The organism is Pedobacter fastidiosus, from assembly GCF_014306625.1.
GTDB lineage: Bacteria > Bacteroidota > Bacteroidia > Sphingobacteriales > Sphingobacteriaceae > Pedobacter > Pedobacter fastidiosus.
Genome location: NZ_JACRYL010000022.1, coordinates 1399 through 54402 on the forward strand (window position 1 = coordinate 1399; position 53004 = coordinate 54402).

The following is a 53004-nucleotide window of genomic DNA, read 5'->3' on the forward strand; positions in this document are numbered from 1 at the left end:
TTGAACACTATTAGGGTCTTCTTTTATGAGCTCATCACGCTTTTCATTATTTATAATAAATGCATCATTGAACCCAGTCTTGATACCATAATTAATGCGAATATTCCATTGCCTTAATGGCGTTCCAAATCTTTCAATTTTCTCTTTAATCTGCTTTTCAATAATAGATAATATTGTCCAATTGTCAGATTTGGAGAATGCATTCAAACTACTATTGTGTCTAACATAAACGCTGATTTACATGTATAAAAAAATGCATAGGTTTAGTGTATTCCGTTTTGGTTTAATTTAAACAATCTACTTTTGATTTTAATTAAAAAAAACTTAAACATGATTTACGGATACATTAGAGTAAGCACAGACAAGCAAACAGTAGAAAATCAACGCTATGAAATCAATCAATTTTGTGGCAAACACACATTCGTAGTAGATAAATGGATAGAAGAAACCATTTCTGGTTCCAAAAATGTTGATGATAGGAAGTTAGGCAAGCTCCTGAAAAAAATGAAAAAAGAGGATATTCTAATTTGTTCAGAATTATCTCGCTTAGGCAGAAATTTACTGATGATTATGGGCGTGCTTAACGAATGTATGAACAGAGATATACAAGTTTGGACTATCAAAGACAATTACCGCTTAGGAAGTGATATCAATTCAAAAGTTTTAGCATTTGCATTTGGTCTTTCAGCAGAAATAGAAAGAAATCTAATTTCACAACGAACCAAGGAAGCTTTGGCTAGAAAAAAAGCGGAGGGAGTAATTTTGGGTCGTCCAAAAGGGAGTAAGTCTGCTAAAACAAAGCTGACAGGTCACGAAAGGAAAATTAAAGAATTGTTAGATAGAAAAGTCTCTTATAGTGCAATAGGCAGAATATTAGGGGTGCATCGTTTAACGGTATCTAGTTTTGTAGGTAAAATTACAGCGTAAAAACTTTGTGTTTCAGTATATTAATTTGTACTGTAACACATTGCTAAATTTTAATTCTTTTATACCAATTACGGCAAAAAGAAAAATAGTTATCTTAAATGAGAGGCATTTGGATTTGATTTCCAAAGATCATAATCCCAAGGATATGCACAATCGCCATCTAATTCACCATCAATTAAAGGTTGGGTTTGTCCCTCATTATAAAGCCATCTTTTGAAAACCATGCTTTCATTTTCAGGCAAATCACTAATTCGGATATAGATTATGTTACCATCATTTAAAATATTCTGCATTTCAGCCATAATCAAAAATAAGAAATTAGTAACCTCTTTTTTTATACTTCATAAATTCTTCAAAATCTTTTCTGCTTGCTCGCTGACTATTTGAAATCGCAGTAACTGATTTTATGAAAATTATCCAAACTACTAATGCAAGTCCTATCAAAAAAACCGATTTGTAACCAGAACTACCAAGTGCACCAATCATCATAAAAAAGCTGACAAAAGAAGCGATAAAAAATTTAAGCACTGTTTTCATAATGAATAATCTTAAACTAAGATAATAAAAATTACTCATACCTGTGTGTGTGATACTCAAAAAATCATTACACAAATTGCAAATCAATGGAAAAGCGTAATTCTAAATCAGAAATTGATTTGTATGTGATCAATAAGGTTAAAGAATATAGGCTTAATGCAGATATTTCTCAAGCAAAGCTCGCAAACGAACTCGATAAGTCGCTAAGTTTTATTGGTGCTATAGAATCGCCACGTTACAGAGCTAAATACAACATCCAACATTTAAATCAATTGGCTAAACTTTTTGGCTGTTCAATAAAGGATTTCTTTCCAGAGTTACCATTGTAATATGTATAGGTGTATATACGTATATCTGGATATATAGATATATACGGCTATCTCTTCATCTTTTTTCTTTTTTTGCTGTCATCTTCATCATCAGCAATACTTAAATCAAAACCAAAATTACTGATGCGCTTAATATCGTTAGCATGACCAGTATCATATAAAAACATATCTTCATTATCGCCTCCAATTTTTTCTGTCCCTTTTGCAAATTCTCGAAACTTAAAATCAATTCCTGATGATTTCTTTGGTAGTCGTTCTTCTTCGCTAAATTCTCCTTTATAAATACCATTAATTTGTATTGATCGCTCTCTATCGAATTCATTTTCTTTATAAATACTTCCAAAAGTTGGAAGACTTCTTGCAGTGTTGGTATTTTCGCTTCCGTTTCCGATGTTGTATCTTTCTCTTGTTCTATCGTTTGCTTGGCTAATTTCCGTGCGGTCTCTAATTTGCTCATAGTCTAATTTATTTATAATGTTTCCCCATTTGAACTGATTGCCCAGGGCTTGCCCTCGAGCTTTAAAATTTTGGCTGATAAATGTAATGCCAGACACTTTTCCTGTTGTTGCTTGATTAAATATTAAACTGATGCCAGAGCGTTTCAAGTGATCGATAAACTGTTTAATGTTTTTACTAGTTTCTATAGCAATAGCTACTTTTTCTTGCATCAACATTTTTTCAGAAATCTTTCCAGTTCGATTTATCATTTCGAGTTCGTCTTTATCTGGCGATTTATTCAATGAGAATTTACTAGCATCTACCTTTATTAATTCATACTTATCTTCAAGTTCTCTAACAATTGCCTCACTTCTTGCGTAATTATTACTATCGGAAACTACTGTTCCATCAAACCTGTTCCTGAGTGTTAAAATATGGCAGTGTGGATGTTCTGCATCATGATGACGGAAAATAAAATATGGGTTATTGTCGAAACCCATTCTTACCATATATTCTTTGGCGATGGCTTCCATTTTAGCATTTGATATTTTTTCTTCAGCAGAAAAATTAAGACTGGTATGGTAAGTATTCCGTTTCAGGTTTGGGTTCAGGGCTTTCATTATTGCCAATTCCTTTTTTATTTCTGTTTGGTTAAGGCTAAGGAAGTTGGTTGATAAAAGTTCTGCTCTGTTTTTGATATCTGTACTATAAACTTTTTTTAGATTATAGTTTAGCGCACCATTAAATGATTTTCCAATTGCTTGCTTTGCGATCATCTCAAAATTATTTTAATAATGGTATCGAGTTTTAAAGACAATTCATTCATGACTTTATAATCAATATGATTCGATGTCTTAGAGTTTAGTTGCTTTGCAATTTGGTTAATGTTATTACCAATGCGCTTTAACTCTCCATAGCTTTGTAAATCCAAAACTGGAATCTTGGGTTGAAGTAATCTATTCTTAAAAACAATTTCTCGCAGTACTTCTGCACCAGAAAGATTTGAATAAGCACATAAGGATGCCAGTTGCTCTACTTCTTTTTCATTCATTCTAAAAGTAAATTTAGTACTCCGTTTTTCCTCTTTTTCTTTTTGCGGTCTAGCCATAATTACATGAACATGGTGAGTTGGAATATTTAGTGGTTGGCAGGACAAGCGTTTTGGTCTTACCAAAACATGGCTTGCTTCGTGCAAACGACCTAAAAACCTTTCCAAGAATTCACAAATTGATATTATCCTCGTACAATTCGTACGCCTCGTACTTTGTGGGGATTGTACGACTTGTACGAGGCGTACGAATTGTACGATTACGATTTGCTCCACTTCCTAATTGCCCCCTCAGATACCCCAAGTTCTTTAGCAATCAGAACATTTGATAACCCTTTTGCTTTTAACTCCATCATCCTTTCGATTTTGGCAATTTTATCATCTTCATTGATTGTTCTTATCAAATCGTACTCATTGCCTTTACCAATTTCTTTGAAGCCTAAAAACCCTTTATCTTTTGAGAGTTCACAGATTAAAACATTTTCCCCATCGTACTCTAATTCAGCACTTCTTACTTTCAGCTGTTTGATATAGCGAATGCTTTTTTCTTTAGCGCTTCTGCCAATGGTAAAAACTGAGTCCGCAAAGTTCGATTTCATTTTTGAACCCTGTAAGTCATTTAGGCTAATTGGTCGCCAGTCATCTACTTTTTTATTATGCTCTAAAATGATAAAAGTTAGTTTTTGGTCCAATTTCAATTCTGTTAAGCTGTTCATTATCGGAATTGCATTTTTTGCCGAGTCCGTATCTCCTGCAACAACCTTTGTCATATTATCTATAATGATTACCGTTGCGTTTGTTCCTGAAATACTTTCCTTGAGAGAGTCTATAAAAAAGCGGTCGTAATCTTTTTCGGGCATTTTTCGTAATGTAGAATACCCAGCTCTGTAGAAGTTTTCAGGAAACTCAAAGTGTACCCCATTATCATCACGATATCGTTTTTCAAATTGTTTATCGGAAAGTTCCAAATCAACATATAGCACCACATAATTTGATTTCGCAATATGAATTCCTATTTGTACAATTAGCGCAGTCTTGCCAATGCCAGTGTCAGCAAAAAGAATAATAAGTTCTCCCTGAATTATCAACGGTGGATAAAGTTCTATTGGATCTGGTGTTAAAAATGCGTCTTTTAAAACTTGGTTTGCGGTTCTGACTTCAAATAATCTAAGAATATCAGAAGATGGATTATTATTGGTTTCCATTTAAATTGATTTGATGAAATAAATTAAAACGGTACCTTAGCTGTGTTGAGCAGGTACTCAATGAATTTAAAGGTGAAAACATGTGCTTGTTTTCGCTTTATTTTTAATACGAGATTATTTAAGGTATTTTGATGGGTCGTCAGTTGAAATAGTTCTTCTCCCTTTTTCTATCCAATGAATTAGATCTTCTTCCAAGAATAGCAACGTATTTCCCCTTTTGATAGAAGGAATCTCTCCCTTATGGACGATTTGCCTTAAAGCACCAGCAGATTTTTTGATGATTTTTGATGCTTCTTCTGTTGATAGATATTTAGTTTTTGTTGAGCTGTCAGATAACTTAGTATTCTCTAAAACAGTAATCAACGCCTCGACAATTAACTGTTTAAGTTGAGGCTCGCTAGTAAGAATGATGTTTTCCATAATATGCCGATTTTATTTATGGCACAAATGTTTGATTTTGTGAGATGGAACATTCCTATTTTGCCTACTTGTAGGAATAATAGTGGAAATAGTTTTTTATAGAATTTTACAAAGACTGATTTTTGTTATGAAACTCAATAATTTTATGGAATGACAAGCCTGGAAACATTCTGAATTTATGTTGTATTTCCATTTCGATTCTTTCTTCCTCATAGGCATTATCTTCAACCCCTTTGAATGTAGTGTAAAGTATGCCACTAAACCTAGTTGCAAAACATTTTGCTACATCTTCAATTCCCAATTTTTTCATTATCCCATATTTAACCAATACATTATAATATAATCTGGCATAAGATTTTTTGCCAAACCATTGAATGTTATTTGCATATTTTAATTCGACTAAAATTTCATCGAAAGCAGTTGCATGACATATATATTCATCATTGAAGAGAAACAAATAGTTCAAATGTTGTTCAGGTAGTGGCTTCTGAATTTCTTTTTTAGATAGGCTTTCTAGAATTAATCCCGTTTTCCTAATATGAACGAATGTGAAATTAAGATTTGAAAACATACTTCTCGAAAAGGTTGAGGAATACATGACATAGCTCCCATATGAGAGTATAAATACCAACAAAAATGATAATGGTAGTAAAAATATAGATCGATTAGGGATGGTTATGCATATAAGGAGAACCATGGTAGCGATACTTGCTAATAATAGAAAAATGAGTAAGAAAAAATGAAATGTAGAGTAAAATAAAAATGATTTTATTGAATTTCTCTCGTCGTCTGATTTTCCGAAATAACCTAAAAACTCTGCTAACTTGGCTTTATAAGTTTGTCTAGGTAAACTATAAAATGAACCAAAAAAGTACATCAATTTTAATTTGGTAGGTATCTGTAAGTCGCTAATTCTTATCGTGGCTATTAAATAATTTATGGAAATTACCAAAATGAATGATACAATAATATAATATGTATAAATGTTGATTATGCTTTTTGAGACCAAAATAATAGGAATACTTGAAATCGCTAACAAAAGAATGTAGCATATTATTGTCAATCTGACTGGGGAGAACTTAGCTTTTCTTAAATGTCTTAACATAGTTATTGATTATCGGATTAGAAAGTAATCGTAATGTAGAAATAAAACTGTAAAACTCTGTGTGCTATAGTGTGATATTTATTCACGTTAAAATTGCTTACTTTTGTGAGCTGATAATTGAAAACGTTTGCAAATTGTTTGCGCATTCAGATTTAAAAATCAGTTAAACAATTGATAATCAATTAATTTAATTTAAATTTTATGTCATCAGTAGAGACAACTTACATTCCTTACAAAGTTAAGGACATTTCACTGGCAGAATGGGGCCGTAAAGAAATCGGATTAGCCGAAGCAGAAATGCCAGGTTTAATGAGTTTACGTAAAGAATTCGGTCCATCGCAACCGTTAAAAGGTGCTCGTATTGCAGGCTGTCTGCACATGACCATCCAAACGGCTGTATTAATCGAAACATTAACAGCTTTAGGTGCTGAAGTTACCTGGTCATCTTGCAATATTTTTTCTACGCAAGACCATGCTGCTGCTGCTATCGCCGCTGCAGGTATTCAAGTTTACGCTTGGAAAGGCTTAAACGAAGAAGAATTTGACTGGTGTATTGAGCAAACTTTGCACTTTGGCCCAGATCAACAGCCATTAAACATGATTTTAGATGATGGTGGCGATTTAACCAACATGGTTTTTGATAAATATCCTGAGCTAATTGCAGCAATTAAAGGTTTATCAGAAGAGACTACAACTGGTGTTCACCGTTTGTACGAAAGAATGAAAAACGGAACATTACACGTTCCAGCAATCAACGTTAACGATTCTGTAACCAAATCTAAATTTGACAACAAATACGGATGTCGCGAATCATTGGTAGATGCAATTCGTCGCGCTACCGATGTAATGATGGCAGGTAAAGTTGCTGTTGTTTGTGGTTATGGCGATGTTGGTAAAGGTTCTGCAGAATCTTTAAGCTCGCAAGGTGTACGTGTAATCGTAACCGAAATCGATCCAATCTGTGCTTTACAGGCTGCCATGGAAGGTTACGAAGTTAAAAAATTAGCTACCGCAATTAAAGAAGCTGATATCGTTGTAACAACAACAGGAAACTGTAATATCGTTCGTGAAGAGCATTTCAGAGCATTAAAAGATAAAGCGATTGTTTGTAACATCGGTCACTTCGATAACGAAATCGACATGGCTTGGCTAAACGGAAACTATGGCGATACCAAAATCGAAATCAAACCTCAGGTTGATAAATATACAATTGATGGCAAAGATGTAATCGTCTTAGCCGAAGGCCGTTTGGTTAACTTAGGTTGCGCAACTGGTCACCCAAGTTTCGTAATGAGTGCATCATTCACCAACCAAACTTTGGCTCAATTGGAACTTTGGACAAACACTGCTGCTTACGAAAACAAAGTTTATGTTTTGCCTAAGTATTTAGATGAAAAAGTTGCCCGTTTACACTTAGAGAAAATCGGTGTAGAATTAGATGTTTTGGATCAACACCAAGCGGATTATATCGGTGTTCCGGTAGAAGGTCCTTTCAAGGCTGATACTTACAGATACTAAGCCGCAACCCTCTCCCGATGAGAGGAAGCTGGATAATACTAAAAAGGGATGTGCAAATTGCATGTCCCTTTTTTATTCCCCCTTTTAGAGGGGTGCCTGCAAGGCGGGGTGTTCATTTAGGGAATTAAATTTGTGCTTTTTTTTGAAAATGGGCGTTTACTAATTCTTCGCAAATTCTAGCCCTGCTATCCATTCCAATCTTTTTATGTAAAAAACATAAAAAGGATTTCCATTTCTATCAGGTTTATTTTACAAAATAGAGTAATTCTTTTGCCACAGAAAACCTACATTTGAAAAACGAAAACAATGAAAAATCTAATATTTGCCCTAGTATTAAGCATATTTGCTATAAGTGCAAACGCACAAGTAGCGCCCAAAAAAGCAGTAACCTCAAAAGTGATTACAAAGCAAGTTGTTGATGTAGCCTGTGGCGAATGTCAGTTCAAAATGAAAGGTAAAGATTGTGAGCTTGCCGTTAAAATTGATGGTAAATCGTATTTCGTAGATGGAAAAAATATCGATGATTTTGGTGATGCACATGGAGAACATGGTTTTTGCAATGCGGTTAGCAAAGCAGAAGTAACGGGCGAAATTGTAAACAATCGTTTTAAAGCAAAAGAAATAAAGCTGTTGTCAAATAAAAAGTAATTTAACCGCAAAGTGCGCAGAGTTTTTCGCAAAGAAACGCAAAGCTAATCATATAACCCTGTTGTATTAACATCTAACTTATACGCCATACATGGTTTAAATTTGGCGACTAACTTAATTTTTTCTTTGCGTCTTTTTCTCTGAGTTCTTTGCGGTTAAAAAGAAAATATCTACTCAAATTCCTTTTCCAAACCTTGCCTTAAATCAAAAAGTAACCACTGTTTGGTTATAACATCAGCTTGCTTGGCTTTCAATAGCTGAATAAAATCTTTAACCCCAATTTCTTCATTGCCATTCCCATGAATCAGCACAATGCTCCCCGCATTTGGTTGCTGGCCTTTAGCCAACCAAGCATCACTCCCAATTGGAATAAGTCCATACGCTTCAATTTTCTCTACAATACTTTTATCAGAAACTAAACCCGGGAAACGAAAAAAAACAGAGGGCGTTAAACCATTTTTAAGCATTAGCTTTTCATTCTCCAAAACTTCAATATCTAAATTTGTTCCTGGGGCAAGCAAAAAATTCTCAGCTAAGGGCAAGCTGTTTACTTCGTGGTTATAGGAATGATTAACCCAAGTAATGTTCAGTTCTTTCTTATCAACCAAACTTTTTAACCAGTTCAAATCATCCTGATGTTTGAGCATCCATTTTCCAGAAACGGATACAGCAATTGGTGCAGGTTGTTCTATTTTTTTAAATTCATCAAAAACCGATTGGAATATAATTCGATCTAAACCTTTATGCGAAGGACAAAGGTCTATAGTTAAGGTAATTCCCTTTTCGTTTGGAATGGCATGATCTATACCCGCGTTTTGTAATTGTAAATCCTTTTCCAAGGCTGCTTCTAATGATTTTACGTAAGCCGTATTTTTAAAAATGGCCAATACATTTGAATATTCTAAACTGCTTAAAGCATACTTATTGGCAAAATCTATTTTAGTTTCTAAACTATTTGGATTAACCAAAAGCAAATATTTTTGATTGTTATTTGCAAAACTTCTTAAAGCAATTAATTTTTCCTGATTTTGAGTAGCTATTGAATAATTCACTTTATACCGCTTGATCATCTCAAATTTTTGAGCGAAACTCTTTGATGTTAAGATGATTATCATAAGTAAAAATTTGTATCTCATGTAGTTAAAAATAATGCGAAAGTTTCAACAGTCAAAAATAATCTTATATTTGAATTAGGAAGCTAAATTATTCTGTGAAAAAATCTCTCTATTTTTTCTTTTTATTGTTTCTATCTATTGGTTGTAGCGATACAGGCTCAAGCAAATCCGCATCCATTTCATCCATAATTTTAAAGGCATATCAATCAAAATCAATATCGGATGGTGCTAATTTTTTAATTCAAAAAGGATATAAATTAAGCAGGAAAATCGAAAACAAAATATCTGCTACAAGTTTAACTACACTCGAATTTGAAGGCGATCATTTGATTTCATTAAGGGCCATTGAAAATAACATTACCGAATTAACTTGCCAATCCAAACAGATCAATGAGGTTGTGAAATTAAAAGAAGAGTTAATGCAAGATTTCAATTTTAAACCAGAACATAAAAGATTAGTCAGTAATCAGGATATCAAAACTGATTTTTACTCAAATGGTGAAATTGTAGCTAAAATTGTAACCATCAACTATAAAGATGGTAAAAGTAATTTCTGCAGCATAAGTTTTAGGCACAAAAATCAAATTCCTTATTTAAAATCTTTCTAATTAAGTTCGAATCCGTTATCTTTACCAAACGGCGCAATGAACAAAGAAAAAGTAAAATTATGGTTTAAGCGGGTGGGGCTAGTTGGGTTTTTATTCTTCCTAATTAAAGGGATAATCTGGCTTGTTGTGTTCTATTTTATCGGCAAAAACGTTACTTAAAAGTAAACAGCATATTCGCCAAGAAATTCCAGATAAACACAATTACAATCGCGAAGAATTTAGCTACATAAAAATTCGTTCCATTTTTACGTTGATGGAAAAGATAAATAATAAAAGTATTTAAGCCCAAACCAATTAAGCTCACCACTAAAAATTTGCTAAATTCTGTTCCCCAATGTGCATTAGTACTTTGGAAAGTCCAAACTCTATTAATTAAGTAATTATTGGTTACAGCCAGTGTAAAACCAATGGCATTTGCAACATACTTATTCACTTTTATCTTTTCTTTAAAAAGCCAAGTTGCACCAAAATCAATCGCCATTCCAAGCAAACCTGTTAATCCAAATTTTATAATGCGGAAGAATAAATCCATGCTAATGTATTTTAACCAAATAAAAATGCTCTAAAACCTGAGGGCGTGTTTTAGCGTTAATAAATTTCCCAGTTAGCTTTGTAATGTGGTAATACTCAAATGATTTTAACACTTCAGCATGGTATTCGGTTTTTAATCTAGCGAGCTCAGATTCGGGAGTATAGATTACAAGATCTTGCTCGCTTTTAGATTTGTTTAATTCCTCGTAACTCCAGAAGTATTTTGGTTCTCCTTCAGCATAGAAATCAAATGAATAAGCATCAGGATACATTAAAACTGAAGCCTTTGCTTTTGGATAATTTTCCTTTAACCATTTGCCAGCTTCCATTCCGGATTCGTATTTAAGCACTGAAGGATAGAAAAATCCAGAAAGAAAGATCATTAACCCTATCGAAATAAAAGTGGTTCTGGCTAGGAGTGTTTCAATTTTTATTCCTTTAAAAATTAGGAAAGAAATAACCAAGATAGCAATCAAAATTGCTACAGCAATAAAATAATAGTTGAATCCAAAAAATACGGCGAGTGTAGATAAAATTAGTATAATTAAAATTGCCAATATATGCTGAACAGTAGAGAATATCTTTAAACTCTTCCCTTCCAGCTTTTCTAAATACAATGCCGTAATTATGGCAAACTGTGGTAAAATGATCAATATATAATGTGGCAATTGGAATTTTGAAAGCGAGAACAACAGAAATGTTATTGCCGCACTTACCCAAATAAAAATACTTTCTGCAGGTAAGTTTATTCTGTTTTTCTTTTTGAAAAGATTGAATATTGCAGTGTAAAATAAAATGGACCAAGGCAAAAATGCCCACAGTGTTGTATGCAAAAAGAAGGAAATATCTCCCTTACCTTTTATCGGTCCGTTGTTAAAGAAACGACCAAACTGACTATCCCAAAAGAAAAACTTTAATCCAGAAACTCCAGTTTTCCCGAATACTACTTTCTCTGGATGAAGATCAAACTGAATATATAAGGTGTATAATTCTGGAATAATGAATATTAAAATAAGAATAATTGCCAGCCACCATTTGGGTTTTAAAAGCTGTTTAAATTGCTTGGTTAGCAACCAATAAATAATAAATCCACCAAAAACTGGAATCAAAACAAAAATTCCTTTGATCATTATGGCACATGCGGCGAAAAATGATCCGGCAACGATGTGCCAAAACAAACCTTGATGTCCCTTGTAGTAGTGATAAATGGCTGCGAATGTAAAAGTGGTAATGTAAACTTCTGCTCGAACATCAAAAGTAGAAATCAGAATGTGTAACGAACTCAGAAAAATTAGGGCGCTAATTAAACCAATTTTTTCACTATAAATATCTTTTGCAAGTTTATATATGTACCAAGCACCCAATAATCCGAAAAGAAAAGAAGGAAGTTTGTAGGCAAAAGCTGTGATTCCAAAAACTTTGAAAGATGCTGCCGCAAGCCAAAAGGTTAAATGTGGTTTATCCAACCAATCAGCCCCACGAACGTAAAGATTGATATAATCGTTGCGCAATACCATATTCTTAGCAATGGATGCATACAATGCAGAATCGGGTTCCATAACACCACCAAACAGTGATATGGCACTAATGGCAACAATTAAAGCAATAAGGATTTTATATAAAAGTTGATCTTTCAAATTCATTAATATCTCAACAAATATGAGCAAAAAAAAGTCAAATTTATTTAAGGTTTCCGATTAACAAACCCAAAGCATTATCTTTGCGGTATGACAAAATTATCGGTTAACATCAATAAAATTGCTACACTTCGCAACAGTCGCGGAGGTAATAATCCTGATTTAGTTAAAGTTGCACTAGATTGTGAACGTTTCGGAGCGCAAGGAATTACCGTACATCCACGCCCAGATGAACGCCACATTCGCTATCAAGATGTTTACGATTTGAAAGCAGTTATCGCGACAGAATTCAACATTGAAGGCAATTGCAAGGAAGATAAATTTGTCGATTTAGTTTTAGCAAATAAACCTGCTCAGGTTACTTTAGTGCCCGATGCTGAAGGTCAAATCACATCAAATCATGGCTGGGACACGATTAAGCATAAAGATTATTTGAAGGAAATGGTTGCAGTTTTCCAAAAGGAGGGCATTAGAGTTTCTATTTTCGTAGATCCTTTGGTCGATATGGTGGAAGGCGCTGCAGAAACCGGAACGGATAGAATTGAATTGTACACTGAGGCTTATGCGCATAATTATTTTGCCGATAGAGAGAAAGCAATTGTGAGTTACATCGCGGCTGCTCATCATGCAAATACATTGGGTTTAGGAATTAATGCTGGTCATGATTTAGATTTACATAATCTGCATTATTTTGCGCAAAGTATTCCGGGTTTATTGGAGGTTTCTATTGGGCATGCGCTAATCAGCGATGCGCTTTATTTGGGATTAGAGACTACCGTTCAAAAATATTTACAACAGCTCAATTAATTTAACCACTAAGTACACCAAGAGAGGCAAAGAGAAAACAGAGCCTTTGTGTTCTTTGTGAAAACTCTTTTTCTCTGTGGTTAATTAAAATTATATAATGTTAAAAGGAATTCTCCTTGTTTTTTTTGGTGCCTGTAGTTTCGGCATCCTTTCTACTTTTGTAAAACTGGCTTACCATGATGGTTACACTTTAGGTGATGTAACTGGAGCACAGGCTTTTTTTGGTGCCGTAATTTTATGGGTTTTATTTTTTTTTCAAACGAGAACAGCAAGTTATAAATCAAAAGAAACGATCATAAAAACACCTTGGTGGAAAATGGTTCTCGCAGGAACCTGCACAGGATTGGTTAGTGTATTTTATTATCAGTGTGTAAAGTTGGTTCCGAATTCTGTAGCCATTATTTTGTTAATGCAATTTATTTGGATGAGCATATTAATGGAATACTTTATATTTAAAAAACGACCAACAGGATTGCAATTTCTAGCCATTCTTTTAGTGTTGGCTGGAACGGTTTTGGCCAGTGGAATGGTAGAAGCAAGCATTCAATCCATCAGTTTAAAGGGAATAGGTTTCGGGTTGTTGGCAGCACTTTGCTATGCCGGTTTTTTAATGTTAAGTGGAAGAATAGGAAATGAATACCCGCCTTTAAAGAAAAGTGCTTTAATGATTACTGGCGCATGCTTACTAATATTTATCATTTTTCCGCCGACTTTTTTGTTTGATGGAGCGCTTAATGGTTCACTTTTAAAATGGGGATTAATCATTGCGGTTTTCGGTACGGTAATTCCACCTTTATTTTACGCAGAAGGTGTTCCAAGAATCGGAACAGCTTTAAGTTCTATTTTAAGTGCTGCAGAATTACCTGTAGCCGTAATGATGGCTGGTTTTGTATTGCAAGAGCAGGTCTCTTTTTTACGATGGGTTGGCGTAGCGGTAATTTTATCGGCAATGGTGATTCCCAATCTCAAATATTTGAAACGAAAGGCTTGATTGTAGACAACAAGGAGAACGCTGAGAAAATAATCGCCGAGGACATTAAGTTAAGGTGCCGAGAGTACGCTGAACTTTTCTTTGTGTGCTCTGTGAAATCTCTTTCTCTCTGTGCTAAAAATCTTTTTTTCCTTTGCGGTTAGAATAAAAAAATAAATATCTTTAAAAAAGCATAAAGAACTCACGATGAAAAAACTTACGATCTATATTCTATCTCTAATTGTTATCGGCTTCGCCGGATGTAAAAATAAAACCACCATTAACCAAAGTGAGGCTGGAGAAGTAATTACAGATTATTTGAAGGCAAACCCCGAATATAAAACCACTCGCTTTAATTTTGGTGAAATGAAATTTAGCAGTACAAGCGATAAGGTTGAATTGGGAAAATATAGAACGCTTGAAAACAAAGGGTTGGTCTCGATAAATTTAAAGGAAGCAAAAAAGAAGTTTCTCTCTAAAGACAGCAGTTTTGTTTATCAAATTACCTTAACTGATAAAGCTAGTCCGCTGGTTTTAAAGCAAGATAAAGATAAAGCTACGGTTAGGGTTGTTGAGTATTTATTATCAGATGAAAAGCCTGTAGATTTTTCTCAAGTTAATTCGAGCACAGCAAAAGTTACCGTATCCTTAAAGAAAGTAAATACCGATTTTGCTCCATTTGATCAGGATGCGAACGAAAACAGCAATTTCATTACAAAAACTTATAAACTAAAGTTGAGTAAAGATGAAGGATGGAAAGTGCAGAAGTAGGTTTAAAGCATGGATTGCCGTTGGCTAAAGCCGAACGGCAATGAAATCGACTATGAACAATAATCGTTTGAAAGCGATGGCTATCTATATTCATTGCCGTCAGTTTCAACTGACGGAGTAAATAAATACATTAGGCTTTAGCCAAAATTGGCGCTTTGCAAACTGTTTTTTTTGCAGTTTCATGATTTTCTAAACCCTACAGCCGCGAAAATACTTTTTGTTTGCAATAACCTTAAACATGATAGAAACCAACAAAAAGATTGTAGCAAATGGCGGGAACAAACATTAATTTTTGTTCAGGCATTGCTTTCCGAATAAATGAAATTCTTCGAGATGGCACTCAAACGTTTGACCTCAAACTAACACTTAAAATCTACCATTTTTGTCGCTTTTAAACATAAATAAGACACCTTTTTTACATTGATTTATAGTAAAATACAGGTTCGTTTTTCTTACCTTTGCGGCATCTTATTATTCACACCGCATGAGCTTAAATATCCACTACAAAGAAGAGTTTCAAAACCGACATATTGCGCCAAATCAGGAAGATACTGAGGCGATGTTGCAAGCCGTTGGCGTAAATTCGATTGACGAATTAATTGAACAAACTGTACCGGCAACAATTAGGTTAAAACAGCCTTTGAATTTGCCTGCAGCGAAATCAGAAACCGAATATCTTAACGCTTTAAAACAAACTTCTTTGTTGAATAAAGTTTTCAAAAGCTTTATTGGTCAAGGTTATTACGACACGATTACGCCCGGCGTAATTTTGCGTAACGTATTCGAAAATCCGGGATGGTACACGCAGTACACGCCATATCAGGCAGAAATTGCTCAAGGCCGTTTACAGGCTTTGTTAAATTTCCAAACCATGGTAATCGATTTAACCGGAATGGAAATCGCTAATGCGTCACTTTTAGATGAGGGTACAGCTGCGGCTGAGGCGATGTTTATGCAGTACAGCACTCGAAAAAACCAAGCAGCGAAAAAATATTTCGTGTCGGAATTGGTTTTTGCTCAAACCACAGATATCTTAAAAACCCGTGCTAATCCTTATGGTATTGAACTGGTAATTGGAAGCCATTTGGATTTCGTAGCTACTGAAGATTTCTTCGGAGCGATTGTTCAATATCCTGCAGGTAATGGTGAAGTTTTCGATTATAAAAACTTCGCATCAGAACTTCATAATCAAAATATTAAATTAACCGTTGCAGCTGATATTTTAAGCTTAACCTTATTATCGCCTCCGGGCGAGTGGGGTGCAGATATCGTAGTGGGTACAACTCAACGTTTCGGGATTCCGATGGGTTTTGGTGGACCACACGCAGCATTTTTTGCCACTAAAGATGAATACAAACGTTCAATCCCAGGTCGTATTATTGGAGTAACCATCGATAGTCATGGCGATTACGCTTTACGGATGGCTTTGCAAACCCGCGAGCAACATATCCGTAGAGATAAAGCGACTTCAAACATTTGTACTGCACAGGCATTATTGGCTATTATGGCTGGTTTCTATGCAGCTTACCATGGTCCGAAAGGATTAAAAGCAATTGCAGAACGAACTCACGGTTTGGCTGTAAGCTTAGCCAGCACCTTAAAAGGCCTAGGTTTCGAACAATTAAGTTCTGTTTATTTCGATACGATTCGTTTCGAATTAGGCGATTTAAAAGGTGGGATTCAATCTGGTTGTATCGATAACGAAATCAACTTAAATTATACAGGAAGTGTAGCAACCATCTCTTTTGATGAAACCAGCACTTTTGAAGATGTTGCTTTAATCTCTAAAATCTTTGCAAAAGTTAAAGCAATTGCTGCTGATGAAGTTGAGGTTGTAGATAATGTTGAAACGGTTATTCCTGCAGAATTACAACGTACCTCAGCTTATTTAACACACCCAATTTTTAATTCGCACCATTCAGAACATGAAATGTTGCGTTATATTAAGTCTTTAGAAGCAAAAGATTTATCGCTTTGCCACTCGATGATTGCTCTGGGTAGCTGTACCATGAAATTAAATGCAACAGCAGAAATGATTCCAGTTACTTGGTCTCACTTCGGTCGCATTCACCCGTTTGCTCCAGCCGATCAAGTATTAGGATATTACTCGGTTTTTAACGAGTTGGATAAATGGTTAAGTGAAATTACCGGTTTTGCAGCAATGAGTTTACAGCCAAATGCTGGTGCGCAAGGCGAGTATGCTGGTTTAATGGTTATTCGTGCTTATCACCACGATAGAGGTGATTTCCACCGTAACGTAGCTTTGATTCCTGCTTCTGCACACGGTACAAACCCTGCTTCTGCAGCAATGGCCGATATGAAAATCGTTGTCGTAAAATCTTTAGAAAACGGTAACATCGATGTTGAAGATTTAAAAGCAAAAGCAGAATTACATAAAGACAATTTATCGTGTTTGATGGTGACATATCCATCTACGCACGGTGTATTTGAAGAAAGCATTATCGAAATTTGTGAAACGATTCACGCCAACGGCGGACAAGTTTACATGGATGGTGCGAACATGAATGCACAGGTTGGTTTAACAAGCCCAGCTAATATTGGTGCGGATGTTTGCCATTTAAACTTGCACAAAACTTTCTGTATTCCTCACGGTGGTGGCGGTCCTGGTATGGGTCCAATCGGTGTGGCAAAACATTTGGTACCTTATCTTCCTGGTCATGCTGTGGTTGATATCGATAAGGGAAAATCAATTTCTGCAGTTTCATCTGCACCTTGGGGTTCTGCGTCTATCTTGATTATTTCTCATGCTTACATCGCAATGATGGGTGCTGAGGGATTAACTAACGCTACTAAATACGCAATTTTAAACGCAAACTACATGAAAGCTCGTTTGGAGCAACACTATCCGGTGCTTTATTCAGGCGCTCAAGGTCGTTGTGCACATGAGATGATTTTAGATTGCCGTTCATTTAAAGCCTTTGGAATCGAAGTAACGGATATCGCAAAACGTTTAATGGATTACGGTTTCCATGCACCGACGGTTTCGTTCCCAGTTGCAGGAACTTTAATGGTTGAGCCTACAGAATCTGAGCCTAAACACGAGTTAGACCGTTTCTGTGATGCGTTAATCGCCATTAAAAATGAAATTACCGAAGTAGAAAACGGTACTTTAGATAAAGTTGATAATCCATTAAAAAATGCACCGCATACGGTTTCCGTAATCACTGCGAACGAATGGGATCATGCTTACAGCCGTCAAACTGCTGCGTTCCCGCTTCCTTATGTGTTAGAGCGCAAGTTCTGGCCATCAGTTGGTCGTGTTAACGATAGCCATGGAGATAGATCATTGATCTGTGCGTGTCCTCCAGTTGAAAGTTATTTAGAAGAAATAGTTCCTTAAAGATTCTTTTTGTCCGTCTTTGCGAAGGGGCACGACGAAGCAATCTAATTAGATAAATTATCTGCAAGTTTTATGAAGTCATTTCATAAAATCTTGCAGTTTTTTTTTTGGCCGTCATTTCGAGCGAAGCGGAGAAATGTTTGTTATTAGAAACTCGTATTTAAAGATTTCTCCGTTTCACTGCGTTCCAGTCGAAAGGACGACTTTGTGAATTCATTTTCATAAAAGCGTATAGATTTTTGTGCCGTCATTTCGAGCGAGGCCGAGAAGTCTTTGTAGTTAGAAGACCATATTTAAAGATTTCTCCGTTTCACTGCGTTTCAGTCGAAAGGACGACTTTCTATCTAAATCTTTTCCCAATTTGCTTAATAAAATGACCCAAAATGCCACAATATTCCAGATGGATCATGAAGAAAACACTCTCTTCCCCAAGATTCATCTCTTATGGCTGTTAACTTTACGTTTTCGTATTTAGCTGGTAAATCTAATTCCAAAAGTTCGTTGTAAAAGCGACTCACATCATCAACTTCCATAAAAATCATGGTGTTATCAATCCAGTCTTTTACATACGCTTTCTGCAAATAAAAGGCTAGGTCGCCTGTTTTAAAAACGGACATACTATCACCTAACGTTACTTCTTCGAAACCTAGGTCTCGATAGAAATTTCTTGATTGTTCAAAGTCTTTAGCCCCAATAAATGGCCGAATTGATTTTGCGTTGTGTTTCATATCTGTAGTTTTTTTGAAAATAAATTCCTTTGGTTTGTGTTTAAGCAACCTCTAATAGCAATACAATCTTAATTAATTAAACGGGATTGAAGTGGTATCTTCCGATTTTTCTTCGGGAATTTAACAAAAAGCCCGACTTACTTTAATCCTTGCTACGGATTTCGCTTTACTAATTCATTTAATAGCAATTAAACCTCTGTTGTTTTTCCATGTCAATAGAACGAAATTAAATAAATCCGATTATTTTTGAAAAACTTAACATAGGTCAATAACAAAGGGTCAACCTTAATTATATCTTTGTATCATAAATTTAAAAACCAGAAAATGAAATTAAAAATTAGCTCAATTTTTTTATTAGTGGCAGTTGTCGCATTGTCAGCTTTTAAAAACCCTACTAAACCAGTAACTTATACTGTAGATGCTTCAAAATCTACAATTACTTGGGTTGGTAAAAAAGTAACAGGATCACACAACGGAACAATCACTTTAAAATCAGGTACATTAAACGTTAACGGTAAAAATGTAACAGGTGGTGGTTTCATCATCGATATGACTTCAATTAAAGATGCTGATGGAAGCGCAAAATTAGAAGGTCACTTAAAAGCAGATGATTTCTTTGGTGCAGAGAAATTCCCAACTTCAAACTTTGTAATTACTAAAGTTGCCGGTTCAGGTGCAAACGTAACGGTTACAGGTAACTTAACGATTAAAGGTATTACCAAACCATTAACTTTTCCTGCAACTGTGGCAGTAAATGCTGATGGAACAATTACTGCAACTGCAGCTAAAATTGTAGTAGACAGAACTAAATATGACATTAAATATGGTTCAAAATCATTCTTCGAAAGCATTGGCGACAAAGCAATCTATGATGAATTCGAACTTGCAGTGAAATTAGTAGCTAAAAAATAAACCCAATCCTCCTCTGAAATGGAGGGCTAATAATAAAGGTTTGCTCATTGGGCAAACCTTTTTTTGTTTCCCATTGTTGCGAGCTGAGAAGCAATGTTAATACGCTTGCGATGAAGTTATGATTATAAAATTTTTGGAAAGCAATGGCAGTTCAATAATTAAAGTTTGCTCCCGCTATTCGTTATAGCTCCGATAGAAAAAATCGGAGGCTGTCACTACTATCGGGTTTATATACTTCTGATCAATAAGAAAAAATGGCTGTAATTGCAGGGTTTCTAGGTTAATTTACCCTCCGTCAGCTGAAGCAGACGGCAAAGGATGTAGCTATGGCACTGGCGAAATATTTTTGCGACGGGTTAGTTTTATTGCCGTAGACTCCAGTCAACGTTGTAGAGATAAAATGGGTTTTAAACTTTAGTCTTTTACACCATCAAGCTAACCTTCTTTATCTAATCCTAAATCCGCCTTCAACAGCATCTACAAAACCTGTTGCAGCACTTTTGCCATGATAAAATAAACATTCCCAATTTTCTTCGGCAGCTCTTTTCCCAAATTCTTTGCGCAATTCCATCGCCTTGCGACCATCAAAATCATATTTGGCAATAAAATTCTTCACCAATTCCTCGGGCTCAGGTAAAACATCTCCACCGAAAAAGACTTTCTGATTATTTTCTGTTAGCAAAAAAACCTGATGATTTGGACAATGTGCGCCAGTAAATTCGAAAGCAATGGTTTCATTTAAACTTCCATCACCTTCAACAAATTTCAACTGGGCATTGCGTTGTAGGTGCTCAAAAATATCGGTATGGTATGAAGTGGAAGTACTGCTAAACGCGGTTTCCCATTCGCCACGATTAATAATATATTCGGCATCTGGAAAACTTAAATCTACTTTGCCGTTCTCAAGTTTGTGAATCATGCCTCCAGAATGGTCATAATGTAAATGCGACATTAAAACCTTGGTTATATCCGTTGGGTCGAAACCAGCATTACGGATATTCTTATGCAATATTAATTCGCCTTGTTCATCGCTGAAGCCCAAACCGGTATCAAATAATACCAGATCATTATTCAGCTCAACCAAAAAAGGCTGAACATTAATAAATAGAGAGGCAGGTCTATCTTTAAAACTATGAATTGTTGAATCAAAAGGAACAAATTTTTTCGTTGCATCAACAGAATAGGTTCCTTCGAATAAGGTATGAACTTGCACTGTACAGGGGATTAAAATTAAAATGTATATTTACTGTTCGGAAACAAAGATAATGGAAAAAAGATGGGTGCAGGCATCAAATTGCAATGATGATACCATAACAACAATAGCAGAACAACTCAATATAGATCGCTCACTTGCTCAAATATTAGTACAAAGAAACATTTGCGATTATGATCAGGCAAAGGATTTTTTCAGACCAGATTTAGATCATCTTCACGATCCTTTTTTAATGAAGGATATGGATGTCGCGATTGAAAGAATTGAAAAAGCATTAGCTTCTCACGAGAAAATAATGATTTATGGAGATTATGATGTAGATGGAACAACCTCTGTTGCATTGGCTTACAGTTTCTTTTCTCAGCTTACAGAAAATATAGAATATTATATTCCAGATCGCTATTTAGAAGGCTACGGAATTTCGACAGCAGGCATAGATTATGCCAACGAAAATGGATTTTCTTTAATTATCGCCTTAGATTGTGGTATAAAATCAATCGATAAAATTGATTATGCCAATACTTTTGGAATCGATTTTATCATTTGCGATCACCATTTACCTGGCGATGAATTACCAAAAGCCGTTGCTGTTTTAGATCCTAAGCGAAGCGATTGCGACTATCCGTTTAAGGAATTGGCAGGTTGCGGAATTGGTTTTAAACTGGCGCAAGCTTATGCTCAAAAACATGATTTGCCCAAAGATACCTACTTGCAATATTTGGATTTAGTGATGGTGAGTATCGCTGCGGATATTGTTCCAGTTGTAGGAGAGAATAGAATTCTTTCTTATCATGGTTTAAAAAAATTAAACAATAATCCATGTGAAGGCCTAAGAGCATTAATGGAAGTTTCGGGCAAAAGAGAAACCTATACATTAACTGATGTTGTGTTTACCTTGGGTCCGCGGATAAATGCTGCGGGCAGAATAGACCATGCAAAACATGCCGTGGCCATGTTGCTTTGCCAGATAGATGGAAACTCCGCTGAACAAAGTGAATCTATTAACTTAAAAAATACAGAGCGTAAAACTTATGATCAGGATATAACTAGAGAAGCTTTGGCCTTAATTGGCGAAAGCGATATTCTCATCAATAAGAAAACAACAGTTGTTTTTAATGAAAATTGGCATAAGGGCGTAATCGGAATTGTAGCCTCACGGTTAACCGAAAAATATTACCGCCCAACCATCGTTCTAACCAAATCAAATGGTGTAGTTGCCGGTTCATGCCGATCTGTTGTAGGTTTCGATTTATATGAAGCACTAAGTGGTTGTGCCGAATTATTGGATCAATATGGCGGCCATAAGTTTGCAGCCGGCTTAACCATGCAACAACATAATGTGGAAGCGCTTGCAGATAAATTTGAAGAAATTGTTTCAGCAACCATAACTGAAGAGCTTTTAACGCCAATGATTAAAATTGATTCAGAGATTGAACTTGCTCAAATTGATGGAAAATTTCATCATGTTCTGGCTCAAATGGGGCCTTTCGGACCAGAGAATATGGCGCCAATTTTTGTTACACACAATGTATATTTGGCACAACACGCAATGGTGGTTGGAGCAAATCATTTAAAAGTTAATATAAAACAACAAAATTCGACTATTTTTGAAGGCATTGCATTTGGCTTAGCAGAATTTGAAAATCTTTTGCAACCAAAAGCTCCGTTTTCTGTTTGTTATACGATAGAAGAAAACGTTTGGAGAGATAAAAAACGTTTGCAATTGAATATTAAAGGAATAAAAGTTAATTAATAAACTTTTAATAAACCTCGTAGGTTTTTAAAACCAACGAGGTTTGAAGTTAAAATATAGGATTGGATTTACAGTAATCGTAAGTCGTAAATCAAAAATCGTAAATAAGAATGATCTTAAGAGCCGAAAATCTGGTAAAAAAATATAAGCAGCGTACCGTTGTAAACGATGTTTCCTTTAGCGTAAGTCAGGGGGAAATTGTTGGTCTTTTAGGGCCAAATGGTGCGGGTAAAACAACTTCATTTTATATGATTGTTGGTTTAATTAAGCCAAATGAAGGTCGGATTTATTTGGAAGATGAAGACATTACCGAAGATGCAATGTATCGCCGGGCGCAAAAAGGAATTGGTTATTTGGCACAAGAGGCTTCAGTTTTTAGGAAACTTACGGTTGAAGATAACATCTTGGCCATTTTGGAAATGAGCAAAATGACCAAGGAGGAACAGAAAGATAAATTAGAGGAACTGATTCACGAATTTAGCTTACATAAGGTTCGTAAAAACCGTGGCGATTTACTTTCTGGAGGCGAGCGTCGCCGTACTGAAATTGCCCGTGCGTTGGCCGCTAACCCAAACTTCATTTTATTAGATGAGCCGTTTGCGGGTGTGGATCCAATTGCGGTTGAAGAAATTCAAAGTATTGTAGCTAAGCTTAAGCATAAAAATATTGGCATTTTAATTACCGACCACAACGTACAGGAAACACTTTCCATTACAGATAGAGCTTATTTACTTTTCGAAGGGAAAATTTTAGAACAAGGTGTTCCAGAGGTTTTAGCTGAAAATGAAATGGTTAGAAAAGTTTATTTGGGTTCTAACTTCGTTTTAAAGCGTAAGAATTTTTAATCTTCCCGAAAACTTATGGCATTTGTAAATTCAATTTTTACGTGGTTAATGAAAAAGCGAATCCACCAGATTGAGCTTTTTATGAAATACCCTCATGATGTTCAGCAAGAGTGGTTTCATACCTTAATTGATAGTGCAGAAAATACCGAATGGGGTAGGTTATATGATTACAAATCCATTTTAACTACCCAACAATATCAGGAACGCGTTCCGATTCAAAACTACGATACGCTTAAACCTTATATTGAAAGAATGCTTAATGGCGAACAGAATATTCTTTGGCCGTCTGATATAAAATGGTTTGCAAAATCATCGGGAACTACAAGCGATAGAAGTAAATTTATTCCAGTTTCTGAAGAATCTTTAGAAGAATGTCACTTTAAAGGTGGTAAGGATATGCTTTCTATTTATTGCAATAACCGACCAGATAACCAAATGTTTACTGGAAAGGGTCTGGTTTTAGGCGGAAGTCATCAGGTTAACCAACTTAACGAAGATTGTTTTTACGGAGATTTATCAGCTGTGCTGATTAAGAATTTACCCATATGGGCAGAATTTTATCGAACTCCAGATATGTCTATCGCCCTGATGGATAATTATGAAATCAAAATGGATAGAATGGCAGAAGCTACTATTCAGGAAAATGTAACCAGTATTTCTGGCGTACCTACATGGACAATCGTTCTTGCGAAAAAGGTGCTGGAACTTACAGGGAAGAAAAATCTATTGGAAGTTTGGCCAAATTTAGAACTCTATGTGCATGGAGCAGTAAACTTTGCGCCTTACCGCGAACAGTTCAAGCAACTCATTCCATCAGATGATATGTATTATTTGGAAACTTATAATGCATCTGAAGGCTTTTTCGGGATTCAGGATCAAGATAATTCTGAAGAAATGCTCCTAATGTTGGATTATGGCATTTTCTATGAGTTCATTCCAATGGAAAATATCGCTGATGAAAATCCAAAGGCGCTACTTTTAGGTGAGGTTGAAATGAATAAAAATTATGCAATTGTAATTTCTACCAATGGTGGTTTGTGGCGCTATATGATTGGCGATACCATTCAATTCACTTCGCTTTCTCCTTACCGGATAAAAATTACTGGCCGTACCAAGCATTTTATTAACGCTTTTGGCGAAGAAGTAATTATTGATAATGCAGAACAGGCATTAACCAAAGCTTGTGCAGAAACCGGTGCTGAAATTAAAGATTATACCGCAGGCCCAATCTATTTTAAAGGCGAAAAAGCAGGCGGGCATGAATGGATTATCGAATTTGATAAACAACCGAACGACTTCGAAAAATTTATTGATGTAATGGATAAAACCTTACGTGAGGTAAATTCTGATTACGATGCAAAGCGTTTTAAAGATATGGCTTTGTGTAGGCCTAAAGTACATAATGCCCCGACAAATACTTTTTACAATTGGTTAAAAGCTAAGGATAAATTGGGCGGACAGCATAAAGTACCACGTTTGGCTAATGAACGGAAATATGTAGATGATATTCTGGAAATGATAAAAGCGTCTTAAATATTATTATAAGGATTAAATTTTTGTTCCATTAAATAATGAAAAGCTTAAACTACAAACGCATTGCTTGGCTATTATTTTTTGCATACTTTTTTCTGTTAATGGTTCAAATTACTTTGCGTTACATTCCTTTTAATAGCGAAGTTTCCTTTTTGCAAATCAAACAAACCGAAGTTTCTGAGATTAAAGCTTACCTGCCAATTTTTTATACTCATGTATATAGTGCAATTTTTGTTTTGTTGGCAGGTTTTACACAATTCAATTCCAAAATTCTTGTTGGTTATCCCAGAATACATAAAATATTAGGTTACTTGTATGCAGGTTTCGTTTTGTTATTGGCATCGCCCTCAGGAATTTTTATTGGTTGGTTTGCAAACGGTGGCTTAATCGCAAAAACATCATTTATTATTCTCGGTATTTTATGGTTCCTTTTTACATTGAAGGCAATATTGTTAATTCTTAAGAGAAATATTCTAGAACATAAAAAGTTTATGTATCGCAGTTTTGCTTTGGCAACATCCGCCATTACCTTGCGTTTGTGGAAAGTTATTTTAGTATATTTATTTCATCTGGCGCCGATGGATGTTTATCAAATCATAGCATGGTTGGGCTGGATCCCGAATTTATTAATCGCCGAATGGCTCATCAAAAGAAAACTCATTCAATGAAAAAAATCGTATTACTCGCTCTAATCTCCCTCTTTATATTTTCTTGTAAGGATAAGAAAAAAACTTCTTCAGGAAATGCATCAACTTCAGCCGACGCTCAAACCGAAATCCATAAGGAATTGTACGGCTTTTGGGTTGGTGATTTTATAGAGGCTGGAACAGGAGAATATGAAGGCGATATGGATGATGCACCAAGTAAGCTGAATATCATCATCAAGAAAATAACCAGAGATACTGTTATTGCTCAAAGTATTGTTTCTGGTAATAGTCGCCCATTATTGGGTAAAATATCTGATGATGGTGGTAAAATTTTCTTCGTTTTGGACGAACCCGGCTCTAATAAATATGATGGTCGCTTCGAAATAGAATTAGATAACGATACTTTAAAAGGAAAATGGAGTGCATACAAAACTGAATTAAAATGGCCAGCAAAGGAATATAAATTGCTAAAAAGACAATTTGTTTATAATGCGAATTTAATGCTCCCAACAGAGACGAGCTATGTTGATTGGAGTAAATCGAAAAATGTAGATCAATATGATACGCTCGAAAATGGCAAAATCGATACCATTGGAAATCCATTTTACAGAAGTGCCTCGGATGAAATATTCAAACTAAATGCCTCAACTACAATCCTTAAAGAAAAAGACCTGAAAAACTTGAGAAAATTAGATTTGCAAATTATTAAGAATACAATATTTGCTAGGCATGGTTATGCATTTAAAAAGAATACATACAGGCAGTTTTTTGACCCGGTAGAATGGTACGTACCAGTTGCAGGTAATGTAGATAACGACTTGACTTCAATTGAAAACAAAAATATTAAACTGATTGATCGCTTTGTAAAATATGCAGAAGACAATTACGATGCTTTTGGTCGGTAATTTGCTATAAATATATTATGAAATTGAATAGGCAAAAGATATTAGACTTCTTTAAAAAATCTCAGAATAGGGCTACCGTAATTCTTAACGATAAAACTAAGGCTGGCGATACGATAAAAGAGGCATTTGGCAAAGCGGTAAATAACAAAGGAGAATTAGAAGGCGTTTGGTCTAAACTGCTCTTACTTTTCGCGGTATCTAAAGATTATGTAAATGGTGATTATACGGAAATCCCAAAAAGATCTATTATTGCAATTGTGGGTGGCTTGGTTTATTTTTTATCTCCCATTGATGTCGTTCCAGATTTTATCCCTGTTTTGGGTTTTATTGATGATATTTTTGTTTTGAACCTTGTTTACAGACAAGTAATTAAGGATTTGGAAAAATATAAAATTTGGAAAGATAGCCAAGTTAAATTTATTGGAGATATAGATGGTTCAAAAGCACAATAGTTTTTTTGATTGGCTTAATCACCATTTGTTAAGTTGTCCGTTTAAGTCTTATTTCGGGATTGATTGCCCAGGTTGTGGTTTACAACGTTCGATTTTAGCTCTATTGAAGGGTGATTTTTTAGATTCTTTTAAATTATATCCGGCAACAATCCCATTAATATTTATTGTCCTATTTACCATGATTCATTTAAAAGTCGATTTTAAATTTGGTGCATCTTTAATTAAAATCGTTTTCATTTGTATTGCATCAATTATCTTAATCAACTACATTTACAAAATATACAATCACCAACTTATCTAAAACGACTATGTCCGAAGAACAAGAAACCCCTCAAGAAAATCAACCTATAGATCTTTCGAAAAAGGATGATGCGCCTAAAGAAACTGTTTATAACAGCCCCGGCACGCCACCACCATTCCAACCTGCGCCACCATTTCAACAATATGGAGGTATGGCTCAGCCAAATTTGCCGAATTCTACAATTGCTTTAATCTTGGGGATACTTTCTATTCCGGCTTGTTGTTGTTATGGATTAGGATTAATTTTTGGAATTATTGCTTGGGTTTTAGCCGGAAGCGATATCAAAAAGTATAAATTAGATCCAAACGGTTTCTCATTATCCTCGTATAAAAACACTAAGGCAGGTAAAGTTTGCGGTATAATTGGAGCAATTTTGAGTCTTCTTTATATTTTCTGTCTAATTGCAGCAATTGCATTTTTTGGATGGGCGGCACTAAGAGATCCAGAATTAATGAAAGAGTTATTGAAACAGAAAGGCTTACAATAATTAATTTTACCTTTAAAATATAAATCGAATGGCTAAGGCCATTCGATTTTCTTATTTTTGTAGCATTCAAATTGTAAATAAAAACTAACGATAATGTATCCAGAATATTTAGTAGAACCAATGCGTAAGGAATTAACCAATGTAGGTTTTGAAGAATTAAAAAATGCACAAGAGGTTGATCAAGCTATAAAAGGCGAAGGAACAGTTTTAGTGGTTGTAAACTCTGTATGTGGTTGCGCAGCAGCAAATGCTCGCCCTGCAGCAAGAGCGGCAGCAGCACACGAAAAACATCCTGATAAATTGGTAACAGTTTTTGCAGGTATGGAAAAAGAAGCTGTAGATCAAGCAAGAAATTACATGATGCCTTTTCCTCCATCATCTCCTGCAATGGCATTATTTAAAGATGGTAAATTGGTGCACATGATTGAGCGTCATCAAATTGAAGGAAGGCCAGCACAAATGATTGCTGATAACTTAATTGGTGCTTTCGAGCAATATTGTTAACTCATTTTTGTCATGCTGAGGGACGAAGCATCTCTGAAGGAAGTATCTAACTTCGGATTCTTCGTTCTTCAGAATGACAATAGCGTTAAAAATCTTTATTTAACAGTTTCTCCAGCTCCCCAAAAGAAACATTCATTCTTACTCTACCTTGTTTAGCGTAAGAAATTTCTCCGGTTTCTTCTGAAATAATAACCGCTACGGCATCAGTCGTTTCTGAAACTCCAATTCCTGCACGATGCCTCAATCCAAATTGCGAAGGGAGTTTATCGTTATCTGTTAATGGCAAAATACAACTTGCACTTTTTATTTTGTTCTCCGAAATTACCACTGCACCATCATGTAATGGACTATTTTTTTGAAAAATACTTTCAAGTAATCTTTTGGAAATTTTAGCATCAACCACTTCACAGCTGTTGGCGAAAAATTGTTCATCATAAAACTTAACAAAAACCATAAGCGCTCCGGTACGTGTTTTTTTCATGGTTTTGCAAGCGTCGATAATGGGTTTTATGCGAGCAAGATTATTTCTTTCAATTTCTTTTCTTCCGAAAAGATAACCCCACCAAGCTTTATTTTTTTGTAGAAATGCATTTTTGCCAATGAGTAAAAGAAATCTCCTAATTTCTTGCTGAAAGATTATAATTAATGCAATAATCCCTACACTCATAAATTTTTCTATGATTGCAGTTAACAATTCCATGTGCAACATCTTTACAACCCAGTAAAAAACTGCAATGATAAACATGCCCACTAATAAATTTACAGCGAGTGTATTCCGGATTAAAGTGTAAACGTAATAGATCAATAAAGCGACTAATACAATATCTACGACATCTGTAACGGTAATTTTTAAGAAATCGAAATCAAAACCTTTCATTAACGGCAAGATAAGAAATGTTTGTTTAAAGGTTAAGGGTTTAAAACGTATAAATGGTTAATTATTCGTTAAATTCTATTGGGTTAAGTGTTTGAACTGTATAATTTGGTTAATTGTGCTGAAAATCTATTTCAAGATAGGTTTTCTCAAGGCATTTAATTTATTTGTTAATTCATCGAGCTTTAATCTAAAGCTAACATAATCTTCAGAATCAATATACCCAAGGTCATGCGCTCCAATTATATGATTTATAGTTTCTATAGCGCTTGAGTACGATATTGTTATAAAATGAGCTTTATCTTTAGCTGTAATTCTAGCTGATCCTTCTGCAAGGCAATCGCCAATGCTACTTGCTAATCTCTTGATTTGACTTGTTAATCCAAAGATTTCTTCTTTAGGAAATTTCTTTACAAGAATATAAATATCTTTCCTAAACAATCGAGCTTTTTGCCAGGTTTCTAGTTTTTCAAATGAATAAATGTGCATATAATTAAACGTTGGGTTTAATCATGTTCAGCCAATAAATAACAATAGGTGATGGGAGTTAGAATTAACGGTTAACCAATTTAACCAATTCTAAAATTAAACAATTAACCACTTTAAACATTTCTACAGTTAAACGATAACTAGCCAGCTAAACGTTCTACCAGTTTCACACATTCAACAGCTTCTTTAACATCATGAACCCTTAAAATGGAAGCACCTTTTTGCAAAGCGATGGTATTGAGAACTGTAGTTCCGTTCAATGCTTCGGCTGCAGATGTTTCCAGTACTTTATGAATCATTCCTTTTCGAGAAAACCCAACTAAAACCTGGAGTTTAAAAATCTTAAAATCCTCTAAATGATTTAAAAGTTCGTAATTGTGTTCAATCGTTTTTCCAAAGCCAAAGCCAGGATCGATAATTACATCATGAACATGAAGCGCTTTTAAGTCTGCCACCTTTTTAGCTAAGTAATCAATCACCTCAAGTAAAACATTTTTGTAGTAAGGATGAGTTTGCATATTTTGTGGAGTTCCTTGCATGTGCATCATGATGTATGGAACGTTTAAGCGAGCAACCGTTTCAAACATTTTTTCATCCAAATCGCCAGCGGAAATGTCATTTATGATATGAGCACCTGCTGAGATACTTTCCTCAGCAACCCTAGCCCTGAAAGTATCAACGGAGATTAGAATCTCAGGAAATGTTTCTACAAGCTTTTCAATAACGGGAACCAATCTGCCTAATTCTTCATCTTCGGAGATATCTTTAGCGCCTGGGCGTGAAGAATAACCGCCAATATCTATAAAGGTTGCGCCTTCATTTATAAATTGTTCAGCTTTTGTTAAGGCTTGATCGATGGAGTTTGTTCTGCTGTTGCTATAAAATGAATCTGGGGTGATGTTTAAAATCCCCATAATTTTTGGAGTGCTCAAATCAACAAGTTTGCCTTTAATATTTAGGCTTTTTTTTGGTTCAAAAAAGGTTTTTTCTGCCATAATAAACCCATTCGGGATTTGAGTTTCGCTTTAAAAATGTATCTTTAGCTTTTGTTTTTTCGATACAAAAATACACTAAAAACTAAATAATTATTGGCTTTGGCACAAACAAATACCTCTACAGAATTTGATGAAGTGATTGCGGTTTGCAGATCATTATTTTTAAAAAAGACTAAAGATTACGGCACCGCGTGGCGCATTTTACGGCCAAGTTCCATAACCGATCAAATTTTTATAAAGGCACAACGCATTCGTACGCTCGAAGAAAAAAAAGTGAGCAAAGTAGGGGAGAACATTACATCAGAATACATTGGAATTGTTAATTATTGCGTTATTGCTATGATGCAATTGGAGCTTTCGGACAGTGACACAAATGAGATGCCTTATGAAATAGTTGAGAATCTATTTGAGGAAAAAGTTACGGAAACCAAAGATTTGATGTTCGCCAAAAACCACGATTATGGAGAGGCTTGGAGAGATATGCGCATCAGTTCTTTAACTGACTTGATTTTGATGAAGATTTTTAGGGTTAAGCAAATTGAAGATAATGAAGGCCAAACTCTAGCATCCGAAGGGGTGAAGGCCAACTATCAAGATATGTTGAATTATTCGGTTTTTGCATTAATAAAATTAGGCGTTAAATAATAGATGAAGAATAAACTTTTAAGTTTCGCAAGAATTTTTGTTGGGGCGCTATTCATTTTTTCTGGATTGATCAAGGCGAACGATCCACTTGGCTTTGGTTATAAACTTCAAGAATATTTTGAGGTTTTCCATATGGATTTTCTTAATGGTATGGCAACAGGCATTGCTATTTTGCTTTGTACACTAGAAATTATTCTTGGTGCTTTGCTTTTATTGGGGTTTTGGAGCAAGAAGGTTGCTTGGGGTTTACTGCTCTTGATAATCTTTTTTACGCTTTTAACTTTTATTTCTGCAGCATTTAAAGTTGTTACAAGCTGTGGCTGTTTTGGTGATGCAATTCCTTTAACACCTTGGCAATCGTTCAGTAAAGATTTAATCTTACTTGTGTTAATCATCTATATTTTCATCAAGAAGGATTTAATTAAGCCAGTAACCAGTCATCCGTTAGCTCAAAAGAATATTGCCATAACGGTAACTATAATTTCTCTAGTTTTTGGATTATATACTTATAATTTTTTACCAATTATCGATTTTCTTCCTTATAAAGTTGGCGCTCATATCCCATCTTTAATGGTTATTCCTCCAGGCGAAAAGCCTGATGAGTTTGAAATCATGTATCACCTTAAAAATAAAAAAACCAAGGAAGAAAAAGACATGAGTGATAAGGATTATCTGAAAACAGAAATCTGGAAAGACAATAATTGGGAAATCATCGGCGAACCCGCCAAGCGATTGGTTAAGAAGGGCTTTGAGCCAAAAATCAAAGATTTAATTATTACTGATGCTTCTGGTACAGATTACACAAAGGAAATTATCGAGAATCCATATTATAATTTTGTGTTCGTTGCTTATAGCTTAAAAGATGCCAATCAAAATGTTATTGGTAATTTGAATGCGCTTGCCTTAAATGCTACGCAACAATTTAACATTAGAAGTGTGCTTCTAACTTCCAATTCTGCTAAAGATGCTGAGGTGTTTATCAAAAAGAACAACCTATTTTCTGAAGTTTTCTATGCTGATGCGGTTCCATTAAAGAGCATGGTTCGTGCTAATCCAGGCGTTATGCTTTTAAAAAATGGCGTTGTCATTAATAAATGGCATTTCCACAATGTTCCAACTTTTGATCAATTATCAAAAAAATATTTCAGCAAATAAATGTTAGGTTACGCACTAAAAAAACTCTTGTACGGATTGCTGGTTATGGCCGGTGTGGTATTAGTGGTTTTTGTGCTTTTTAATATTCTGCCCGGAGATCCCGCAAGGATGACGATGGGGCAACGAGCAGATGTTCAGTCGCTTGAAGCTGTGCGTAAAGAATTCGGATTAGATAAATCCAAACCGATGCAGTTTGTTTTGTACGTAAATGATTTATCTCCAATTAGTGTTTTAGATAACGATAGCACCGCTCAAAATAAATATCATTACGCCAAGCTTGTGGCTTTTGGTAAAAAAGCATTGGTGCTAAAGTGGCCTTATTTAAGAAGCTCCTATCAAACCAAAAGAGATGTTACGGCAATCCTTTCTGAAACCGTTCCAAATACTTTTATCCTTGCTTTAACCGCGATGATTTTCGCAACAATTATTGGGGTGTTTTTAGGTGTTGTATCTGCAGTTTATAAAGATAGTTGGGTTGATAAAGCTTCAAATGCTTTTGCAATTTTAGGGATTTCTGCACCATCTTTTTTTGCAGGAATTATAATTGCTTGGCTTTTCGGCTTCGTATTAAGTAATTACACCGGACTAAAAATGAGCGGGAGTTTGTATAGCTATGATCCTTTTAATGGTGAAATATTGACGCTCAGAAATTTATGGTTGCCCATGATTACTTTGGGATTAAGGCCATTGGCTATCATTGTTCAGCTAACCAGAAGTGCAATGTTAGATGTTTTGGCTCAAGATTATATTCGCACTGCTCGGGCAAAAGGACTGAGTAGAAATGCCATTATTTATAAGCATGCTTTAAAAAACGCAATGAATCCGGTAATCACAGCCATCTCTGGCTGGTTTGCATCTTTACTTGCGGGCTCATTTTTTGTAGAATATATTTTCGGTTACAACGGCTTGGGCCGAACAACAGTTACGGCTTTAGAAATGTCTGATTTTCCGGTGGTAATGGGTTCCATATTATTTATAGCTTTCGTGTTTGTGGTAATCAATATCTTAGTCGATATTTTATATGCTTACGTAGATCCACGGGTTAAATTGGCTTAATTATGCTAAAGGAAATAATGCATTACACCCAAGTGGCAGACGGAAAATTGATCGAAATTTTTCAGAAGGAGCAAGATATTTCACCAAAGGTGATTTCTCTTTTTAGTCACGTTTTAAATGCACAGCACGTTTGGGCAAATAGAATATTAGGACTACAAGCTAAATTAGGGGTGTGGGAGAATATTGAGGTTGAACATTTTTCTGAGATTTCGAAACAAAACTTTAAATTATTAGGGGAAATCTTCGATACCATGTCAATGGATAAAGAAATAACCTATAAAAATTCTACGGGTGAATACACCAATACAGTAAAAGATATTTTATTTCACGCATTTAATCATTCTACTTATCACCGGGCTCAAATTGCTGCCATGTTAAAGTTAGATGGAATTCATCCTCCAGTAACGGATTATATTATGTTAAAACGAGATCAACAATTATGAAAGTTTTTTTAATCGGATTTATGGGTTGTGGCAAAAGTACAAAAGCAAAGCAATTGGCACATCGGTTAGATTGTCCTGTGATTGATTTGGATGCCGAAATTGTTTCAAAAACGGGAAAAACCATTGCCGAATATTTTGCTGAATTTGGAGAAAGCGGATTTAGAAATTATGAAAGCGAAATGCTTAAAACACACCCTTATCCCGAAAACTGTGTGGTGGCAACTGGAGGTGGTTTGCCATGTTTTTTCGATAATATGGAATGGATGAATGCAAATGGCGAAACTGTTTATCTCCAAATGGAACCAGCTCAATTGGTTTCTAGGTTGCACAACAGGCACAAGCGACCATTAATTGCAGATCTGGATGATGAACAATTGTTAGAATTTATAAAAACAAAACTTCAAGAACGCGATCCTTTTTACACACAGGCAAAAGTTGTTGTTAATGCATTTGATTTGGATGCAGAAACATTGGAAAGTCAATTAGTTCATTAGTGTATAGGTCACTAGATCCGTACAATGAACTTTACTCTTTCTCATCTTCTTGAGCAAATTGCTCTTCGATGTATTTAATTTTGGTTTTTCCATGCGGAGTCGGATCGCCATAATCGTTAATGTTTACGAAAACTATTTTATCGATTGTTAAAATACTTTTTCTGGTAATTTTATTTCTAACCTCGCAACACATCGTGATAGAAGTTGTACCGAAAGCAGTAGCTGTAATGCCCATTTCAATAATATCGCCAAGTTTACCCGAGCTTACAAAGTTAATTTCAGACATATATTTGGTTACAACCTTTGGGTTTTCCAGTTGAACGATTGCATAGATTGCAGCTTCTTCATCAATCCATTTTAAAAGGCTTCCGCCAAATAATCCACCATTAGGATTTAAATCTTCTGGTTTTATCCATTTACGTGTGTGAAAATTCATAGTTTTAATTTAATACGGTGATTGGCAAATGTATCTTTTTAAGATTTAGGAATGTTCAAATTCTCGTCAATAATTTTAGCCGAAAGTAATGCCAATGGAATACCTCCTCCGGGATGAACACTTCCGCCACAGAAGTACATATTTTTTATTTTGGAACTGAAGTTAGGGTGCCTTAAAAAAGCTGCGAATTGATTATTCGAACTATTACCGTAAAGAGAACCTTGGTAGGAACCAGTTTTAGCTTCAATACTTCTAGGATCTAAAATCTGCTCGAAAACAATGGATTTTGCAATGTCTTTTTTAAGGATTCGATTTATTTTATTGAGAATATTTTCTCTTGCCTCGGCAATTAGTACATCCCAACTTTGTCCGCTATTGGATGGAACATTGATCATCACAAACCAATTCTCGCAATTTTCTGGTGCATCACTTTTAATGTATTTCGATGTGATGTTAATGTAAACTGTAGGATCATGGTAAATAGTTTTCTCTTTCCAAATAGAGTCAAATTCAGCTTTATAATTTTCAGCGAAAAGGATATTGTGCAAACCCAATTCTGGATGGATGCCTTTTACTCCCCAGTAAAAAATCAAGGCAGAGCTACTTCGCTCTTGCTGTAGGAGCTTTTTTGGTGCAGGAAAATTCTTTAATAAATTTTTGTAAGTAAACCAGATGTCTAGATTTGAAATCACAACATCTGCTTTTATAAATTCCTCATCGCAGATAATTCCCTCAACCTTAAGTTTGTTTTCTGCTGAATATTTTATCTCACCAACTGGTTTATTGTATTGAAATTTCACACCTAGATCTTCTGCCAGTTTTACCAAAGAAGTTGTGATACTGTACATGCCTTTACTTGGCAAAAAGGCTCCAAAATGGAATTCGAAATGTGGAATTACATTTAATGTTGCGGGTGCCTGATAAGGATCTGAACCATTATAGGTCGCGTATCGGTTAAAAAGTTGTGCAACTCTTTTATCCTTAAAAAGAGAATTATTTGCTTCGCTTTGAGTTCTAAAAGCATCAATTTGACCAAATCTAAAAACAGATTCAAAAGTGTCCCAATGGATGTAGCTTTTGATTTTATGAAGTGTTCTCTCTAAAAAAACTTTATGCGTTACTTTATAAATGGTTTCACTTTTTTTTAAATAAGTATTTACCTCTTTAGCTGTAGAATTTGTTTTCGTTTCAATCTCGTCAGCAAATTTATTTAAGTCTGCAACTGCAGTAAGTTTTAAGCCATCTTCATAAAAGTATCTACAAATTTCTTCTAATCTTTCGTATTCAAAATAATCTGTTGGATTTTTGCCCGCCAATTTAAAAAGTTCATCAACATATTGGGGCATGGTAAAAAGACTCGGACCTGCATCAAATCTAAATCCTCCTGTATTAATTTCTGCAAGCTTACCGCCAGGAAAAGCATTGGATTCGAAAACATCAACATCAAAACCCTTTGTTGCCATTCTTATTGCAGAAGAGATTCCAGCAATTCCGGCTCCTATAATTATTGCTTTTGGTTTAGGCATGGCGCTAAATTATGAAATAAATTATTTCAAATATTATGGTATCATTAAAACAATGAATAAGGGTGAATTATTTTTTTAAAACAGGAAATGGCCAGCCAGCTATTGATGTTGCGTTGCAAAACGATACAGTTTGGCAAACTCAGAAGCAGATTGCAACTGTGTTTGGAGTTCAAATTCCTGCTATCAACAAACATATTGGTAATATTTTCATAGTGGGAAACTAGATCAATCAACTGTTTCCAATTTGGAAATAGTTCGAAAAGAAGATAAAAGAGTTGTCCAAAAAAAAAGTTGAAGTATATAATCTTGATATGATTTTGTCTATTGGCTAAAGAGTTAATTCTGCTAGAGCAACACAATTTCGTATTTGGGCTAATTATAAGAATTAGTTACTTCAACTCATCTAAATACAATTTCGTTTGCTTTTCAATTTCTAGAGTTGCGAATTTAATGGCAGATCCAACTTTTGTGGTTTCTTTATTAACAGGCATTGTTGCAATTGTAGCGAGTGCGTCCACATACCATTTACTCCAAACCTCTACAATATGTTTTTCATCTGAAGCTGATTTACCGTCGGATATTGCTTTTTTACTTAATTCAAATTCTGTTTTAAGTCGAGTTAAAGCATCATTTTTAACTTGGGTAACTATTGCTGTAGCCGTATTTTCATCAGCAGAAATTAAAGTGTAAGCAGCAGTTAAGCCACTAATGCCCACATTTTTCATTTCAATTGGAGATACTTTATCTATTCTATCATTATCTGTATGATAAAAAACATCGGTAAAATGCCACATCAATAGCCCAGGGATTTTGTGTTGAAGAAAAGGGGTATGGTCGCTTCCACCTTCAAATGGATTGTAATTTACTGTCCAATTGGCAAATTTGCCCTGTGTTTTACAGATATCGAATATAAAATCGTTAAAATAATGAGGGAAAAGATCTTTTTCGGTAACATCGCCCGCACCCCATTCAGTATGTTTATCTGTGCCTCTAGTCCAAATTGCAGAAGGATCTGGCATTTTCTCGATTAAAAAAGATCCGCCAGTTTTTTGTGTGTCTTCACCAACCATATCCAAACTCATTCCCCATAAAATTCCTTTTGATCGAAGTGTATCTTCAGTAATGTAGCGTCTGGTCGAAACGATCTCATCTCCCCATAAAAAAGTAAGGGTGCGCTGAGGTGTAATTTTCTTCGATTTATAAAGTTCGGCTGTTAATCGAGCCATTTCTGCTAAGGTTCCAACTCCACTTGCATTATCGTTAGCTCCAGGCTCTTGTACATGTGCACTAAAAACAAATCTTTCATCAGGTTTTAGGCTTCCTCTAATGTTTGCAACTATGGTAAGCTCTTCTGATGGATAAATTTTGGTTTCTATATTAACTTTAAGTTTGGTTACACCTTCTAAACAGTTCGCTTTTAATCTTTCTTTTGCTGCGTAAGATAGAAGTAAAGTCCACACCTCGCTATTGGCTTTCATGCTTCCAAATTGAATAGACGTTTGATGTTTTTCGGGCTGTGTATATTTGGGCATAGAGTACCCTAAAACACCAATGGCGCCTGCTTTCGTTGCAATTGAAAGTAGCCTTGATGGATTATTTTCAGAAAAAAGGATTTTACCCTTTAAGTCCATTTTCTCTAGTTCTGATGGAACAATCTTTTCTATATAAACAACTTCTGCCATTACTCCAGAAGCAGGAGTAGAGCCGCAATTTATGGGAATCATATTGCGGTTGGTTTTGAAGGTAATCAGAGGGGTAGACGCTCCAATAATATTAATGTTAGCATCAACTGGTTCCCAAGTATTATTTTTCATCGCCCTTTTTTCTATGCGATAAGTAAGTGGCGATTCAGATTCATTTTGCTTCTGCTCTACAAATCCTGCCTTTTTCAAAATATTTTCCACATAGTGAATACTGGCATTAAAGCCCGTATTGCCCGGAACACGAAAATACTTTTCTACAAACGCTGTTGTTTCAAAAGCATTTTTTTCCTTGAAACCAGCTCTTGTTAAATTGAAATATTGGTCGCTTGGACTTTGGGCGTAACTTGCTAATCCCGCGAAAAGCAGTGCAAAAAGTATCTTCGTTTTCATGTACAAAATATCAAGCCGAAAGATACTAAGAATAATTAATCTGGCTTAGGCGTAACGCTTTCCAGTTTTGTTTTTTAATCCTTCATCAACCGAAAGTGGACCAGAACCAATTACCCAAAATAAAATGAGTAAAAATAGAACCAGTACAGAAAGCCACAATTCTGAATTGGGCATGGAAAAACCTGGAGTTAGGTTAATAAAAAATACGGCGAACACTAAAATTGGAATCTGAATAACAACTGCAAACCGTGTTACAAGGCCCAAAATAATAAGTAAGCCACCAACCAAATGGGCAAATGCTACAAGGTGAATTCCAACGGTAATCATTACGCTGGAAAAGCCGAATACATTGTTTTGTGTAATTAAATTTTGAAGAACTGAGGTAGCACTTACAAATGAAATACCTTTAGCAAAAATAATTAGGCCGAGTAAAATTCTAAGAAAATCTAGCCATTTTGAGTGATGAACATCTCCCCAATGTTCAATTTTACGGATAACGTTCATGATGAACCTCCTTTTTATGTGAAATGATATATTAAGTTACAGTTTTATATCTATTATTCAAATAACAATCTGATCATCAATGTCTTTTAAATAATTTTAATGTTGAAAGAACTCTTATGCTTAATTGATGTAAAATTAACTCAAAATTAATATGTACCGTTTTGGTTTTCGGTATGAATTTTGTATTATTGCTTAAATAGATAGGTTTTTTATCATGAGCAAAGAAATATTAGAGTTTTCTGTACAAGTAGATGAAAAATTTGACCTAAATTTTAATTGGTTAGACGGCTTTTGGGGCGTAGCATTTAAATTTTTTGGAAAATAATTTTTAAAATCGAAATTTTTTCTTGCCGAGCATTTCTTGTTCGCTTAAAAATTTAGTGCCCTATAATTTAAAACTTTTAATATTTTCTGATCATTTATCATCAAATATTTAAACATTCGTGTGTTAATTCCGATTTAGTCTTTCCGCTTTTAACATTTTCTTCTTCGATCTATTTGTATTCATTCTGATGTTTGCTTTCTGCTTTAGTCTTTCAGCTTTAACCCTTATCTTTGCGGCATAATGAGTAGAAGAAAACCTGGTACGGTAACAATAATTCCAAACGTACACATAATTGATATTGCAGAAGAAGGTAAAGGTGTTGGCAAGGCTGATGAATTGGTTATCTTTGTAGATAAAGCAGTCCCTGGTGATGTGGTTGATGTTAAATTGACCAAAAAGAAAAAAAACTTTGCAGAGGCCATAATAGAAACTTTGCATGAGAAATCTGCATTACGTACCGATCCTTTTTGTCCTCACTTCGGTACCTGTGGTGGCTGTAAGTGGCAACACATGGGTTACGATTCTCAGTTAAAATTTAAGCAGAAAAATGTTGAGGCTGCCTTACAGCGTCTTGGTAAAATAGATACTTCATCAGCAGAGCCCATTTTAGGTTCAGCAAAAAATAGATATTACCGCAACAAACTCGAGTTTACATTTTCGAATAAACGTTGGTTGGATAGAACAGATATAGAACGCGATGAAGATTTCGATATGAATGCTTTGGGTTTTCACGTTCCATTACGTTTTGATAAAATTTTGGATATCGAGCACTGTTATTTACAAGATGAACCTTCTAATTCAATCAGAAATTCTGTTCGTAAATACGCTTTGGAAAATAGCTTATCGTTTTATGATTTAAGAAACCATGAAGGCGTTTTACGTAATTTAATTATCCGCACTTCTACTACTGGCGAAGTTATGGTAGCGGTAATTTTTGCCTATCCAGAGCAAGAGCAAGTAGATGGACTGATGAATTTCTTGAAAGCTGAATTTCCACAGATTACTTCACTTTTATATATCATTAATCAAAAGAAAAACGATACTATTTTTGATCAGGAGGTAATCACATTTGCAGGCCGCGATCATATTTTTGAGGAAATGGATGGCATCCGCTTCAAAATTGGCGTAAAGTCTTTTTACCAAACCAACTCAGAGCAAGCTTTTGAACTTTATAAAATCACTAGAGATTTTGCAGCGTTTAAGGGTGATGAATTGGTGTACGATTTATATACAGGTGCAGGAACAATAGCAAATTTTATCGCTAAAAATGTAAAACAGGTAGTAGGAGTAGAGTATGTTCCAACTGCTATTGAAGATGCTAAATTCAATTCAGAATTAAACGGAATTGAAAATACGATCTTTTATGCCGGTGATATGAAGGATATTTTAACCTCAGAATTTATCCTTGCACATGGAAAACCTGATGTTGTAATTACCGATCCTCCGAGAGCGGGCATGCATACCGACGTGGTAAAGCGTTTGCTGGAAATGGAATCAGAAAAAATTGTTTATGTAAGCTGTAATGCCGCTACGCAAGCAAGAGATTTAGAATTGTTAAATGAAAAATATGATGTTGTGCGTATTAAACCTGTAGATATGTTTCCACACACACAACACGTAGAAAATGTAGTTTTATTGAAGCTGAAATCTTGAAAAAGAGCTTAGTTTATGCGCTTGTTATTGCTTTATTTATGGCTTGCAACGATAAATCTCAATCAGTAAATGAAATTAAAATCGATTATAATATCCAGAAAATCGATACAATTATTCTTAATGAAATTGACACCGCATTTGTGGTTGGAAATAAAATAATAGATGGGGATATTGGTGACAAACAAAAGGAATATAGTATTAAAATATATTTTAGCAATAATTTGCCTGAGCTAACTTATAAAAATGCAATTGGTGCAGATTTATATTTAGCAAATGATTTAGATGGCGATGGTAAAGCAGAATTGTTGTTAAGACCAGAATGGTTTAGTAGTTGTTGGACTAGCGTAAATCTGTTTTCATTAAAAAATAATATTTGGAAATTGGTTAAAAGTGGCAGTATGTATTATTGCTCAGATGAATATCCACTAAGCAAAAGAATAGTCCAAATGAAACAAGGCTACAGTTTATTAACGGATAGTTTAGCCGACACTAAATTTGTAACATTAAAAAAGGAGATTAAATTTTAGTAATATGGAGAGTGAAGAATTATTAGGTAATTTCAGCCCAGATGAGAGTGGAGAACCACAAAAAAAACAGAAAAGCCCATTAGTTAGTTTAGAAAAGGATTTAGAGTTTTATGCAGATGCAATTAAAGAAGTAGCAATAGAAATTATGGTTGAGGGAATTTCTTCGCATCCAATATTTATTGCACATCAACACGAGGTAAGCATTGGCGAAATTATTCTAAATAAAGAGGAATTAAATACCGATTGGACCATTCAAGCTTCTACTTTAGAAGAATTTGTTGAAAAAGGTATTATCAATAAAGAAAAATACGAGCCGTTTTTGAAGGTTTATAAAAAGCCAGAAAATTTTATGTGCGTTTTTGTAATTGTTCCAGAAGGAGCAAACTTCATTTATTACCCTTACAAAAAAGCTTAAAGTTAAAAGACTAAAGCCGAACGAAATATATTTTTAGAAATCATTTTTTAAAAAAAAACGCTGTTTTGCATCCACAAAACAGCGTTTATCATTAACTAAACTAAAATTATTTTACGTGGGTAACATCTCCACTTTTAGAGCTTGATGTTTTCTTAAGCGAAGCATTACCTTTATAGTTTACATCACCGCCACCGCTGGCACTAGCTTCTAAACCTTTTTCTACATAAATATTTACATCCGATCCGCCTGAAGCTGAAACCTTTGCATATTGAGTTATTAATCCATAAGCATCAATGTCGCTTCCTCCGCTAGATTGTAAGGTCATGTTTTCTGCTTTACCGGTTAAATCTAAATCACTTCCACCGCTAGATTGAATGGTAAGATCAGTACAAACTATGTTCAATTTTAAATCTGATCCGCCAGAAGATTGAATAGCAAGCTTGCTCACTTTCATTGTGTTTTGAGTGTAAACGTCAGATCCGCCCGAAGCCGCCAAACCCGTTAAGGTTTTATAATTAACATAAGCCTTGATTATTCTATTTTTAAATAAGCCACTCCAGTTAATCCCATCTTTAAATTTGATGGTTAAATTGCTGCCATTTTGTTCTACAACAATATCTTTCATCGTTTCTGCATCAGTTTTAATGCTTACGCTTTCATTGTTTCCCTGTGTTAGATACAAGTCTATCCCACTGCTTATTCCAATGTGGCTAAAGTTTTTAACAGAAACATTTTTTGTTTCCTGTGCTTTTGCAATAAAGCCACTTGTAACTATAAATAGTAAGGCAAACGATCTGATTAAATTTTTCATGATTTTGTTTTTAGGTTACTGATTAGACGCAGGTGAACCAAAAACGTTGCAGACAATTGAATTTATTTTTCAAATAGTTTGAATTTCACCCTTAAAATCGTTCTTTTTGTATTCAATCCTTTTACAAATGGCCGCATCACAATTACTTATTCTTAATAAAAAGCAAATTCAACAAAAAATCGATCGTATAGCTTACCAAATTTTGGAAGACAACTTAAACGAGAAAGAAATTGTACTTGCTGGTATTTGGGATCGTGGCTATAAACTGGCTTTACGATTAGAAAAAGTGCTCAAAAAAATCAGTGCTTTAAAAATCACTCTACTTAGAATAGATTTGGAAAGAGAAAGCAGTAAGCTTATTGCATCTACTGATTTGGATGAAAGCCATTGGAAAAACAAAGTGATTATTCTTGTAGATGATGTTTTGAATAGCGGGAAAACGCTGGCTTACGGTTTAGGTGTTTTCTTAAATACGCCACACAAAAAAATCCGAACAGTTGTGCTGGTAGATAGAAGCCATAAAATTTTTCCAATTGCTACTGATTTTGTGGGATTAGAACTTGCAACTGTTTTAAAAGAACACGTTGATGTTGTTATGGATGTTGAAGGCGAAGAGGATCGCGTTTATTTAAGTTAAACGTCTAAAACCCAATATTTGCAAATGATGCTAATTTTTTGCAATTTCCCACAATGTATCATCCCCGAAAAAATACAATAATTTATAACTTTTTCTCTTGGTACATTCAATACATCATCAAAAAAGACTTTTCGCTTTTTAATTACGATAAAATAGAACTCAAAGAGGACTCATCGATTCTTGTATTGGCCAATCATTTTAGCTGGTGGGATGGTTTCTTTTTATTTTACATCAATAAAAAAGTATTCAAAAAAACCTTTCATGTTTTGGTAAATTCAGATAACTATATGAAAGTTGGTTTCCTTAAATATTTGGGGGCGTTTGCAGCAGAAAATAAAGGGAAAGATGTGTTGGAAACTTTAAACTATGCTGGCAATTTGTTAGATGATCCTCAGAATTTGGTTTTGGTATTTCCGCAGGGAAAACTTTATTCCAATCATGTTAAAAGTATTAATTTTGAAAAAGGAGTAATGCAAATGATCAATTCCAGTCAGAAAAAAATCAATATCGTTTTCGCCTCTACCTTTATAGATTACTTCGGAAAAAGAAAAGCATCCGCATATACTTATCTTCAAAATTGGGAAAACGAAGAGTACGTAAGTTTGCAATTATTAAAAAGTGCCTACAATAAACATTATGAAAACTCGGTTATAAAACAAACTCAAATTACCGAATGACCATTTTTATTTACGCAGTCCTTATTTTTTTGGTGATTCGGTTTTCTGTTACCGTTTTTAACTTTCTCTCCAACCCAAAACTTCCAAGGGTAATTAAACATTTTCACGATAAAGTTTCCATTTTAATTCCTGCCAGAAATGAGCAAGAGAATATTGTAGCATTACTTCAATCTATAAAAGAACAAGATTATTCTAACTATGAAGTGATTGTTTTGGATGATGATAGTACAGATGAAACATTTTCCATTGTTCAAAAATTCTGCGAAAATAATCTAGAGTTTAAAATTGTAAAAGGAGATCAACTTCCTGCCGGTTGGCTAGGCAAAAACTTTGCCTGCCACCAACTAAGTCAAATGGCAACGGGCAAATATTTTTTATTTATTGATGCAGATGAATCCATAAAACGAGGGCTTATCAATAGTTTAATTAACCGAATGGAGCTTGGAAAATTGGCCTTGCTTAGCGTTTTTACCAATCAACAAATGCTCACGATAGGAGAAAAGCTTACTGTGCCATTAATGCATTTTATTCTGTTGAATTTGCTTCCACTTAGATTGGTAAAACTTTCTGCAAACCCTGCATTTTCTGCAGCTAGCGGACAATGTATGTTTTTTAACGCTTCAAATTACAGAGAAAATTTATGGCATGAACGCGTAAAAAATCAAGTTGTAGAAGATGTAGAGGTAATGAAGCAGGTTAAGCAGGAAAAATATAATGCAGAGGCTTTGCTAGCCAACGGTATGATTTACTGTAGAATGTACAAAAATTTGAATGAAAGTTTAAATGGCTTTAGTAAAAATTTACTTGCAGGTTTTGGTAATAACATCATAATATTATTACTTTACTTGCTTTTGGTAATTGTTGGGCCAGTAATTTTAGTTTTAAACTTTAATATAGCTTTACTTGTATTACCAATAACATTAATTGTGTTAGGTAGAATAATGATCTCTTTTTTATCAGGACAAAACGTTTTGATCAATTTGATTTTGCATCCGTTGCAGATGTTGTTCTTCCTAATTATTTCTTTAATCTCTATAAAAAAGTACATTTTTAAAACCGGCACATGGAAGGGCAGAACGATCAAGCAGATTTAAAAGTTAAAAAAATAGCAGTCGCTTTAATTATCGTTTTTCATTTGGTTGGTTTATTGGGTTTCTTAATCCCTGTTGCACAACCTTATTTTATTAGGTTGGTTCCCTTCCATCTTCTTTTAATGTTTGCCGTTATCGTTTTCTCTTACAATGGCGATATCAAAAGACTGTTACTCTTCGTTTCTGGCGTTTTTCTTTGTGGTTTTTTAGTAGAAGTGCTGGGAATTCATACAGGGAAAATATTTGGCAGTTACTATTATGGAAATACATTGGGATATAAAATTGCTGCGGTTCCGCTTTTGATGGGCGTAAACTGGGTGATCTTAATTTTTAGCATTGGGCAAATGATGAAGAGCCTTAAAATTAGAAATAGTATTCTTGCTTCCTTTTTAGGGTCTGTAACCTTAGTAATTTTCGATTTCTTTTTAGAGCCTGTAGCCATGAAATTTGATTATTGGCATTGGGATTGGCACATAATTCCCCTTCAAAATTTTATAGCTTGGTTTATTGTTTCCGTTATTTTATTGAAGTTTTATTATGCATTGGGCTTAAAACAGCAAAAATATGTAGGAAGCACTATGTTTATAGCACAATTAATATTTTTTGTTGTCTTATACATGACAACGAGAACAAATTTTTTTGCTTAATTTTGTGATGCAATGAGTTACAACTTACAAGTCACCATAGATAAATCATCGGGCTTTTGCTTCGGTGTGGTTTATGCTATAGAAATGGCCGAAGATATTTTAGATAGTGAAGGTTATTTATATTGTTTGGGTGATATTGTACATAACGACGAGGAAGTAGAAAGATTAACTGCTCGCGGTTTAAAAATTATCGATCACGAAGTTTTAAAAACGCTTAAAAACGAAAAGGTTTTAATTAGAGCGCATGGTGAGGCTCCATCTACTTATCAACTTGCTTTAGAAAATAATTTAATTCTTATTGATGCATCATGTCCAGTGGTTTTGAAACTTCAAAATCGCATTAAGAATTCGCATGATGATGACGAACAGATTTTAATATTTGGTAAACATGGCCATGCCGAAGTAATTGGTTTACAAGGACAGACTAACGGAAAAGCAATTGTTTTTCAAGATTTGGCTGAGTTAGATACCATTGAATTACCTTCTAAATTTACTTTGTACAGCCAAACAACTAAGAGCACCGATAAATTTTATCACATCAAAGATCAATTGCTAAGTCGTGGTTACGATGTTAAAGCAAATGATACAATTTGCAGACAGGTTTCCAACCGTTATGGTGAGCTAGAGAAGTTTGTGGCCAATTACGATAAAATCATTTTTGTTTCAGGTAAAAAATCATCCAACGGAAAAGTGCTTTATGATGTTTGCAAAAAGTACAATGACAACTCCTACTTTATCTCGAATGTAGAAGAACTAGATCAATCCTGGTTTTCCGAAAATGATAAAATCGGCATTTGTGGTGCTACTTCCACACCAATGTGGTTAATGGAAAAAGTTAAAGTTGCACTAGAGCAATATTAGGAATTTCTTTTACCAAATCAATTCTCGGTTCTAAGTGTTTAAATTATATCCATCTTAAAATTAGAAAAACCGATTGAAAATAAATAAATCATATACAGGAATCATTGTTGCTTTAACGGTAATTGGCTGTTGGCTTACCTTACTTTACTCTCTTTTAACCTGGAATTTTGTATGGACCAATCCTTTGGTCTATCTGTTAATCCTTGTTCAAATGCATTTGTACACCGGTTTATTTATTACTGCACATGATGCCATGCATGGAACAATCTCGAGCAATAAAACTGTAAATAATATACTCGGGTATATTTCCGTATTTCTTTATGCAGGCTTTTTCTATAATACTTTACTTACCAAACACCATAAGCACCATAGCCATGTTCATACAGAAGAAGATCCAGATTACGCTAATCATGGCTTCTGGAGATGGTATTTAAGTTTTATGATGAATTACGTAACTGTAATTCAGCTCATAATTATGGCGGTTGCCTTTAATGTTTTAAAAATTTGGGTTAATCAGGAAAATCTTTTATTGTTTTGGGTTTTACCTTCGTTAATGAGTACGTTTCAATTATTTTATTTTGGAACCTATTTACCTCACAAGGGAGAGCACGATAACGAATATCATTCATCTACACTTCAAAAAAATCATTTTATAGCTTTTATAACTTGTTATTTTTTTGGTTATCATTTAGAACATCATCAAAAACCAGGCATGCCTTGGTGGCAATTGTACAAAACTAAAAGTTAAGTGTTTTCATTTTAACCTTATAGATTTCGCAAGTTCTGAAATTTTCAAGGTCTAAATAAGCAAGATCAAATTTGACTAAAAAATGGCTACTGTCATATTTTTACGATAGGTAAAAAACAATAAAAAGTCGATATTTGCCACACAAAACATATTCTTAATTCTAAATGAGCAAAAAGGGAATTTTACTGGTTAATTTAGGAACACCTGATAGTCCTGCCGTGTCCGACGTTAAAAAATATTTAGATCAATTTCTAATGGATGAAAGGGTGATCGATATTCCTGCTTTTAACCGCACATTATTGGTAAAAGGTATTATTGTTCCTTTCCGCAGTCCTAAAACAGCCAAATTATATAGAGAAATATGGAATGAAAATGGTTCTCCGCTTTTGTTTTATAGTCAATTGCAGGCAAAAATGCTTCAAGAGAGACTGGGTGACGAATATCATGTAGAATTGGCTATGCGCTACCAAAGTCCTTCAATCGCTTCAGCGCTAGCAAATTTAAAAGCTGGTTTGGTAGAAAGCATTCAGGTAATTCCTATGTTTCCGCAATATGCATCAGCAAGTACCGGTTCAGTAATGCAATTGGTAATGGAATTGGTAAGTAAGTGGCAAACTGTGCCACCTATTTCATTTGTTAATTCTTTCCATGATAATGAATTGATGATTAAAGTTTTTGCCGAAAATGCAAGAAAACATAATGTAGAAAGTTACGATCATGTTCTATTTAGTTTCCACGGATTACCGGAGAGACAGTTATTAAAATGTGATCACACTGGAAGTTATTGTTTGAAAAACGCGGATTGTTGCCAAACTTTAAATGATACCAATAAATTTTGTTACTCTGCTCAAGGACATGATACGGCAAGATTAATTGCTAAAGAACTAAATTTATCTAGAGAAAATTATACGGTTTGTTTTCAATCGAGATTGGGAAAAGAACCATGGGTACAGCCTTACACAACTGATGTTTTAAAGAAATTAGCGGGCGAAGGTAAAAAGCGCTTATTGGTTTTTAGTCCTGCTTTTGTGGCTGATTGTTTAGAAACTCAATACGAAATTACTGTAGAGTATCACGAAGAATTTAAAGCTTTAGGAGGAGAACACGTTCAGCTGGTAGAAAGCTTAAACGATAGTCCTGTTTTTATTGAAGCATTAGCTGGAATGATCAACTAATTAATGGCCAAATTAATCATCTTAATGGGCGTTTCTGGAAGTGGTAAAACCTCTATTGGTGAAGCACTTGCTCAAAAAATAAGTGCTCAATTTATTGATGGCGATCATCTACACAGCCAAAGAAATATAGATAAAATGGCATCTGGAATTCCACTTACAGATGCCGATAGATACGATTGGCTTAAACTAATTGGTGAGGTTGGAAAAAGAGAAGTCGATAACAATATTAACTGTATTATAGCCTGTTCGGCTTTGAAAAAATCTTACAGGGATATTATCCGTGCAGAAAACGAAAATTTGATTTTCATTTATTTAAAAGGAAGCTTCGAACTGATAGAATCTAGATTATCTTCGAGAAAAGGACATTACATGCCTAAAGGTTTATTGAAAAGTCAATTTGATGTTTTAGAAGAACCTAAAGATGAAGAAACTGATGTTATTACGATAGAAATAAATCAAGATATTTCAGAAATCATAAACGAGATTATAAAATCTGTAAAGGTTTCGTAATCATTTCGATAATCTGATCAGTAGATCCCTTTTTATCTTCAACGTACTTCTTAGCGCTTTCTGATGCGGGCTGATTGTTTTTAAAATCGCTAAATGCCAATTCTAACTCTTCTGAAGTAGATATGCTTTTAGCCGAACCTAACGAAATTAAATCTTTTGCTTCTTGAAACTTCTCATATTTTGGCCCGAAAATCACGGGTAATCCAAAAGCTACAGCCTCTAAAGTATTATGGATTCCGGCACCAAAGCCACCACCGATATAAGCAAGTTTGCCATATCGATAAAGAGAAGATAACATGCCAATATTATCGATGATAAGGATTTGTGCTTGAGGATTTTCTGTTGTATTTAAAATCGAAAACCTTAAACTGCTATTAAGGAATTGCCTTTCAATATTAATGATATGATTGGAATCAATTTCGTGCGGTGCAATTATAAATTTCCATTCTGGATATTTTCCTGGCAAAGTCGATAATAGTTTTTCGTCTTCCGGCCATGTACTTCCACAGATTAATACTGGAGAATTGCCTATAAAACTTTCAATTTTTGGAAGTGATTTTGGAGATTGAGCATTCTCATAAACCCGATCAAAACGAGTATCGCCACTAAGCGTACAATTCTCAATCCCAATTGACTTTAAAAGGTTTACACTTTCCTCATTCTGAACAAAGAAATAGGTAACACATTTTAGCATATCTCGGTAAAAACCGCCATACCATTTAAAAAAAGTTTGACTTTCTCTGAAAATTCCTGAGATCAGATATAATGGGATTTCTTTCCTTTTAAGTTCTGTAAAGTAGAAATGCCAAAATTCGTATTTGGTAAAAATCGCCATCTCTGGATTTATACTTTCAATAAATCGCTTTGCGTTTTTAGGGGTATCAATTGGCAAATAGAAAACATCTGCAAGCGCATAATTTTTTCTGATTTCGTATCCCGAAGGAGAGAAAAAAGTAACAATAATTTTTTTATTGGGGAATTTCTTTTTCAGTTCTTCCAATACAGGTCTACCTTGTTCAAATTCGCCCAGAGAAGCAAAGTGAAACCAAATGTGCTTTTCATTTGGATTTACTTTTTTTGCAATTTTATTGAAAAGATCTTTTCGACCATTAACAAAAAGCTTTGCTTTGGTATGAAAAATTGACAAAAAGCAAATAATTACGTAGTATAATCTAATTCCTAATGAGTAAAGCCAAAGCATTGAATGTAATTTATTATCTTCGTCGCAAGATAAAACGAAAATATTTAAAACACCCTAATTAAATATATGAAAATAGCTGTAGTTGGTACAGGATACGTTGGTTTAGTAACAGGAACGTGCCTGTCTGAAACCGGAAACGATGTAATTTGCGTCGATATAAACGATGCAAAAGTAAAAAAAATGCAAAATGGTGAAGTTCCAATCTACGAACCAGGTCTTGATTTATTGTTCCACAGAAACATTGAACAAGGAAGATTAACTTTCACAACAAATCTTGCCGATGCTATAAAAGATGCCCAGATTATTTTTATGGCACTTCCAACGCCTCCAGGCGGAGATGGCGCTGCAGATCTTTCCTATATTTTGGGTGCGGCAAAAGACATTTCAAAATTGATAACAGAATATAAAATCATCGTAAACAAGTCTACAGTTCCGGTTGGTACTGCCGATAAGGTTAGAGCCGTTTTTGCTGCTAACACTTCAATAGAGGTTGATGTGGTTTCCAACCCTGAGTTTTTACGTGAAGGTGTAGCTGTAGATGATTTTATGAAACCAGATCGCGTGGTTTTAGGAACAACCAGCGAACGTGCAAAAAAACTAATGACTGAACTTTATGGTCCTTATGTGCGCCAAGGAAATCCAATTCTATTTATGGATGAGCGTTCTTCTGAACTTACTAAATATGCTGCAAACTCATTCCTTGCAACTAAGATTACTTTCATGAACGAGATTGCAAATCTTTGCGAACTTGTTGGTGCTGATGTAGATGCAGTAAGAAAAGGTATCGGATCAGATGAAAGAATTGGAAAACGTTTCCTTTTTCCTGGAATCGGTTATGGTGGTTCATGCTTTCCAAAAGATGTTCAGGCGCTAGTAATGGCTGCAGATGAAAATACTTATGATTTCCAGATCCTTAAATCGGTTATGGAAGTTAACGAAAGACAAAAAACTATCATTGTAGATAAAGTTTTAAAATATTACAAAAACGATATTCAGGGCAAACATTTTGCACTTTGGGGCTTAGCCTTCAAACCAGAAACTGATGATATCCGCGAAGCACCAGCACTTTATATTATAGATGCGCTAGTTAAAAATGGTGCTACAGTTACTGTTTTTGATCCGGAAGGAATGGAAAATGTAAAGGGTGTTATTGGAGATAAAGTGAAATATGCGCAGAACCAATATGAAGCTTTGGAAGGTGCAGATGCACTTTTAATTGCAACAGAATGGTCTGTATTCCGTAATCCAGACTTTGAAAAAATTGAAAATATTTTAAAAAACAAAGTAATCTTTGACGGCCGTAATCTTTACGATCTTCAGAAAATGATTGATTTGGGTTATTATTACAACAGTATCGGAAGAAAATTAATTGATTAAGATGGAACGTAAAAGAATACTGATTACTGGAGCAGCGGGTTTTTTGGGCTCACATTTGTGCGATAGATTTATAAAAGAAAATTACCATGTAATTGGTATGGATAACCTGATTACAGGAGATTTAGCCAATATTGAACATCTTTTTAGCTTAGAAAACTTTGAGTTTTATAATCATGATGTTTCCAAGTTTGTTCATGTACCCGGTCAACTAGATTATATTCTTCACTTCGCATCTCCAGCAAGTCCGATAGATTATTTGAAAATTCCGATTCAAACCTTAAAAGTTGGATCATTAGGCACACATAATTTACTTGGTTTGGCAAGAGCCAAAGGCGCAAGGATGTTAATTGCTTCTACTTCTGAAGTTTATGGAGATCCAAGTGTAAACCCACAGCCAGAAGAATATTGGGGAAATGTAAATCCAGTAGGTCCACGCGGTGTTTACGATGAGGCAAAACGTTTTCAAGAAGCCATCACTATGGCCTACCATACTTTCCACGGTGTGGAAACCAGAATTATAAGAATTTTTAATACTTATGGTCCTAGAATGCGATTAAATGATGGGAGAGTACTTCCTGCATTTATCGGTCAGGCGTTAAGAGGAGAGGATTTAACTGTTTTCGGAGACGGAAGTCAGACTAGATCTTTCTGCTATGTTGATGATTTGATTGAAGGAATTTATCGTTTGTTAATGTCTGATTATGCACAACCTGTTAATATTGGCAATCCAGATGAGATTACAATTAAGCAGTTTTGCGAAGAGATTATTAAACTTACAGGCACATCTCAAAAAATTGTTTACAGAGATCTTCCTCAAGATGATCCTAAACAAAGAAGACCGGATATTACCAAAGCAAGAGCATTGTTAAACTGGGAGCCGAAAGTTGGTAGAGCAGAAGGTTTAAAAATTACTTACGAATACTTCAAATCTTTACCAGAGCAAGCTTTGGCAAAGATTGAGCATAAAGACTTTACAACATTTAATCGTTAAGATGTCTAAAATATTAGTTACCGGAGGTACGGGTTACATTGGTTCGCATACCGTGGTAGAACTGCACAACGCAGGTTACGAAGTGGTTATCGTTGATAATTTATCCAACTCAAACATCAAAATCCTGACCCAGCTCCATGAGATTACGGGGAAATGGTTCGAATTTCAGGAGATTGATCTTCAGGATGATAAAGCTGTTCAGGAATTTGCCGAACAGAACACGGATTTAACTGGAATTATTCATTTTGCAGCCTACAAGGCAGTGGGAGAATCGGTTGCCCAGCCGTTAAAATACTACAGGAATAACTTTTACAGTCTGATCAATCTGCTGGTTTCGTTCAACAGAAAGATAGATCTTGTGTTTTCTTCTTCCTGCACGGTTTATGGCCAGCC

60 protein-coding genes and 1 pseudogene are annotated in these 53004 nt (G+C 34.8%); 39 read left to right on the forward strand and 22 right to left on the reverse strand.

The window, feature by feature from the left end; translation table 11 throughout:
- Positions 1–207: hypothetical protein (locus tag H7U22_RS22895; RefSeq protein ID WP_222621907.1), on the reverse strand; the 207-nt coding region annotated here is incomplete at its 3' end.
- Between the two features lie 123 nt (positions 208–330).
- Between H7U22_RS22895 and H7U22_RS19000 the strand changes: the two genes are divergently transcribed.
- A complete protein-coding gene (locus tag H7U22_RS19000) occupies positions 331–927 on the forward strand; it encodes a master DNA invertase Mpi family serine-type recombinase (RefSeq protein ID WP_187072924.1) in 597 nt (198 codons plus the stop codon).
- An 89-nt stretch (positions 928–1016) separates the two neighbouring features.
- On the opposite strand, the gene H7U22_RS19005 is transcribed toward H7U22_RS19000, so the two are convergent.
- Positions 1017–1229 (reverse strand): hypothetical protein, encoded by a 213-nt coding sequence (locus H7U22_RS19005; RefSeq protein WP_187072925.1) that lies wholly within the window; start codon positions 1227–1229, stop codon positions 1017–1019.
- 16 nt (positions 1230–1245) lie between these two features.
- Positions 1246–1464: a hypothetical protein gene (locus tag H7U22_RS19010; RefSeq protein ID WP_187072926.1), complete on the reverse strand. Its 219-nt coding sequence runs from the start codon at positions 1462–1464 to the stop codon at positions 1246–1248.
- A gap of 86 nt (positions 1465–1550) precedes the next feature.
- Between H7U22_RS19010 and H7U22_RS19015 the strand changes: the two genes are divergently transcribed.
- Positions 1551–1793, forward strand: coding sequence for a helix-turn-helix transcriptional regulator (locus tag H7U22_RS19015; RefSeq protein ID WP_187072927.1), 243 nt, complete (start codon positions 1551–1553; stop codon positions 1791–1793).
- A gap of 47 nt (positions 1794–1840) precedes the next feature.
- On the opposite strand, the gene H7U22_RS19020 is transcribed toward H7U22_RS19015, so the two are convergent.
- The 5 genes from H7U22_RS19020 to H7U22_RS19040 all read right to left on the reverse strand — a co-directional run bounded on the left by H7U22_RS19020 (position 1841) and on the right by H7U22_RS19040 (position 5475).
- Entirely contained in the window at positions 1841–3007 is a 1167-nt protein-coding gene (locus tag H7U22_RS19020; RefSeq protein ID WP_187072928.1) for a relaxase/mobilization nuclease domain-containing protein, read from the reverse strand.
- Positions 3004–3447 (reverse strand): plasmid mobilization relaxosome protein MobC, encoded by a 444-nt coding sequence (gene mobC, locus H7U22_RS23200; RefSeq protein WP_248284807.1) that lies wholly within the window; start codon positions 3445–3447, stop codon positions 3004–3006. The genes H7U22_RS19020 and mobC overlap by 4 nt, the downstream gene beginning before the upstream one ends.
- Before the next feature lie 92 nt (positions 3448–3539).
- On the reverse strand, positions 3540–4484 hold the full coding sequence (locus H7U22_RS19030; protein WP_187072929.1) for an AAA family ATPase: 945 nt from the start codon (positions 4482–4484) through the stop codon (positions 3540–3542).
- Between the two features lie 114 nt (positions 4485–4598).
- A complete protein-coding gene (locus H7U22_RS19035) occupies positions 4599–4904 on the reverse strand; it encodes a helix-turn-helix domain-containing protein (RefSeq protein WP_187072930.1) in 306 nt (101 codons plus the stop codon).
- Positions 4905–5010: 106 nt separating this feature from the next.
- Entirely contained in the window at positions 5011–5475 is a 465-nt protein-coding gene (locus H7U22_RS19040; protein ID WP_187072931.1) for a hypothetical protein, read from the reverse strand.
- A gap of 735 nt (positions 5476–6210) precedes the next feature.
- On the opposite strand from H7U22_RS19040, the gene ahcY reads away from it, so the two are divergent.
- Both ahcY and H7U22_RS19050 read left to right on the forward strand, forming a co-directional pair.
- Positions 6211–7527, forward strand: a complete 1317-nt coding sequence (gene ahcY, locus H7U22_RS19045) for an adenosylhomocysteinase (protein ID WP_187072932.1) — start codon at positions 6211–6213, stop codon at positions 7525–7527.
- Positions 7528–7833: 306 nt separating this feature from the next.
- Positions 7834–8175 carry a DUF6370 family protein gene (locus H7U22_RS19050; protein ID WP_187072933.1) on the forward strand — a complete coding sequence of 114 codons (342 nt, stop codon included), beginning with the start codon at positions 7834–7836 and terminating at the stop codon, positions 8173–8175.
- Positions 8176–8345: 170 nt separating this feature from the next.
- Here H7U22_RS19050 and H7U22_RS19055 read toward each other — a convergent pair whose 3' ends face one another.
- Positions 8346–9290 (reverse strand): polysaccharide deacetylase family protein, encoded by a 945-nt coding sequence (locus H7U22_RS19055; protein ID WP_248284808.1) that lies wholly within the window; start codon positions 9288–9290, stop codon positions 8346–8348.
- Positions 9291–9385: 95 nt separating this feature from the next.
- Here H7U22_RS19055 and H7U22_RS19060 point away from each other — a divergent pair, with 95 nt between their 5' ends.
- Positions 9386–9898: a hypothetical protein gene (locus H7U22_RS19060; protein ID WP_187072935.1), complete on the forward strand. Its 513-nt coding sequence runs from the start codon at positions 9386–9388 to the stop codon at positions 9896–9898.
- Between the two features lie 151 nt (positions 9899–10049).
- On the opposite strand, the gene H7U22_RS19065 is transcribed toward H7U22_RS19060, so the two are convergent.
- Both H7U22_RS19065 and H7U22_RS19070 read right to left on the reverse strand, forming a co-directional pair.
- Positions 10050–10430 carry a GtrA family protein gene (locus H7U22_RS19065; RefSeq protein WP_187072936.1) on the reverse strand — a complete coding sequence of 127 codons (381 nt, stop codon included), beginning with the start codon at positions 10428–10430 and terminating at the stop codon, positions 10050–10052.
- 1 nt (position 10431) lies between these two features.
- A complete protein-coding gene (locus H7U22_RS19070; RefSeq protein WP_187072937.1) occupies positions 10432–12072 on the reverse strand; it encodes an ArnT family glycosyltransferase in 1641 nt (546 codons plus the stop codon).
- Positions 12073–12156: 84 nt separating this feature from the next.
- Between H7U22_RS19070 and H7U22_RS19075 the strand changes: the two genes are divergently transcribed.
- From H7U22_RS19075 to gcvP, 4 genes are all read left to right on the forward strand, one after another.
- A complete protein-coding gene (locus H7U22_RS19075; protein WP_187072938.1) occupies positions 12157–12873 on the forward strand; it encodes a pyridoxine 5'-phosphate synthase in 717 nt (238 codons plus the stop codon).
- A gap of 97 nt (positions 12874–12970) precedes the next feature.
- A complete protein-coding gene (locus H7U22_RS19080) occupies positions 12971–13864 on the forward strand; it encodes an EamA family transporter (protein WP_187072939.1) in 894 nt (297 codons plus the stop codon).
- Positions 13865–14050: 186 nt separating this feature from the next.
- Positions 14051–14614: a hypothetical protein gene (locus tag H7U22_RS19085; RefSeq protein WP_187072940.1), complete on the forward strand. Its 564-nt coding sequence runs from the start codon at positions 14051–14053 to the stop codon at positions 14612–14614.
- A 484-nt stretch (positions 14615–15098) separates the two neighbouring features.
- The gene (gene gcvP, locus H7U22_RS19090; protein ID WP_187072941.1) at positions 15099–17975 is read left to right on the forward strand and encodes an aminomethyl-transferring glycine dehydrogenase; all 2877 of its coding nucleotides are present in this window, start codon (positions 15099–15101) and stop codon (positions 17973–17975) included.
- A gap of 365 nt (positions 17976–18340) precedes the next feature.
- Here gcvP and H7U22_RS19095 read toward each other — a convergent pair whose 3' ends face one another.
- Positions 18341–18703, reverse strand: coding sequence for a VOC family protein (locus H7U22_RS19095; RefSeq protein ID WP_187072942.1), 363 nt, complete (start codon positions 18701–18703; stop codon positions 18341–18343).
- A 324-nt stretch (positions 18704–19027) separates the two neighbouring features.
- On the opposite strand from H7U22_RS19095, the gene H7U22_RS19100 reads away from it, so the two are divergent.
- Positions 19028–19615: a YceI family protein gene (locus tag H7U22_RS19100; RefSeq protein ID WP_187072943.1), complete on the forward strand. Its 588-nt coding sequence runs from the start codon at positions 19028–19030 to the stop codon at positions 19613–19615.
- Positions 19616–20060: 445 nt separating this feature from the next.
- Here H7U22_RS19100 and H7U22_RS19105 read toward each other — a convergent pair whose 3' ends face one another.
- Entirely contained in the window at positions 20061–20828 is a 768-nt protein-coding gene (locus tag H7U22_RS19105) for an MBL fold metallo-hydrolase (protein ID WP_187072944.1), read from the reverse strand.
- Positions 20829–20880: 52 nt separating this feature from the next.
- Here H7U22_RS19105 and recJ point away from each other — a divergent pair, with 52 nt between their 5' ends.
- The 9 genes from recJ (at position 20881) to H7U22_RS19150 (ending at position 28255) form a co-directional block, all read left to right on the forward strand.
- A complete protein-coding gene (gene recJ, locus H7U22_RS19110) occupies positions 20881–22581 on the forward strand; it encodes a single-stranded-DNA-specific exonuclease RecJ (RefSeq protein ID WP_187072945.1) in 1701 nt (566 codons plus the stop codon).
- Between the two features lie 110 nt (positions 22582–22691).
- Positions 22692–23426: an LPS export ABC transporter ATP-binding protein gene (lptB, locus tag H7U22_RS19115; protein ID WP_187072946.1), complete on the forward strand. Its 735-nt coding sequence runs from the start codon at positions 22692–22694 to the stop codon at positions 23424–23426.
- Positions 23427–23441: 15 nt separating this feature from the next.
- Positions 23442–24959 (forward strand): GH3 auxin-responsive promoter family protein, encoded by a 1518-nt coding sequence (locus tag H7U22_RS19120; RefSeq protein ID WP_187072947.1) that lies wholly within the window; start codon positions 23442–23444, stop codon positions 24957–24959.
- A gap of 38 nt (positions 24960–24997) precedes the next feature.
- Positions 24998–25627 carry a DUF2306 domain-containing protein gene (locus H7U22_RS19125; protein WP_248284809.1) on the forward strand — a complete coding sequence of 210 codons (630 nt, stop codon included), beginning with the start codon at positions 24998–25000 and terminating at the stop codon, positions 25625–25627.
- Positions 25624–26511: a YARHG domain-containing protein gene (locus H7U22_RS19130; RefSeq protein ID WP_187072948.1), complete on the forward strand. Its 888-nt coding sequence runs from the start codon at positions 25624–25626 to the stop codon at positions 26509–26511. Before H7U22_RS19125 ends, H7U22_RS19130 begins: the two co-directional genes overlap by 4 nt.
- A gap of 17 nt (positions 26512–26528) precedes the next feature.
- On the forward strand, positions 26529–26963 hold the full coding sequence (locus H7U22_RS19135) for a YkvA family protein (protein ID WP_187072949.1): 435 nt from the start codon (positions 26529–26531) through the stop codon (positions 26961–26963).
- The gene (locus H7U22_RS23500; RefSeq protein WP_187072950.1) at positions 26944–27264 is read left to right on the forward strand and encodes a DUF2752 domain-containing protein; all 321 of its coding nucleotides are present in this window, start codon (positions 26944–26946) and stop codon (positions 27262–27264) included. The genes H7U22_RS19135 and H7U22_RS23500 overlap by 20 nt, the downstream gene beginning before the upstream one ends.
- 7 nt (positions 27265–27271) lie before the next feature.
- The gene (locus H7U22_RS19145; RefSeq protein WP_187072951.1) at positions 27272–27751 is read left to right on the forward strand and encodes a CCC motif membrane protein; all 480 of its coding nucleotides are present in this window, start codon (positions 27272–27274) and stop codon (positions 27749–27751) included.
- Positions 27752–27844: 93 nt separating this feature from the next.
- Positions 27845–28255 (forward strand): BrxA/BrxB family bacilliredoxin, encoded by a 411-nt coding sequence (locus H7U22_RS19150; protein WP_056088318.1) that lies wholly within the window; start codon positions 27845–27847, stop codon positions 28253–28255.
- Between the two features lie 85 nt (positions 28256–28340).
- Here H7U22_RS19150 and cdaA read toward each other — a convergent pair whose 3' ends face one another.
- From cdaA to folP, 3 genes are all read right to left on the reverse strand, one after another.
- On the reverse strand, positions 28341–29132 hold the full coding sequence (cdaA, locus tag H7U22_RS19155) for a diadenylate cyclase CdaA (RefSeq protein ID WP_187072952.1): 792 nt from the start codon (positions 29130–29132) through the stop codon (positions 28341–28343).
- Positions 29133–29258: 126 nt separating this feature from the next.
- Entirely contained in the window at positions 29259–29618 is a 360-nt protein-coding gene (locus tag H7U22_RS19160) for a four helix bundle protein (protein ID WP_187072953.1), read from the reverse strand.
- 140 nt (positions 29619–29758) lie between these two features.
- A complete protein-coding gene (gene folP, locus H7U22_RS19165) occupies positions 29759–30613 on the reverse strand; it encodes a dihydropteroate synthase (protein ID WP_187072954.1) in 855 nt (284 codons plus the stop codon).
- A gap of 99 nt (positions 30614–30712) precedes the next feature.
- On the opposite strand from folP, the gene H7U22_RS19170 reads away from it, so the two are divergent.
- From H7U22_RS19170 to H7U22_RS19190, 5 genes are read left to right on the forward strand one after another with little or no spacing between them, the layout of a single operon-like run.
- Positions 30713–31258: a DUF1599 domain-containing protein gene (locus tag H7U22_RS19170; RefSeq protein ID WP_187072955.1), complete on the forward strand. Its 546-nt coding sequence runs from the start codon at positions 30713–30715 to the stop codon at positions 31256–31258.
- 3 nt (positions 31259–31261) lie between these two features.
- The gene (locus H7U22_RS19175; protein WP_187072956.1) at positions 31262–32413 is read left to right on the forward strand and encodes a BT_3928 family protein; all 1152 of its coding nucleotides are present in this window, start codon (positions 31262–31264) and stop codon (positions 32411–32413) included.
- Positions 32414–33469 carry an ABC transporter permease gene (locus tag H7U22_RS19180; protein WP_187072957.1) on the forward strand — a complete coding sequence of 352 codons (1056 nt, stop codon included), beginning with the start codon at positions 32414–32416 and terminating at the stop codon, positions 33467–33469.
- A 2-nt stretch (positions 33470–33471) separates the two neighbouring features.
- Positions 33472–33912 (forward strand): DinB family protein, encoded by a 441-nt coding sequence (locus H7U22_RS19185; protein ID WP_187072958.1) that lies wholly within the window; start codon positions 33472–33474, stop codon positions 33910–33912.
- The gene (locus tag H7U22_RS19190) at positions 33909–34406 is read left to right on the forward strand and encodes a shikimate kinase (protein ID WP_187072959.1); all 498 of its coding nucleotides are present in this window, start codon (positions 33909–33911) and stop codon (positions 34404–34406) included. The genes H7U22_RS19185 and H7U22_RS19190 overlap by 4 nt, the downstream gene beginning before the upstream one ends.
- A 31-nt stretch (positions 34407–34437) precedes the next feature.
- Here the strand turns inward: H7U22_RS19190 and H7U22_RS19195 are convergent, their stop codons facing one another.
- The 4 genes from H7U22_RS19195 to H7U22_RS19210 form a co-directional block, all read right to left on the reverse strand.
- The gene (locus H7U22_RS19195; protein ID WP_187072960.1) at positions 34438–34842 is read right to left on the reverse strand and encodes an acyl-CoA thioesterase; all 405 of its coding nucleotides are present in this window, start codon (positions 34840–34842) and stop codon (positions 34438–34440) included.
- Positions 34843–34880: 38 nt separating this feature from the next.
- Entirely contained in the window at positions 34881–36368 is a 1488-nt protein-coding gene (gene crtD / locus H7U22_RS19200) for a 1-hydroxycarotenoid 3,4-desaturase CrtD (RefSeq protein ID WP_187072961.1), read from the reverse strand.
- A 389-nt stretch (positions 36369–36757) separates the two neighbouring features.
- Positions 36758–38461 carry a M28 family peptidase gene (locus tag H7U22_RS19205; RefSeq protein WP_187072962.1) on the reverse strand — a complete coding sequence of 568 codons (1704 nt, stop codon included), beginning with the start codon at positions 38459–38461 and terminating at the stop codon, positions 36758–36760.
- Positions 38462–38506: 45 nt separating this feature from the next.
- Entirely contained in the window at positions 38507–38965 is a 459-nt protein-coding gene (locus H7U22_RS19210; RefSeq protein ID WP_187072963.1) for a DoxX family protein, read from the reverse strand.
- Positions 38966–39179: 214 nt separating this feature from the next.
- Here H7U22_RS19210 and H7U22_RS19215 point away from each other — a divergent pair, with 214 nt between their 5' ends.
- The 4 genes from H7U22_RS19215 to H7U22_RS19230 all read left to right on the forward strand — a co-directional run bounded on the left by H7U22_RS19215 (position 39180) and on the right by H7U22_RS19230 (position 41885).
- A complete protein-coding gene (locus tag H7U22_RS19215; RefSeq protein ID WP_187072964.1) occupies positions 39180–39290 on the forward strand; it encodes a phenylalanyl-tRNA synthetase subunit alpha in 111 nt (36 codons plus the stop codon).
- Positions 39291–39530: 240 nt separating this feature from the next.
- A complete protein-coding gene (gene rlmD / locus H7U22_RS19220) occupies positions 39531–40943 on the forward strand; it encodes a 23S rRNA (uracil(1939)-C(5))-methyltransferase RlmD (RefSeq protein WP_187072965.1) in 1413 nt (470 codons plus the stop codon).
- The gene (locus H7U22_RS19225; RefSeq protein ID WP_187072966.1) at positions 40940–41470 is read left to right on the forward strand and encodes a hypothetical protein; all 531 of its coding nucleotides are present in this window, start codon (positions 40940–40942) and stop codon (positions 41468–41470) included. Before rlmD ends, H7U22_RS19225 begins: the two co-directional genes overlap by 4 nt.
- Before the next feature lie 4 nt (positions 41471–41474).
- Entirely contained in the window at positions 41475–41885 is a 411-nt protein-coding gene (locus H7U22_RS19230; protein WP_187072967.1) for a hypothetical protein, read from the forward strand.
- A gap of 106 nt (positions 41886–41991) precedes the next feature.
- Here H7U22_RS19230 and H7U22_RS19235 read toward each other — a convergent pair whose 3' ends face one another.
- Positions 41992–42696, reverse strand: a complete 705-nt coding sequence (locus tag H7U22_RS19235) for a head GIN domain-containing protein (protein WP_187072968.1) — start codon at positions 42694–42696, stop codon at positions 41992–41994.
- A gap of 127 nt (positions 42697–42823) precedes the next feature.
- On the opposite strand from H7U22_RS19235, the gene H7U22_RS19240 reads away from it, so the two are divergent.
- From H7U22_RS19240 to H7U22_RS19275, 8 genes are all read left to right on the forward strand, one after another.
- On the forward strand, positions 42824–43333 hold the full coding sequence (locus tag H7U22_RS19240; protein WP_187072969.1) for a phosphoribosyltransferase family protein: 510 nt from the start codon (positions 42824–42826) through the stop codon (positions 43331–43333).
- Between the two features lie 53 nt (positions 43334–43386).
- Positions 43387–44010 carry a 1-acyl-sn-glycerol-3-phosphate acyltransferase gene (locus H7U22_RS19245; RefSeq protein WP_187072970.1) on the forward strand — a complete coding sequence of 208 codons (624 nt, stop codon included), beginning with the start codon at positions 43387–43389 and terminating at the stop codon, positions 44008–44010.
- Complete coding sequence (locus H7U22_RS19250) at positions 44007–45104, forward strand: glycosyltransferase (RefSeq protein ID WP_187072971.1); 1098 nt, start codon at positions 44007–44009, stop codon at positions 45102–45104. Before H7U22_RS19245 ends, H7U22_RS19250 begins: the two co-directional genes overlap by 4 nt.
- Positions 45074–45748 carry a carotenoid biosynthesis protein gene (locus H7U22_RS19255; protein WP_187072972.1) on the forward strand — a complete coding sequence of 225 codons (675 nt, stop codon included), beginning with the start codon at positions 45074–45076 and terminating at the stop codon, positions 45746–45748. Before H7U22_RS19250 ends, H7U22_RS19255 begins: the two co-directional genes overlap by 31 nt.
- Before the next feature lie 12 nt (positions 45749–45760).
- Positions 45761–46609 (forward strand): 4-hydroxy-3-methylbut-2-enyl diphosphate reductase, encoded by an 849-nt coding sequence (locus H7U22_RS19260; protein ID WP_187072973.1) that lies wholly within the window; start codon positions 45761–45763, stop codon positions 46607–46609.
- 73 nt (positions 46610–46682) lie between these two features.
- Complete coding sequence (locus H7U22_RS19265; RefSeq protein ID WP_187072974.1) at positions 46683–47357, forward strand: fatty acid desaturase; 675 nt, start codon at positions 46683–46685, stop codon at positions 47355–47357.
- Between the two features lie 164 nt (positions 47358–47521).
- Positions 47522–48532 (forward strand): ferrochelatase, encoded by a 1011-nt coding sequence (gene hemH / locus H7U22_RS19270; RefSeq protein ID WP_187072975.1) that lies wholly within the window; start codon positions 47522–47524, stop codon positions 48530–48532.
- Between the two features lie 3 nt (positions 48533–48535).
- Positions 48536–49042: a gluconokinase gene (locus H7U22_RS19275; protein ID WP_187072976.1), complete on the forward strand. Its 507-nt coding sequence runs from the start codon at positions 48536–48538 to the stop codon at positions 49040–49042.
- Here H7U22_RS19275 and H7U22_RS19280 read toward each other — a convergent pair.
- Entirely contained in the window at positions 49017–50243 is a 1227-nt protein-coding gene (locus tag H7U22_RS19280; protein ID WP_187072977.1) for a 3-deoxy-D-manno-octulosonic acid transferase, read from the reverse strand. The two genes, H7U22_RS19275 and H7U22_RS19280, sit on opposite strands and share 26 nt — an antisense overlap.
- A gap of 66 nt (positions 50244–50309) precedes the next feature.
- On the opposite strand from H7U22_RS19280, the gene H7U22_RS19285 reads away from it, so the two are divergent.
- From H7U22_RS19285 to H7U22_RS23205, 3 genes and pseudogenes are all read left to right on the forward strand, one after another.
- Positions 50310–51620: a UDP-glucose dehydrogenase family protein gene (locus H7U22_RS19285; RefSeq protein ID WP_187072978.1), complete on the forward strand. Its 1311-nt coding sequence runs from the start codon at positions 50310–50312 to the stop codon at positions 51618–51620.
- Position 51621: 1 nt separating this feature from the next.
- Positions 51622–52611 (forward strand): UDP-glucuronic acid decarboxylase family protein, encoded by a 990-nt coding sequence (locus H7U22_RS19290; protein WP_187072979.1) that lies wholly within the window; start codon positions 51622–51624, stop codon positions 52609–52611.
- Positions 52612–52672: 61 nt separating this feature from the next.
- Positions 52673–53004, forward strand: a pseudogene (locus tag H7U22_RS23205) (NAD-dependent epimerase/dehydratase family protein); the annotation flags it as partial.

Coding starts and splice junctions, on each gene's coding strand:
- H7U22_RS19000 (WP_187072924.1), top strand. CDS start 331: ATGATTTACGGATACATTAGAGTAAGCACAGACAAGCAAACAGTAGAA.
- H7U22_RS19005 (WP_187072925.1), bottom strand. CDS start 1,229: ATGGCTGAAATGCAGAATATTTTAAATGATGGTAACATAATCTATATC.
- H7U22_RS19010 (WP_187072926.1), bottom strand. CDS start 1,464: ATGAAAACAGTGCTTAAATTTTTTATCGCTTCTTTTGTCAGCTTTTTT.
- H7U22_RS19015 (WP_187072927.1), top strand. CDS start 1,551: ATGGAAAAGCGTAATTCTAAATCAGAAATTGATTTGTATGTGATCAAT.
- H7U22_RS19020 (WP_187072928.1), bottom strand. CDS start 3,007: ATGATCGCAAAGCAAGCAATTGGAAAATCATTTAATGGTGCGCTAAAC.
- H7U22_RS19030 (WP_187072929.1), bottom strand. CDS start 4,484: ATGGAAACCAATAATAATCCATCTTCTGATATTCTTAGATTATTTGAA.
- H7U22_RS19035 (WP_187072930.1), bottom strand. CDS start 4,904: ATGGAAAACATCATTCTTACTAGCGAGCCTCAACTTAAACAGTTAATT.
- H7U22_RS19040 (WP_187072931.1), bottom strand. CDS start 5,475: ATGTTTTCAAATCTTAATTTCACATTCGTTCATATTAGGAAAACGGGA.
- ahcY (WP_187072932.1), top strand. CDS start 6,211: ATGTCATCAGTAGAGACAACTTACATTCCTTACAAAGTTAAGGACATT.
- H7U22_RS19050 (WP_187072933.1), top strand. CDS start 7,834: ATGAAAAATCTAATATTTGCCCTAGTATTAAGCATATTTGCTATAAGT.
- H7U22_RS19055 (WP_248284808.1), bottom strand. CDS start 9,290: ATGATAATCATCTTAACATCAAAGAGTTTCGCTCAAAAATTTGAGATG.
- H7U22_RS19065 (WP_187072936.1), bottom strand. CDS start 10,430: ATGGATTTATTCTTCCGCATTATAAAATTTGGATTAACAGGTTTGCTT.
- H7U22_RS19070 (WP_187072937.1), bottom strand. CDS start 12,072: ATGAATTTGAAAGATCAACTTTTATATAAAATCCTTATTGCTTTAATT.
- H7U22_RS19075 (WP_187072938.1), top strand. CDS start 12,157: ATGACAAAATTATCGGTTAACATCAATAAAATTGCTACACTTCGCAAC.
- H7U22_RS19080 (WP_187072939.1), top strand. CDS start 12,971: ATGTTAAAAGGAATTCTCCTTGTTTTTTTTGGTGCCTGTAGTTTCGGC.
- H7U22_RS19085 (WP_187072940.1), top strand. CDS start 14,051: ATGAAAAAACTTACGATCTATATTCTATCTCTAATTGTTATCGGCTTC.
- gcvP (WP_187072941.1), top strand. CDS start 15,099: ATGAGCTTAAATATCCACTACAAAGAAGAGTTTCAAAACCGACATATT.
- H7U22_RS19095 (WP_187072942.1), bottom strand. CDS start 18,703: ATGAAACACAACGCAAAATCAATTCGGCCATTTATTGGGGCTAAAGAC.
- H7U22_RS19100 (WP_187072943.1), top strand. CDS start 19,028: ATGAAATTAAAAATTAGCTCAATTTTTTTATTAGTGGCAGTTGTCGCA.
- recJ (WP_187072945.1), top strand. CDS start 20,881: ATGGAAAAAAGATGGGTGCAGGCATCAAATTGCAATGATGATACCATA.
- lptB (WP_187072946.1), top strand. CDS start 22,692: ATGATCTTAAGAGCCGAAAATCTGGTAAAAAAATATAAGCAGCGTACC.
- H7U22_RS19120 (WP_187072947.1), top strand. CDS start 23,442: ATGGCATTTGTAAATTCAATTTTTACGTGGTTAATGAAAAAGCGAATC.
- H7U22_RS19125 (WP_248284809.1), top strand. CDS start 24,998: ATGAAAAGCTTAAACTACAAACGCATTGCTTGGCTATTATTTTTTGCA.
- H7U22_RS19130 (WP_187072948.1), top strand. CDS start 25,624: ATGAAAAAAATCGTATTACTCGCTCTAATCTCCCTCTTTATATTTTCT.
- H7U22_RS19135 (WP_187072949.1), top strand. CDS start 26,529: ATGAAATTGAATAGGCAAAAGATATTAGACTTCTTTAAAAAATCTCAG.
- H7U22_RS23500 (WP_187072950.1), top strand. CDS start 26,944: ATGGTTCAAAAGCACAATAGTTTTTTTGATTGGCTTAATCACCATTTG.
- H7U22_RS19145 (WP_187072951.1), top strand. CDS start 27,272: ATGTCCGAAGAACAAGAAACCCCTCAAGAAAATCAACCTATAGATCTT.
- H7U22_RS19150 (WP_056088318.1), top strand. CDS start 27,845: ATGTATCCAGAATATTTAGTAGAACCAATGCGTAAGGAATTAACCAAT.
- cdaA (WP_187072952.1), bottom strand. CDS start 29,132: ATGAAAGGTTTTGATTTCGATTTCTTAAAAATTACCGTTACAGATGTC.
- H7U22_RS19160 (WP_187072953.1), bottom strand. CDS start 29,618: ATGCACATTTATTCATTTGAAAAACTAGAAACCTGGCAAAAAGCTCGA.
- folP (WP_187072954.1), bottom strand. CDS start 30,613: ATGGCAGAAAAAACCTTTTTTGAACCAAAAAAAAGCCTAAATATTAAA.
- H7U22_RS19175 (WP_187072956.1), top strand. CDS start 31,262: ATGAAGAATAAACTTTTAAGTTTCGCAAGAATTTTTGTTGGGGCGCTA.
- H7U22_RS19180 (WP_187072957.1), top strand. CDS start 32,414: ATGTTAGGTTACGCACTAAAAAAACTCTTGTACGGATTGCTGGTTATG.
- H7U22_RS19185 (WP_187072958.1), top strand. CDS start 33,472: ATGCTAAAGGAAATAATGCATTACACCCAAGTGGCAGACGGAAAATTG.
- H7U22_RS19190 (WP_187072959.1), top strand. CDS start 33,909: ATGAAAGTTTTTTTAATCGGATTTATGGGTTGTGGCAAAAGTACAAAA.
- H7U22_RS19195 (WP_187072960.1), bottom strand. CDS start 34,842: ATGAATTTTCACACACGTAAATGGATAAAACCAGAAGATTTAAATCCT.
- crtD (WP_187072961.1), bottom strand. CDS start 36,368: ATGCCTAAACCAAAAGCAATAATTATAGGAGCCGGAATTGCTGGAATC.
- H7U22_RS19205 (WP_187072962.1), bottom strand. CDS start 38,461: ATGAAAACGAAGATACTTTTTGCACTGCTTTTCGCGGGATTAGCAAGT.
- H7U22_RS19210 (WP_187072963.1), bottom strand. CDS start 38,965: ATGAACGTTATCCGTAAAATTGAACATTGGGGAGATGTTCATCACTCA.
- H7U22_RS19215 (WP_187072964.1), top strand. CDS start 39,180: ATGAGCAAAGAAATATTAGAGTTTTCTGTACAAGTAGATGAAAAATTT.
- rlmD (WP_187072965.1), top strand. CDS start 39,531: ATGAGTAGAAGAAAACCTGGTACGGTAACAATAATTCCAAACGTACAC.
- H7U22_RS19230 (WP_187072967.1), top strand. CDS start 41,475: ATGGAGAGTGAAGAATTATTAGGTAATTTCAGCCCAGATGAGAGTGGA.
- H7U22_RS19235 (WP_187072968.1), bottom strand. CDS start 42,696: ATGAAAAATTTAATCAGATCGTTTGCCTTACTATTTATAGTTACAAGT.
- H7U22_RS19240 (WP_187072969.1), top strand. CDS start 42,824: ATGGCCGCATCACAATTACTTATTCTTAATAAAAAGCAAATTCAACAA.
- H7U22_RS19245 (WP_187072970.1), top strand. CDS start 43,387: ATGTATCATCCCCGAAAAAATACAATAATTTATAACTTTTTCTCTTGG.
- H7U22_RS19250 (WP_187072971.1), top strand. CDS start 44,007: ATGACCATTTTTATTTACGCAGTCCTTATTTTTTTGGTGATTCGGTTT.
- H7U22_RS19255 (WP_187072972.1), top strand. CDS start 45,074: ATGGAAGGGCAGAACGATCAAGCAGATTTAAAAGTTAAAAAAATAGCA.
- H7U22_RS19260 (WP_187072973.1), top strand. CDS start 45,761: ATGAGTTACAACTTACAAGTCACCATAGATAAATCATCGGGCTTTTGC.
- hemH (WP_187072975.1), top strand. CDS start 47,522: ATGAGCAAAAAGGGAATTTTACTGGTTAATTTAGGAACACCTGATAGT.
- H7U22_RS19275 (WP_187072976.1), top strand. CDS start 48,536: ATGGCCAAATTAATCATCTTAATGGGCGTTTCTGGAAGTGGTAAAACC.
- H7U22_RS19280 (WP_187072977.1), bottom strand. CDS start 50,243: ATGCTTTGGCTTTACTCATTAGGAATTAGATTATACTACGTAATTATT.
- H7U22_RS19285 (WP_187072978.1), top strand. CDS start 50,310: ATGAAAATAGCTGTAGTTGGTACAGGATACGTTGGTTTAGTAACAGGA.
- H7U22_RS19290 (WP_187072979.1), top strand. CDS start 51,622: ATGGAACGTAAAAGAATACTGATTACTGGAGCAGCGGGTTTTTTGGGC.